This window comes from Streptomyces chattanoogensis (assembly GCF_001294335.1).
GTDB classification, from domain to species: Bacteria; Actinomycetota; Actinomycetes; order Streptomycetales; family Streptomycetaceae; genus Streptomyces; species Streptomyces chattanoogensis.
The window spans coordinates 1-56,665 of record NZ_LGKG01000001.1 but is presented as its reverse complement, the minus strand read 5'-3'; the positions used below and the strand labels follow the sequence as shown (position 1 = coordinate 56,665).

General features: G+C 70.8%; 52 protein-coding genes (1 of these 52 cut by a window edge). 22 read left to right on the top strand and 30 right to left on the bottom strand.

The window, feature by feature from the left end; genetic code table 11:
- From ADL29_RS00240 to ADL29_RS00210, 7 genes are all read right to left on the bottom strand, one after another.
- Positions 1-459: the 5' end (the start) of an aromatase/cyclase gene (locus ADL29_RS00240; protein WP_053921789.1), read on the bottom strand. Its footprint begins 492 nt before the window's first position; 459 of the gene's 951 nt are visible here — the first part of the coding sequence; it begins with the start codon at positions 457-459; its stop codon lies off the left edge, out of view.
- 71 nt (positions 460-530) lie between these two features.
- Positions 531-1,316, bottom strand: coding sequence for a 3-oxoacyl-ACP reductase (locus ADL29_RS00235; protein WP_046929082.1), 786 nt, complete (start codon positions 1,314-1,316; stop codon positions 531-533).
- Between the two features lie 87 nt (positions 1,317-1,403).
- Positions 1,404-1,667 carry an acyl carrier protein gene (locus tag ADL29_RS00230; protein WP_388262892.1) on the bottom strand — a complete coding sequence of 88 codons (264 nt, stop codon included), beginning with the start codon at positions 1,665-1,667 and terminating at the stop codon, positions 1,404-1,406.
- A gap of 33 nt (positions 1,668-1,700) precedes the next feature.
- Entirely contained in the window at positions 1,701-2,924 is a 1,224-nt protein-coding gene (locus ADL29_RS00225) for a ketosynthase chain-length factor (protein ID WP_053921787.1), read from the bottom strand.
- Positions 2,921-4,192, bottom strand: coding sequence for a beta-ketoacyl-[acyl-carrier-protein] synthase family protein (locus ADL29_RS00220; protein WP_053921786.1), 1,272 nt, complete (start codon positions 4,190-4,192; stop codon positions 2,921-2,923). Before ADL29_RS00220 ends, ADL29_RS00225 begins: the two co-directional genes overlap by 4 nt.
- Positions 4,189-4,518 (bottom strand): TcmI family type II polyketide cyclase, encoded by a 330-nt coding sequence (locus ADL29_RS00215; protein WP_046929078.1) that lies wholly within the window; start codon positions 4,516-4,518, stop codon positions 4,189-4,191. The genes ADL29_RS00220 and ADL29_RS00215 overlap by 4 nt, the downstream gene beginning before the upstream one ends.
- Before the next feature lie 2 nt (positions 4,519-4,520).
- The gene (locus ADL29_RS00210) at positions 4,521-6,011 is read right to left on the bottom strand and encodes an FAD-dependent monooxygenase (RefSeq protein ID WP_053921785.1); all 1,491 of its coding nucleotides are present in this window, start codon (positions 6,009-6,011) and stop codon (positions 4,521-4,523) included.
- Between the two features lie 549 nt (positions 6,012-6,560).
- Here ADL29_RS00210 and ADL29_RS44380 point away from each other — a divergent pair.
- A complete protein-coding gene (locus ADL29_RS44380; protein WP_053921784.1) occupies positions 6,561-7,436 on the top strand; it encodes a hypothetical protein in 876 nt (291 codons plus the stop codon).
- 137 nt (positions 7,437-7,573) lie between these two features.
- Here the strand turns inward: ADL29_RS44380 and ADL29_RS00200 are convergent, their stop codons facing one another.
- The 6 genes from ADL29_RS00200 to ADL29_RS43915 form a co-directional block, all read right to left on the bottom strand.
- The gene (locus ADL29_RS00200; protein WP_053921783.1) at positions 7,574-8,260 is read right to left on the bottom strand and encodes a response regulator transcription factor; all 687 of its coding nucleotides are present in this window, start codon (positions 8,258-8,260) and stop codon (positions 7,574-7,576) included.
- A 640-nt stretch (positions 8,261-8,900) separates the two neighbouring features.
- Positions 8,901-9,629 (bottom strand): TetR/AcrR family transcriptional regulator, encoded by a 729-nt coding sequence (locus ADL29_RS00195; RefSeq protein WP_053921782.1) that lies wholly within the window; start codon positions 9,627-9,629, stop codon positions 8,901-8,903.
- A gap of 205 nt (positions 9,630-9,834) precedes the next feature.
- A complete protein-coding gene (locus ADL29_RS00190) occupies positions 9,835-11,493 on the bottom strand; it encodes an MDR family MFS transporter (RefSeq protein WP_245689078.1) in 1,659 nt (552 codons plus the stop codon).
- Positions 11,494-12,229: 736 nt separating this feature from the next.
- Entirely contained in the window at positions 12,230-14,257 is a 2,028-nt protein-coding gene (locus tag ADL29_RS00185) for a HelD family protein (protein WP_053922196.1), read from the bottom strand.
- A gap of 191 nt (positions 14,258-14,448) precedes the next feature.
- Positions 14,449-16,026 (bottom strand): MFS transporter, encoded by a 1,578-nt coding sequence (locus tag ADL29_RS00180; protein ID WP_053921781.1) that lies wholly within the window; start codon positions 16,024-16,026, stop codon positions 14,449-14,451.
- A gap of 67 nt (positions 16,027-16,093) precedes the next feature.
- The gene (locus ADL29_RS43915; protein WP_169795173.1) at positions 16,094-16,591 is read right to left on the bottom strand and encodes a hypothetical protein; all 498 of its coding nucleotides are present in this window, start codon (positions 16,589-16,591) and stop codon (positions 16,094-16,096) included.
- Between the two features lie 272 nt (positions 16,592-16,863).
- On the opposite strand from ADL29_RS43915, the gene ADL29_RS00175 reads away from it, so the two are divergent.
- A complete protein-coding gene (locus ADL29_RS00175; RefSeq protein ID WP_053921780.1) occupies positions 16,864-20,139 on the top strand; it encodes an ATP-binding protein in 3,276 nt (1,091 codons plus the stop codon).
- 145 nt (positions 20,140-20,284) lie between these two features.
- Here ADL29_RS00175 and ADL29_RS00170 read toward each other — a convergent pair whose 3' ends face one another.
- Together ADL29_RS00170 and mca are read right to left on the bottom strand one after the other, a co-directional pair.
- Positions 20,285-20,530, bottom strand: coding sequence for a hypothetical protein (locus ADL29_RS00170; RefSeq protein ID WP_046926266.1), 246 nt, complete (start codon positions 20,528-20,530; stop codon positions 20,285-20,287).
- A 4-nt stretch (positions 20,531-20,534) separates the two neighbouring features.
- On the bottom strand, positions 20,535-21,407 hold the full coding sequence (gene mca, locus ADL29_RS00165; protein WP_046926267.1) for a mycothiol conjugate amidase Mca: 873 nt from the start codon (positions 21,405-21,407) through the stop codon (positions 20,535-20,537).
- A 152-nt stretch (positions 21,408-21,559) separates the two neighbouring features.
- Between mca and ADL29_RS00160 the strand changes: the two genes are divergently transcribed.
- Together ADL29_RS00160 and greA are read left to right on the top strand one after the other, a co-directional pair.
- The gene (locus ADL29_RS00160) at positions 21,560-21,970 is read left to right on the top strand and encodes a DUF4307 domain-containing protein (protein WP_053921779.1); all 411 of its coding nucleotides are present in this window, start codon (positions 21,560-21,562) and stop codon (positions 21,968-21,970) included.
- A gap of 246 nt (positions 21,971-22,216) precedes the next feature.
- Positions 22,217-22,714, top strand: coding sequence for a transcription elongation factor GreA (gene greA / locus ADL29_RS00155; protein ID WP_053921778.1), 498 nt, complete (start codon positions 22,217-22,219; stop codon positions 22,712-22,714).
- Positions 22,715-22,837: 123 nt separating this feature from the next.
- Here the strand turns inward: greA and ADL29_RS00150 are convergent, their stop codons facing one another.
- From ADL29_RS00150 to ilvA, 3 genes are all read right to left on the bottom strand, one after another.
- The gene (locus ADL29_RS00150) at positions 22,838-23,719 is read right to left on the bottom strand and encodes an ABC transporter permease (protein ID WP_053921777.1); all 882 of its coding nucleotides are present in this window, start codon (positions 23,717-23,719) and stop codon (positions 22,838-22,840) included.
- Complete coding sequence (locus tag ADL29_RS00145; protein ID WP_053921776.1) at positions 23,716-24,828, bottom strand: ATP-binding cassette domain-containing protein; 1,113 nt, start codon at positions 24,826-24,828, stop codon at positions 23,716-23,718. The genes ADL29_RS00150 and ADL29_RS00145 overlap by 4 nt, the downstream gene beginning before the upstream one ends.
- A 355-nt stretch (positions 24,829-25,183) precedes the next feature.
- A complete protein-coding gene (ilvA, locus tag ADL29_RS00140) occupies positions 25,184-26,485 on the bottom strand; it encodes a threonine ammonia-lyase (protein ID WP_078970622.1) in 1,302 nt (433 codons plus the stop codon).
- Positions 26,486-26,697: 212 nt separating this feature from the next.
- Here ilvA and ADL29_RS00135 point away from each other — a divergent pair, with 212 nt between their 5' ends.
- The 3 genes from ADL29_RS00135 to ADL29_RS44760 all read left to right on the top strand — a co-directional run bounded on the left by ADL29_RS00135 (position 26,698) and on the right by ADL29_RS44760 (position 28,058).
- Positions 26,698-27,198 carry a MarR family winged helix-turn-helix transcriptional regulator gene (locus tag ADL29_RS00135; protein ID WP_053921775.1) on the top strand — a complete coding sequence of 167 codons (501 nt, stop codon included), beginning with the start codon at positions 26,698-26,700 and terminating at the stop codon, positions 27,196-27,198.
- Positions 27,199-27,342: 144 nt separating this feature from the next.
- The gene (locus tag ADL29_RS44765; RefSeq protein ID WP_053921774.1) at positions 27,343-27,813 is read left to right on the top strand and encodes a sigma factor-like helix-turn-helix DNA-binding protein; all 471 of its coding nucleotides are present in this window, start codon (positions 27,343-27,345) and stop codon (positions 27,811-27,813) included.
- A complete protein-coding gene (locus tag ADL29_RS44760; RefSeq protein ID WP_053921773.1) occupies positions 27,810-28,058 on the top strand; it encodes a hypothetical protein in 249 nt (82 codons plus the stop codon). The genes ADL29_RS44765 and ADL29_RS44760 overlap by 4 nt, the downstream gene beginning before the upstream one ends.
- A gap of 37 nt (positions 28,059-28,095) precedes the next feature.
- Here ADL29_RS44760 and ADL29_RS00120 read toward each other — a convergent pair whose 3' ends face one another.
- A complete protein-coding gene (locus tag ADL29_RS00120; protein WP_053921772.1) occupies positions 28,096-29,256 on the bottom strand; it encodes a cystathionine gamma-synthase in 1,161 nt (386 codons plus the stop codon).
- Positions 29,257-29,416: 160 nt separating this feature from the next.
- Between ADL29_RS00120 and ADL29_RS00115 the strand changes: the two genes are divergently transcribed.
- Both ADL29_RS00115 and msrA read left to right on the top strand, forming a co-directional pair.
- Positions 29,417-30,556 carry a hypothetical protein gene (locus ADL29_RS00115; RefSeq protein ID WP_053921771.1) on the top strand — a complete coding sequence of 380 codons (1,140 nt, stop codon included), beginning with the start codon at positions 29,417-29,419 and terminating at the stop codon, positions 30,554-30,556.
- A 168-nt stretch (positions 30,557-30,724) separates the two neighbouring features.
- On the top strand, positions 30,725-31,390 hold the full coding sequence (gene msrA, locus ADL29_RS00110; protein ID WP_053921770.1) for a peptide-methionine (S)-S-oxide reductase MsrA: 666 nt from the start codon (positions 30,725-30,727) through the stop codon (positions 31,388-31,390).
- A gap of 412 nt (positions 31,391-31,802) precedes the next feature.
- Here msrA and ADL29_RS43255 read toward each other — a convergent pair whose 3' ends face one another.
- Complete coding sequence (locus ADL29_RS43255; protein ID WP_157878348.1) at positions 31,803-32,663, bottom strand: hypothetical protein; 861 nt, start codon at positions 32,661-32,663, stop codon at positions 31,803-31,805.
- An 835-nt stretch (positions 32,664-33,498) separates the two neighbouring features.
- Here ADL29_RS43255 and mgt point away from each other — a divergent pair.
- From mgt to ADL29_RS00090, 4 genes are all read left to right on the top strand, one after another.
- The gene (gene mgt / locus ADL29_RS00105) at positions 33,499-34,710 is read left to right on the top strand and encodes a macrolide-inactivating glycosyltransferase (protein ID WP_063788361.1); all 1,212 of its coding nucleotides are present in this window, start codon (positions 33,499-33,501) and stop codon (positions 34,708-34,710) included.
- An 88-nt stretch (positions 34,711-34,798) separates the two neighbouring features.
- Entirely contained in the window at positions 34,799-35,590 is a 792-nt protein-coding gene (locus ADL29_RS00100) for a bestrophin-like domain (protein WP_245689077.1), read from the top strand.
- A gap of 137 nt (positions 35,591-35,727) precedes the next feature.
- Positions 35,728-37,131, top strand: coding sequence for an amino acid permease (locus tag ADL29_RS00095; RefSeq protein WP_053921768.1), 1,404 nt, complete (start codon positions 35,728-35,730; stop codon positions 37,129-37,131).
- Positions 37,132-37,308: 177 nt separating this feature from the next.
- Positions 37,309-37,842 (top strand): class I SAM-dependent methyltransferase, encoded by a 534-nt coding sequence (locus ADL29_RS00090; RefSeq protein WP_053921767.1) that lies wholly within the window; start codon positions 37,309-37,311, stop codon positions 37,840-37,842.
- On the opposite strand, the gene ADL29_RS00085 is transcribed toward ADL29_RS00090, so the two are convergent.
- The 4 genes from ADL29_RS00085 to ADL29_RS00070 form a co-directional block, all read right to left on the bottom strand.
- Complete coding sequence (locus tag ADL29_RS00085; protein ID WP_053922194.1) at positions 37,827-39,032, bottom strand: DUF2786 domain-containing protein; 1,206 nt, start codon at positions 39,030-39,032, stop codon at positions 37,827-37,829. The two genes, ADL29_RS00090 and ADL29_RS00085, sit on opposite strands and share 16 nt — an antisense overlap.
- A 164-nt stretch (positions 39,033-39,196) precedes the next feature.
- Complete coding sequence (locus tag ADL29_RS00080; protein WP_053921766.1) at positions 39,197-40,165, bottom strand: GNAT family N-acetyltransferase; 969 nt, start codon at positions 40,163-40,165, stop codon at positions 39,197-39,199.
- A 98-nt stretch (positions 40,166-40,263) separates the two neighbouring features.
- Entirely contained in the window at positions 40,264-41,565 is a 1,302-nt protein-coding gene (locus ADL29_RS00075) for a L,D-transpeptidase (RefSeq protein WP_053921765.1), read from the bottom strand.
- 296 nt (positions 41,566-41,861) lie between these two features.
- Positions 41,862-42,200: a hypothetical protein gene (locus ADL29_RS00070; protein WP_046926284.1), complete on the bottom strand. Its 339-nt coding sequence runs from the start codon at positions 42,198-42,200 to the stop codon at positions 41,862-41,864.
- A 134-nt stretch (positions 42,201-42,334) separates the two neighbouring features.
- Here ADL29_RS00070 and ADL29_RS00065 point away from each other — a divergent pair, with 134 nt between their 5' ends.
- Positions 42,335-42,661 carry a hypothetical protein gene (locus tag ADL29_RS00065; protein ID WP_078970682.1) on the top strand — a complete coding sequence of 109 codons (327 nt, stop codon included), beginning with the start codon at positions 42,335-42,337 and terminating at the stop codon, positions 42,659-42,661.
- A 26-nt stretch (positions 42,662-42,687) separates the two neighbouring features.
- Here the strand turns inward: ADL29_RS00065 and hutH are convergent, their stop codons facing one another.
- The 5 genes from hutH to ADL29_RS00040 form a co-directional block, all read right to left on the bottom strand.
- Entirely contained in the window at positions 42,688-44,232 is a 1,545-nt protein-coding gene (hutH, locus tag ADL29_RS00060) for a histidine ammonia-lyase (RefSeq protein WP_078970621.1), read from the bottom strand.
- Positions 44,233-44,354: 122 nt separating this feature from the next.
- Positions 44,355-45,491 (bottom strand): GGDEF domain-containing protein, encoded by a 1,137-nt coding sequence (locus ADL29_RS00055; protein ID WP_053921762.1) that lies wholly within the window; start codon positions 45,489-45,491, stop codon positions 44,355-44,357.
- Between the two features lie 210 nt (positions 45,492-45,701).
- A complete protein-coding gene (locus tag ADL29_RS00050) occupies positions 45,702-46,517 on the bottom strand; it encodes an enoyl-CoA hydratase/isomerase family protein (RefSeq protein ID WP_046926288.1) in 816 nt (271 codons plus the stop codon).
- Positions 46,518-46,727: 210 nt separating this feature from the next.
- Positions 46,728-47,894, bottom strand: a complete 1,167-nt coding sequence (locus ADL29_RS00045) for an adenylate/guanylate cyclase domain-containing protein (protein ID WP_053921761.1) — start codon at positions 47,892-47,894, stop codon at positions 46,728-46,730.
- Positions 47,895-48,085: 191 nt separating this feature from the next.
- A complete protein-coding gene (locus tag ADL29_RS00040; protein WP_053921760.1) occupies positions 48,086-48,961 on the bottom strand; it encodes a biotin--[acetyl-CoA-carboxylase] ligase in 876 nt (291 codons plus the stop codon).
- 152 nt (positions 48,962-49,113) lie between these two features.
- Between ADL29_RS00040 and ADL29_RS00035 the strand changes: the two genes are divergently transcribed.
- The 7 genes from ADL29_RS00035 (at position 49,114) to ADL29_RS00010 (ending at position 55,522) form a co-directional block, all read left to right on the top strand.
- Positions 49,114-50,721 (top strand): acyl-CoA carboxylase subunit beta, encoded by a 1,608-nt coding sequence (locus ADL29_RS00035; protein ID WP_046926291.1) that lies wholly within the window; start codon positions 49,114-49,116, stop codon positions 50,719-50,721.
- Between the two features lie 13 nt (positions 50,722-50,734).
- On the top strand, positions 50,735-50,947 hold the full coding sequence (locus ADL29_RS00030; protein WP_046926292.1) for an acyl-CoA carboxylase epsilon subunit: 213 nt from the start codon (positions 50,735-50,737) through the stop codon (positions 50,945-50,947).
- A gap of 201 nt (positions 50,948-51,148) precedes the next feature.
- Entirely contained in the window at positions 51,149-51,277 is a 129-nt protein-coding gene (mmpB, locus tag ADL29_RS45895; protein ID WP_279634859.1) for a morphogenic membrane protein MmpB, read from the top strand.
- Positions 51,278-51,452: 175 nt separating this feature from the next.
- Positions 51,453-52,937, top strand: a complete 1,485-nt coding sequence (locus tag ADL29_RS00025; RefSeq protein ID WP_053921759.1) for a peptidoglycan D,D-transpeptidase FtsI family protein — start codon at positions 51,453-51,455, stop codon at positions 52,935-52,937.
- Positions 52,938-52,978: 41 nt separating this feature from the next.
- A complete protein-coding gene (locus ADL29_RS00020; RefSeq protein ID WP_053921758.1) occupies positions 52,979-53,620 on the top strand; it encodes a Maf family protein in 642 nt (213 codons plus the stop codon).
- A 74-nt stretch (positions 53,621-53,694) separates the two neighbouring features.
- The gene (locus tag ADL29_RS00015) at positions 53,695-54,597 is read left to right on the top strand and encodes an MOSC domain-containing protein (RefSeq protein WP_063788360.1); all 903 of its coding nucleotides are present in this window, start codon (positions 53,695-53,697) and stop codon (positions 54,595-54,597) included.
- Positions 54,598-54,955: 358 nt separating this feature from the next.
- A complete protein-coding gene (locus ADL29_RS00010) occupies positions 54,956-55,522 on the top strand; it encodes a DJ-1/PfpI family protein (protein WP_046926295.1) in 567 nt (188 codons plus the stop codon).
- A gap of 124 nt (positions 55,523-55,646) precedes the next feature.
- Here the strand turns inward: ADL29_RS00010 and ADL29_RS00005 are convergent, their stop codons facing one another.
- Positions 55,647-56,069 (bottom strand): hypothetical protein, encoded by a 423-nt coding sequence (locus ADL29_RS00005; RefSeq protein ID WP_053922193.1) that lies wholly within the window; start codon positions 56,067-56,069, stop codon positions 55,647-55,649.
- Between the two features lie 476 nt (positions 56,070-56,545).
- On the opposite strand from ADL29_RS00005, the gene ADL29_RS40280 reads away from it, so the two are divergent.
- Positions 56,546-56,665 (top strand): biotin carboxylase N-terminal domain-containing protein (locus ADL29_RS40280; RefSeq protein ID WP_157878347.1); only part of this gene is annotated, 120 nt, incomplete at its 3' end.

Below are 56,665 nucleotides of genomic sequence, written 5' to 3'. Positions count from 1 at the left end.
GGCGTGCACCTGCTCGATGTTGACGCGCAGCGCCGCCAGTTCCGAGCGCGAGTTGCGGTCGACCGCGCGGTCGATCCACGCCAGGCCCTCGGGGTCGTCGTCCACGGCCCGGTAGTCGTGCAGGAGCCGCACCCGGGACTTCTCGGGAGCGAGCTCCTCGATGATCCACGCCCCGCCCATGGATGCCACCGGAGGGGCGGACACCTCCTGGCGGAAGTCGATGCGCCGGGCCACGGGGTCGAGCGTGCGGCGCGAGGTCCAGCTCTTGGCCTCGTCGCCGGCGGTGGCCCAGATCCGGATGCGCTCCTGGTTCCCGGTGCTTTCCAGCTGTTCGACGTGGAGGGTGGGCGGGAAGATCTGCGGCCAGTTCCCGACCTCGGCGAGCAGCCGGTAGACGTCGGCGGCCGGGGCCGAGATCGTGATGTCGTGCTCCACTTCGCGCAGAGCGGTCTGCGGCATGTGCTGTCTCCTTCTTGGCTGCTCCGTGCGGCGGCGGTGTTCCGGGTGCCGGGGCGGTGGGCCCGGCCGGGTCAGAAGTTGCCCAGGCCGCCGCAGACGTTGAGGGCCTGGGCGGTGATCGAGGCGGCCGTGTCGGTGACCAGGTAGCCCACGAGGCCGGCGACCTCTTCGGGGGTGGAGTAGCGGCCGAGCGGGATCTTGGCCTGGAACTTCTGGAGGATCTGCGCCTCGTCGGTGTCGTAGGCGGCGGCGTAGCCCTGCCGCACGCGCTGCGCCATCGGCGTCTCGACGTAGCCCGGGCAGACCGCGTTGACGGTGATGCCGGTGGGCGCCAGCTCGTTGCCCAGCGCCTTGGTGAAGCCGACCACCCCGTGCTTGGACGCGGAGTAGGGGGCGCCGAGGACGACGCCCTGCTTGCCCGCCGTGGAGGCGATGTTGATGATCCGCCCGCTGCTCTTGTCGCGCATACCGCCGCTGGTCAGCACCTCGCGGGTCATCCGGAAGACGCTGTGGAGGTTGGTGTCGATGACGTCGAGCCACAGCTCGTCCGTGATGTCCGCCGTGGGGCCTCCGCCGCTGCGGCCCGCGTTGTTGACCAGGATGTCGATGGTGCCGTAGCGGTCCACGGCGGCCTGTACGAACCGCCGCACGTCGTCGGGGGAACGGACGTCGCAGTCGGTGCCGTCCACCTCCAGGCCCTCGGCGCGCAGCTCCTTGACGGTGGCGGCCACGTTCTCGGCGCTGCGGGCGCAGAAGTAGACGCGGTGGTGCTGGGCGGCCAGCAGCCGGATGACGGCCAGGCCGATGCCGCTGGTGCCGCCCGTGACGAGGGCGACCCGGCGCTCGTGGTTCGACATGTCTCTCCAATGCAGGTGTACGAGGGGGCGGCGCCGTGCGGGGACCGAAGGCGGGCGTCGGCCCCGCGTCGGCACGGCGCCGGCGGATCAGGCGGCGGACGCCCGCAGGCGGGCGTTGACGGCCTCCAGCAGGTCCCGCGGGGTCCTGGCGTCGGCCAGGGCGGTGTCGTCGAGCGCGATGTCGTATTCGCGCTCGATGCGGCTGGCGGTCTCCAGCAGGGCCAGGGACTCGTACCCCAGCTCCTCGAAGCCGGCGTCGAGGATGTCGCCGTCGAGGTCGGTCCCCTCGGCGGTGCCCGCTCCCTCGCGCAGGATCCGGCGCAGGTCGTCGAGGGTGAAGATCTCGTTCACGATGTCACTCCTGTCAGGGTTCGGTCAGCTGTGTCAGACGCCGCCCGCCTGGGGCGCGCGCACGATCAGGGCGGAGTTGAACCCGCCGTGGCCACGTGCCACCACCAGGGCGGCCCGCACGCTCGCGGGACGCGCCCGGGTCACCAGGTCGATCTGGTACGCGGGATCCGGTGTGACGTTGGGCGTCGGGGGGATCAGGCCGTCGCGGATGGCCAGCAGGGCCGCGGCCAGGTCGAGCGGGGCCCCGCCGGAGTACAGCCGGCCGGTCATCGTCTTGGGTGCGGTGACCGGTACGCCCCGGCGGCCGAAGACGCCCGAGACCGCCTGGGCTTCGATGCGGTCCAGCTCCGGTACGGCGGCGGCGTCCGCGAAGACCACGTCCACCTCGTCGGGCACCATCCCGGCGTCGTCCAGGGCGAGTTGGATGGCCCTGCGCAGGCCGGGCGGGCGCCCGCTGCCGGGGCCGGGGTCGAAGGTGGAGCCGTAGCCCGCTATCTCGCCGTAGATCCGCGCCCCGCGCTCCCGTGCGGACTCGCCGTCCTCCAGGATGTGCAGGGCACCGCCCTCACCGGGCACATGGCCGCGCGCCTCGCGGTCGAAGGGAAGATAGGCACGGTCGGGGTCCTCGCTGGTGCTGATCCGTTCGCTGGTCAGCTGGGCGACCCAGCCCCAGGAGCAGATCGAGGCGTCCACACCGCCCGAGACGATCAGGCGGGTTCCCCGGCGGATCTGCCGGCGTGCCTGGGCGATCGCGTCCAGGCCGCCCGCCTGGTCGCTGACCAGCACGCCGCTGGGGCCCTTCATCCCGTTACGGATCGAGATCTGCCCGGAGTTGACGGCGTAGAACCAGGCGAAGGACTGGTAGGCGCTCACGTACTGCCCGCCCTTGCTCCACAGCGCCCGCAGTTCGTTCTGCCCGAACTCGAAGCCGCCGGACGCGCTGGCGGTGACCACTCCCATGTCGAACTCGGGCAGTTCGGCGGGCTTGATGCCGGCGTCGGCCAGCGCCCAGTCCGCGGCCACCAGCGCCAGGCGCGTCATGCGGTCGGTCTGCGGCAGCAGCCGGTTCGGCAGGTGCTCCTCGGCGTTGAACCCCGGAACCTCGCCGGCGAGCCGGGACGGGTAGGGGCTCGGGTCGAACCGGCTGATGCGGCCGATGCCGCTGCGGCCGATCCGGGTGGCCTCCCAGTACGGGCCTGTGCCCAGTCCGTTGGGTGCCGTGACGCCGATGCCGGTCACCACGACGGGCGCCGTCATGCCGTTCTCCTCTCGGGCCCGGTGAGCACCATGGCGCTCTGGAATCCCCCGAATCCGCTGCCCACGGTCAGCACCGTGTCGGTCCCCCAGTCGCGGGCGACCAGCGGTACGTAGTCCAGGTCGCACTGCGGATCGGGGGTGTGCAGGTTGGCTGTGGGCGGTACGACGTCGTGCTTCATCGCCAGCACGGAGGCGGCGATCTCGATCGAGCCGATGGCCCCCAGGGAGTGGCCGACCATCGACTTGATGGAGCTGATCGGGGTCCGGTACGCGTGCTCGCCCAGGCTCCGCTTGACGGCGGCGGTCTCGTGCAGGTCGTTCTGCTTGGTGCCCGACCCGTGCGCGTTGACGTAGTCGATGTCCTCGGCGGTCATCCGCGCCTCGTCGAGCGCGACCCGGATCGCCTCGGCCATCTCCGCGCCGTCCGGCCGCAGTCCGGTCATGTGGAAGGCGTTGCAGCGGGTGCCGTAGCCGGCGATCTCGGCGTGGATCTCGGCCCCGCGCTGCCGCGCGCTCTCCAGCTCCTCCAGGACGAACACCGCGGACCCCTCGCCCAGGACGAAGCCGTTGCGCGTGGCGTCGAACGGGCGAGAGGCCTGGGCGGCCTCGTCGTTGCGCGGGGTGGTGGCCTTGATCGCGTCGAAGCAGGCCACCGTGATCGGCGAGATCGGGGCTTCCGTCGCACCGGCGATCATGACGTCGGCGGAACCCTCCCGGATCAGCTCGCAGGCGTACCCGACGGAATCCAGGCCGGACGTGCAGCCGGTCGACACCACCGAGGCCGGCCCCTCGGCGCCGACCGCCCAGGCCACCTCGGCGGCGAACGAACTGGGCACGAAGGCGCCGTACAGGTGCCGGGACGCGTAGGTGTGGTCCACCAGCTCGAGCCGTCCGCCGTCGCTGACGACGCGGTACTCCTCGTCCAGGCTCATCGTCGCGCCGACGGCGCTGCCGATGGTCACTCCCGTGCGGTACGGGTCCAGCGCCCCGTCGTGCAGTCCGCTGTCCTCCAGGGCCTCGCGGGCCGCGACCACGGCGAACTGGGCGGCGCGGTCCATGCGCCGGACGTCCTGGGGGCCGAGACCGTGCGCGGCGGGATCGAAGTCGATCTCGGCCGCGACGCGCGAGCGGAAGGGGGCGGGGTCGAAGAGCGTGATGCCCCGGGTGGCGGTACGGCCCTCGCTCAGCAGGCTCCAGAAGTTCTTGACACCGAGAGCCCCTGGGGCCAGCACTCCGATGCCGGTGACGGCGACCCGTCGCCCGGTCACTGGCCCGCCTGCCAGTGGTAGAAGCGGGTCGCCATCGCGTCGGCCGGTGAACGCCAGGTAGCCGGGTCGTACGCCTCGATGAACGGCTTGAGGTCCTCGCTGATCCGGACGAACCGCGGGTCGCTCTTCGCCTCCTCGATGCGCTCGCCCCCGTTGTCGGACTCGAAGTCCTGGAGGTGGAAGTACAGGCCGCGGTACGAGAACAGCTGCCGGCGGCGGGTCCCCATCAGGTGCGGCATCTCGGTGCCGTCGAAGGACGCGAAGAGACGGCTGACGTCCTGGCTCGCACCAGGCTCCATCCGCGCCACGATCAGCGTGCTGTGCATGATTAGCCTTTCTGCTTCGGGAGTTCACGCGCGGGACCGAACCAGCGCTCCAGGGAGGCGGCGAGCGAGTCCGTGCTCCCCGGCGCCAGCCAGGCGACGTATCCGTCGGGCCGGACGAGCACCGCCGTGGCGCCCGCCAACCGGCCCTGGCCGGGGGCCTCGTGCGTGGTGGCCGCCACGATGGTCAGCCGGTCCGACCAGCCCTCGGCGCTCGCGCGCAGCGCGGCGTCACCGGCCAGGTCCAGCAGCACGCCGCGGGCGGGGTGCAGCAGTTCGGTGCTGCTCGTCTTGGTGTCGTCGACGACCAGTTCCAGGTGCGGCATGCGCATACCGAGGAGCGGGTGGTCGCCCTCGCCCACGTCGTAGCGGATCTCCAGCCCCGAGACCATCCCGGCCAGGTGACGGCTGACGACGTCGTAGCGGATCAGCTCGGCGAGCACGTCCCGCACCGGCTGCATCTCGTCGCCGCTCAGGAAGAGCTTGCCCTGCGCACTGGTGTTCATGAGGAGCCTGCGGCCGACCGGGTGCCGCTCGGAGTGGTAGGTGTCGAGCAGGCTCAACGGGGCCCGCCCTGCGACCACGGCCGCGAGCTTCCACCCCAGGTTCACCGAGTCCTGAATGCTGGCGTTCATGCCCTGGCCGCCGGCCGGGAGGTGCACGTGCGCCGAGTCGCCGGCCAGCAGCACCCGGCCCCGGCGGTACTCGGTGACCTGACGGGCCGGGTCGCCGAACGCGCTGACCCACACCGGCTCACCGTGCGAGATGTCCTGCCCGGTCAGCCGTTGCCAGGCCGCCGCCACCTCTTCGTAGGCGGGCGGTTCCGTGCGCCGGCGCGGCGGGGCCCCCTGCTCGCACACGATGATGCGGTCCACCCCGTCGCCGAGCGGCGCGGACATCACCATGCCGCGTGCCACCGTCTCCCCGATCGGCCGGGGCTCGATCTCGCAACCGCGCACGTCCGCCAGGAACATCTCGCGGGTCGCCGAGGTGCCCGGGAAGTCGAAGCCGCCGGACTTGCGGATGGTGCTGCGCCCGCCGTCGCAGCCGACCAGGAACCGGGTCCGCAGGGTGTACGTGCCCTCCGGGCCGGCCACCTCGACGTCCACACCCTCACCGTCATCGGTGAACGACACGACCTCGTGGCCTCGTCGGAGGTCCGTGCCGAGCCCGGCCGCCCACTCCTCCAGGATCGCCTCGGTCCGCGACTGCGGCACGGCCTTCACGCCGTAGTGCGCGCCGTCGAGAATCGAGAAGTCCACGGGCTGGCCGCCGAAGTGGCCCTGGGCACTGGTCTCGATCTCGCCGAACCTGGGCAGCAGACCACGCTGGTCGAAGACCTCCATCGTGCGGGCGGTGAAACCCAGTCCCCGCGATTCACCGGTGGGCGCGGGCAGCCGCTCCAGGACGATGACGTCGGTACCCGCCAGACGGAGTTCCCCGGCGAGCATCAGCCCGGCCGGACCAGCGCCCACGACAATGACAGATGCATCCATATATCTCTCCCTGAACGTGTCCGAACTGATTCCACCGAGAACGCGGTTCACCTGACACGCTCAGCCACGCACGCCAAGGAAAGAAGGCGTTGGGAAGTGCCGCGCAAGAAGGTGGCGTCTCCCTCTCGGGAAACGCACTCAGATGGGATCCGGCATGCATGTGACGGCAGCGCGAAAGCAAAGGAAATCGCTGCGGAAACCGGACCAGGCCGGCGGAGACAGTGCATCGGAAGTTAGTGAATAGCTTCTTCGCTACCACCTACAGAGATCAACACCAGTCCTTCAAAAGCCGCACAACAAGTAGCCAGGAGACCGGCAGGATCGACAGTGGAGCGCCAGCGAAACGTCAACTTACTGACAATTTGTGATGGGGGCCACAGCCTGGCGTGACGGCACGGACGGGACTTCACACACCACAGGACGTCAGCTTGCAGAAACTTGGAATGCTTGAGGAGATCGCACGGTGACCGCAAAGATTCCACGGACTTCTTGCCTTCGGCTCCGGGGTTCGCATTAGCTGAAGGAGTAGTCGACGAGGGGAATCGGTGGATGACCACGGAAACATCCTGTGCGGCCGCGACGACCACCGTGTGCGTGGGAACCGCGTGCAGGGAGACGCACACCGCCGAACGCGCCGCGTGCCGGGTGGCGAGCGGATACCGGCTGTGCCCGCGCTGTCAGGCCGGGCTGCGCTCCGCCCTGCGGAACCTCCCGGCGCTGTACGAGGAGTGCGGCCTTCTGCTGACCGGTTCCCGCGCTCCGCAGGAGAAGACCTCCGGCGGCCCGCTCCCCGGAATGCGGCTCAACGGCCGCGCGGTCGAGGCGCGGTCCGCGGTACTGAGGGGGCTGGCAAGCTGGGCGGGCCTGGTCGCCGGGGAGCGGACGCTGACCGCCCCGCGGCGGACCGTGCCGGCGCTGGCCATGTTCCTGGAGCATCACCTGGACTGGCTCTGCCGCCACCCGGCCGCCGCCGACTTCTCGTACGAGCTCGGCCGTCTGGAGCGGGCCGCGCGCCGGATCGCCTCCCCCGCCCAGCCGCGCCGGGTGCCGGTCGGCAGATGCGTCGAACCGGGCTGCCCCGGCACGCTCAGCACGACGGTGGACACCGGCCGCTCCGAGGGGCGCGGTATCCGCTGCGACGCGGTCCCCGAGCACCGCTGGGAGGAGCACCAGTGGCTCCACCTGCGCGAACGCATGAGGCAGCCCGGGCACCCCGGGCAGTCGGCGCACGGGGGGAATCACCCACCGCGCTGGCTCAGCCCGCAGGCCGTCTCGCGGCTCTGGGGCATTCCGTCGGGCAGCGTCTACCGACTGGCCAGTCAGCACAAGTGGGAACGCCACCGGAAGGACGGCCGGACGTACTACGCCGAGGCGGATGTCCGGAGCGCTCTGAGCCACCGGAAGGACTCCCGTACGGAACGCTGAGCGACGGCCGCCAGGGCGGGCCTTCACCAACGAAGGAAACGGAAGCGGCGCCGACAAGGGAAAGGGCAGCGGTGAACGTTACGTCACCGCTGCCCCAGCCACGTCAACTCGGCATCGTCGTCAACTCCATATGTTTGTCAACACTGTTGTACGCCGCCGAACCGGAATCCGACTCCGCGCACGGTGATGATCCATTCACTTGAACCAAGCTTGTTGCGCAGGGTTCCGACGTGCGTGTCGATGGTGCGGGCGATATTGGAACCCAGGGCTCCGCCGGGGAGTGACGCTCCCCAGACCTCGGTCATCAACTGCTCCCGTGAGAACACGGTCGTCGGCTGCGAGGCCAGGAACTGAAGAAGGTCGAACTCCTTGCGCGTCACCTTGACCTGGGTGTCGTGCAGATAGACCTCGCGACGGTCCCGGTCGATGTGCAGTGGACCGTGGGAGAGGCGCCGGCTGCGCATGGCTCTCGGCCGGATACGACGCATGATCGCCTCGATCCGGGCGACGAGTTCGCGGAATCCGAACGGCTTGACGAGGCAGTCGTCGCAGCCCGCCTGAAGGCACAGCACCCGGTCGAGTTCGGTGCCGTGGGAGGTGAAGGCGATAATGGGTATGTCGCTCGTGGTGCGTATGCTGCGGCAGACCTGCAGCCCATCGACATCGGGAAGCTCAAGATCAAGAATCAGGAGATCGTATTCCTGGTAGGAACCCAGGGCGCCGGCGCCCGTATCGGCTATCTCCGTCTCATATCCGTGGCGTCGCATGTGCTGACGGAGTGAGTTCGCGGATTCACAATCAGGCTCCGCTACTAATACCCGCATCTGACCCCCGGTTTCCTGGTGCTCTATTCGCGCGTCAACAGTAAGAAGAGCGTCGGAGCGCATGGAGATAGCGGATAGGACCCCGCGAGAGAACAGCAGGGAAGACGGACCGACACAATTCCGACATTGATTCCGCCCCCGTTCACGCCAGATCCTCGTATGTCGCATTTCACCTGCGCAGCCACCAGGCCGCGCGACCCGCGCCCCATGAGCTCGCGTATCCCTCGACCCACTGATCAACATAACAAGCAGGCTTGTCTATTTGTCAAGGAAGATTCTGGGTACACGCATGTGACGGGCCAGCATTTTTGACGCTCCGTTAGCAATCTGCACGCACCACTCGGTGGCGTGATGACATCTCACTGGCGTGATCACGTCGAATTCGGTGGCGTGATGACATCTCACTGGCGCGATCACGTCGAATTACGACGTTGGGATTCGTCTCATGTGGCGAGTCCGGTGTCGCTCGCGACAGGCCGGGGCGACCGCGAGGTCATCGCTCCCCCAGGACCGCGCCGCGCGGCCGACGGAGCCGTCGGTTAACAAACAACTCTGTATGTCTCTACAGTGGGTAACGCGCGACAGGTGGCGACAGGCGCGACAGGTGGCGATACGCGGGATCCGGGCCGCTGATGTTCCGTCAGCCCATGAGTGTCGCGGGCCGCGCCCAGCCGGGGCGGGCTTCCTGCGGATCGTCGGCCGGCGGGTCGGTCGCCTCTTCGCCCCGCCCCCCGGCGGGCCTCCCCGCGAGCCGTTCCCGCAGCCGGGTTTCGGCCTGGTTCAGGACGAGCTGCAGGGACATCAGCAGCCCGGGAACCGCCACGGCGGGCAGCAGGTACCTCCAGAGCGTGGCCACGCGACGGGTCAGCCCGGACTCCTGGCCCACCCGGAACAGGCTCACGGACGCGGACGACCCCACCAGCACATCCGCGACCTCACCGGGGTCGGCGCTGGGCACGATCTCGCCGGCCTTCTCCGCCTCGCGCAGCAGCCCCAGGATCACCTCACGCACATCGCCCCCCTCGGGCAGCGCCGCGCCCTGGTACTCCAGCTCCGTTCGCAGGCGTACGGAGGCGCGCGTCACCACGTCCGTCTGCAGCCGGTACGCGTACTCCAGGCTGAAGTCGATCAGGCTCTGCAGCACCAGCCGGCGCCGCAACGGCAGCAGGACATCGCTCCCCTCCGTGAGCACCGCGAGGGCGAGGTCCTGCTTCGAGGCGAAGTGAAAGTACAACGCGCCCCTGGTCACATGACACCGGGACAGGATTTCGGTGGTGCTCGTCCCTTCGTACCCCCGCTCGCAGAAGACCTGCGCCGCCGTCTCGACGATCAGGCGACTGGTCTTCAGCCCTCTGACTTGTTGTGCCATACAACTCTCACCTTCCGGTGCCCAACGACCCATCCCAAACGTCGCCCGCGCACCGGCGGGGCACACGACCCGTGGGGGACGGAGCCACCGCCGGTGCGCGGAGCGATTCCCGGCACAGAGCATCGTCGCCCATCTCGCACGGTCAACACCACCGTTACAAACGGGCCACCGCCGGTCACAGCCGGCAACAGGCATACGCGATCGATCAGTCGAGAGCGGACGCGTCCGTCCGCGTCCCGCGCCGGTCCGGCCGCGGGGAGCCCTCCGCGCCGCGGGGTTCCGCGGCCCCACTGCCGGCCAGGTCGCTCGAAGTGGCATCCAGCCCCACGGTGCCCGGGCTGTCGGCGGGTTCGGACTGCGGACCGTTCGACGCGCGCAGCGGGACCTCGCGCACCAGAAGCGCGGCCACCACCGCGACGAGGGAGAGCACGCCGGCGAGGAGGAACACCCGTCCCGTCCCGTCGACAACCCCGTGTTCATACGCCGTACGGGCCGCGTGCGGAAGCTTCTGCAGAACAGCCGGATCCGGCCGAGCGGCCGAGTCGCCGCCGGGCACTCGCGCCACACCGCTCGCGAACATCGTGCCGCTGACGGCGACGCCGACGGAACTGCCGAGGGTACGGGCGAGGGTTGCCGTGGAAGAGGCCACACCGATGTTGCGGACGTCGGCGCTCTGCAGCGAGACGAGGATCGTCGTCTGCGTCAACAGGCCGATTCCCGCGCCGAGTACGGCCATGAAGACCGCGGAGAGCGCGGGGGCGGTCCCGATGGTCATGCGGCTGAGCAGCAGGGTGGCAACAGCGAGCAACACGCCGCCCGAGACGATGAAGGCCTTGTACCTGCCCGTGTTGGTGATCACCCGTCCCATGAACGCGCTCACGATCACCATGGCGCCGAACATGGGCAACAGCAACAGCCCGGAGTTGGTGGCCGAGGCACCCTGGACGACCTGCTGGAAGATCGGCAGGAACGTGATGCCGCTGGTCATCACGCACCCCAGGAGGAAACCGATCACGGTGACCAGGGAGAAGTTCCGGCTGGCGAACAGCCCCAGTGGAAGCATCGGTTCGGCCACCCTCCGCTCCACGTACAGGAGGGCCGCCACGGCGAGCACCGCCACGGCGATCAGCGTGAGCACCATGGGCGAGCCCCAGCTGTAGTCCCGTCCGCCCCACGTGGTCACCAGCACAGCGGCCATGATCGCGACGGTCAGCAGCATCACCCCGCCGTAGTCGATCCGGGCACGGGAGCGCTGCCTGGGCAGGCGCAGGACCGACATCATCAGTATCCCGGCGACGCCCAGCGGGACGTTCACGTAGAAGCACCAGCGCCAGCCGAGGCGATCGGTGATGATGCCGCCGAAGAGCGGCCCACTGATCATGGCCAGACCCATCACAGCGGAGATCACGCCCTGGTACCGGCCCTGCTGACGCAGTGGGATGACGGTTCCGATGACCGCCATGGCGCCGACCATCAGGCCGCCGCCGCCCAGCCCCTGCAGCACCCGGAAGGCGACCAGCTCCATCACACTCTGGGAAAGTCCGGAGAGTATCGAACCCAGCAGGAAAACGGCGACAGAGGCCATGAAAGCGCCCTTGCGCCCCCACATGTCGCTGACCTTTCCCCATACCGGGGTCGAGATGGCGATGGCGAGCATGTAGGCCGTGACCACCCACGAAAGGCGATCGGCGTCGCCCAGTTCGCCGACGATCCTGGGCATGGCCGTACCGAGGATCGTGCCGTCCAGGGAGCCCAGCAGCATGGCGATCACGGCCGCGCTCAGGACCAGGTATAACCGGCCGCCCCGCAGTTGCGGAGGCGACTCCTCCGACGGAAGTCCTTCCTCTGACCGCACTTGGTCCACAGCCTTCGCCTCCTTGTCACAGGACTTGCCACAGAACGAGAGCACCCACCCGACTTACTTGCCAACAGGTAGGTTTGATCGTTTGAACGATAGAACCCCGCCCATGGGGCGTCAATAACAAACTTGTCAACAGGTAAGTTAGCGCCGCGGCCGTTCCGGCGTGCAGGCGCGGTTCTTCCCGCCGAGCCAGTGGCCCCGTTACACAGCCGAGTCCGGAGTGACGACCCGTGGCCGCAAGACCGTGCCGACAGGGAAGCCGTTTCCTCGTGAAAGTTGCTGGTCAGCGGGGGGGTGAGGTTTCGTCGGGGAGCTCGGGCCCGAGGACCGGGATGCCGGGCATCCCAACCGGTCCGAGTGGGACGCCGCGCCACTGCGCCCCTGCCCCACGGCCGTCTTCGTGCGGGAATATTGACCGGAACATGCCATAGCACCGACAGGCGGCTGGGGTTGGGGTGTTCACGCCGAACACCGGCTCCGCTGTCGAATGCCCCCACGTGCTCGTCCACCGGTGCCGCCGCACGCACGAACTCGGCATCGATCCCGACGCGTACGACCCGAAGCCCGACGTCGGCTTCACCCTGCTGCGCGAAGGGGATCCGAACGTCGTCGGCTTGGGCCAGGCCGCATGGGGCCGGGTGCGGCCAGGAGCGGTCAGGCGGCGAGCAGCCCCGTGCGCGCGGGCCGGTGTCCATGCCGCGCCGGCTGCGCCCGCGGCGACGACGCGGGCGCCGAGGCGTCAGGCGGGCTGGACGGTGATGGTGCAGAGGCGCTTGGTGGCCCGGGTCAGGGCTACGTACAAGTCCCTTTCCCCACCGGGGCGGGTCGTGATGATTTCCTCGGGGTTCATGACGACGACCCCGTCGAATTCCAGGCCGCGTGCTTCGGACGCCGGCACGATGCGTGCGTGGTGGGCGATGCCCTGGGCCGTCAGCTCGCTCACCCTGGTGTCCGCGCAGATCACTCCCAGAAGCTCGCGCGGGTGCGCGGTGCTCTGGGCGCGGAGTTCCTGAACGACGGCGGTGACCAACCCGTCCGGAGATGCGGTCACGGTGCGAGGGCTCGCACCGCTTCGCAGTGACCGTGTGGGCTTCTGGTCCGGAGCGATCCGCGTGAGCAGGTCCCGGACGCTCTCCAGAATCTCCTGCGTGGTGCGGTAGCTGACGGTCAGGTTGTGCAGTTGGAACCGCGGTCCGACGTGGGGGCTCAGTGCTTCCTTCCAGTCACGTGCTGACGCGACCGGGCCTGCCTGGGCGAAGTCACCCACCAGCGTCATCGCCTTTGCCGGGCAGCGGCGGACAATCATCCGCCACTGCATGGCGGTCAGTTCCTGCGCCTCGTCGACGACGACGTGCCCGTACGTCCGCTCAGGGGGGCCGTCGACCAGGTTCGCCGCCTCGTCCAGCACCGGCACATCGGCATCGGTCCACGGGTCGTCCGGACCGCGCAGCAGAAGGGACCGCTCCTGCGCGGTCAGGCGGGGCAGGCGCTCGGCGAGAGCGTCGGCGTTCGTCAGGAGCGCCTTCACGAGGTCACCGGGTACCAGCCGCGGCCACAACACCTCGACCGCTCCGTCGACGCCGGCGTCGTCGAGGAGATCGGCTCGGATGGCGTCCAGGTCCAGCTCGTGGACCGGACCTGAGTCGGCCGCACCTTCGGCACGGCGCTGGGCGACTCCCGTGAACCGGTCGAGGTTGATGCCCGTCATCCTTTCGGCATCGGCGTCGATCTGCTCCAGGAGGTCGCCCATGTCTCGTTGCATCGCGTCGGTGACGGCGTCGACCAGGAGCTCTTTGAACACCTGGCGCGCGGGGTTGTGCCCCTGTACGGCTGCCACGGCGGCGTCGCGTGCCGCGGCGACTTCCTCGCCGGAGAGGTGAACCAGCTCCTGTCCGACCCGCACGGTGAAGTCACCGGCGGGGGCTTGGTGGATGCGCAGCAGGCCGGCCAGGGCGTCGGCGAGGTCGGAGCTGCCCTTGAGACGCGCCGTATCGAACGGGCCCACCGTGTCCGTGGACACTCCGGCCAGTTCCTGGCAGGTCGCCAGAACGACGTCGTTCTCTCCGAGCGAGGGAAGGACCTGGGAGATGTAGTCGAGGAACCGAACGTTCGGGCCCACCACCAGGACACCCTCCTCCGTGGCGCGCGGGAACGCGTACAGGACATAGGCCGCCCGGTGCAGGGCGACCACCGTCTTGCCGGTGCCGGGCCCGCCCTGCACCACGGTCACCCCACGGTGGGCGGAGCGGACGATCTCGTCCTGCTCGGCCTGCAGCGTCGCGACGGCCGCGTGCATCCTGCCCGTACGCCGTGCCGACAGAGCCTCGGTCAACGGGCCGTCCCCCACGACGTCCTGGTCGGTCGGGGCGGTCCCGTCCAGCAGTTCGTCGCTCACCGAGATGACCGTGCGCTCCTCGAGGCGCAGGTGCCGGCGCCGCCGCAGGTCCATCGGGTGGACCGGTGTCGCCTCGTAGAAGGGCCGCGCCGCGTTCGCGCGCCAGTCCACGAGCAGAGGCAGGTCGTCCTCCTCCGTCTGCAGTCCGATCCGCCCGATGCGCAGGGCCGTGCCATCCCTCCAGTCGATCCGCCCGAAGACCAGCCCCTTTTCGGCGCCCTCCAGGCGGCCGATTTCCTTGGTCAGACGTTCGGCGGCGATTTCTCTCTCGTATGCCTCACCGGCGCTGTCCGCCGGGGCCTTCAGCACACTCGCTCGGTGTACTCGCGCCTCGGAAAGCCGCTCGGTGAGCAACTCATACAAGGAGGACACATAATCCTGCTCCGATTCAACCGCACGCACAGCGGGATCATTGATTTTCGACAACAGGGGTCTCCTTCGATTCGATCCATACGAGCGACCGAGGGCGTAGGGACGACATTGCCGCGCTCGGGAAAAGGGAAAAGATTCGGCGAGGTGACCGGCGCCATCGAGCTCACTGCCAGGGGACAGCTGACAGCCCATCACGCGGTGGATCGAGACTCGGGGCTGCGGGCATCTTCGTCATCCGGCTCCGGTGTCGGCCCCTTCTTCTTTCCGGCAACAGGCAAGGTAATCAGCAGCACGGCCGCTGCGAAGAGTGCGATGAGCATGATCCAGACCGCGCCGACGTGCATAGCGTGGATGAACGCATGATCGGCGGCCTGCGCAAGAGCGGGCCGGTCGAGAGTGGCGGCGACATGCCGAGCCTGTTCTGCGGAAACCCGGGCGCTATCCCGTAGCGCCTCCGGAACATCGCTCAGCGAGGGTTCGATTGCGCCTCGATAGGCGATCGACATGATCGTGCCGCCCACCGCGATCCCGATCACACTGCCGGCCTGTCGCGCCGTGTTGGTGACGGCCGACCCGGCACCGGACCGTTCCAGCGGCAGGCTGCTGAGCAGCGCTCCGGTCACCGGGGCCATCACCAAGCCGACGGAAAGTCCCTGCGCCGACAACAGGATCTCGATCCAGACGAGTGGGGTGTGCAGATCGAGAAATCCGACGGCGCCAAAGCTCAACGCCGCCACAGTGAGCGCCGGCACCGCGACAGGGCGCAGCGACCATCGGCCAACCAGACGTGCGCCCAGGGGCGCCCCTACGACAGCGCCGACCGCGGTCGGAACATTGGCCAGGCCGGCCTTCATCGGCGAGTAGCCCAATGCACCCTGCATATAGAACGCGTTGTAGAAAGTGACGGCAGCCACCGAAAAGAGCAGCAACGCCATGGCCGCATTGCCACCACCGAACACTCGCTGCGCAAACATCCGGGGATCGAAACTCGGTTCCTTGATTCTCAATTCGACGAGCACGAAAGCGGCCAGCAGGACAAGCCCGACCGCGACCGGCGCCCAGACGTCCGAACGGCTCCAGGCGTCCACCTGGCCCGCGCGGATCAGGCCGTAGGTCAACGCCGCGAGTCCGCCGGTCGACAGCAATATCCCAGCCGGGTCCAGCGGCCGCACGGTAGGGCTGCGAAAATTGGGAACCAGCAGGACGATCCCGGCCAATGCCAGCACGACTATCGGGACGTTGACGAGAAAGACCGAACCCCACCAGAAATGGCTGAGCAGAAGTCCCGCCAACACCGGACCCGCCGCCATTCCGACACCGGTGGATGTCGAAGAAACGGCGATTGCGGTTGCCCGCCCGGGGCCGGTGAAGGTCCACAACAGAATGGCGAAGTTGGCAGGCATGATCAGTGCGGCGCCGACTCCCATCGCGGCCCGGGCGGCAATCAGCTGGCCTGCATCGCCTGCGTACGCCGCCCAGATCGAGGCCCCGGCAAAGATCACCAAGCCGACTGCGAGCACATTCCGGTGGCCGAAGCTGTCGCCCACTGCGCCGGCGGTGAACATCAAGGTTGCGAAGACCAGGGTGTATGCGCCGGTGGCCCATTGCAGCTCGGCCGGGCTGGCGCCCAGTCCACGGACCGGGTCGGCAAGGGTCTCCAGAGTAATACTGAGGACGGTGTTGTCCAGCCAAATCAGCAGCGAACACACCATGAGAACGGCAAGAATTAACCGCTGCCTGGACTTCGGCAGCGTTGGAGGCGTAGCCATGAACACCTTCGGATATCGATCGGCGGGAGATTGAACGACGGGACTATAAGCAAACTCCACAACGCTGTCAATCTTGGAGTTTCTCTCCAAAACTGTTGCGGCCGAGCGAACTATATGCCTCCGCCGAATTTGCGGACTGAATAATTTTGTGCCTCTGGCGGATTTCCGAGCTCACGGATTTCCCCTCCGGGAGGGGATTGCGACTGAGCGGATTTTCTGCCTTCAGTGAGCTGTCGCACCGCGTCCTGCGACCCATATGGCTGCACACCTGGTCATCGAGCACCACCTGCTTCGACGCGGGGTCGCCCGCGGGCGTCTGGGGCAGGGATGCCGCGTTCGCGCAGCGGCGGCGCACCGGCACGCCGTGTCGGTGGAGGATCTCGCTGACCGTTCGGGGACCGATGCCGGCCTTGGTCGCGCGGAATCGGCTCGGACTGCGGTCTCGGCAGACGCCGGGTTCGGTCGCCCGGAGTCTGCGCAGCCGCGCGATCTCACCGGGCAGGGCGATGGCCTCCAACACGCCTTCGGGCAGCGGCTGTTCGGGTTCCGCGTCGATCCCCGTCATGGCGACATCGGACGTACGGGCCAGGGCCGCGACGCGACGCTGAGCAGCACCGGGACGCCGCGTCGTCGCACCGTCCTCTCCCAATGGGGCGAAGCACGCCGGATACGGAGGGAGTTGTCCACAGGACGGTTTTCCACAGGCCTGCCGGAATTCGCGTGGACGCGGAACACTGTGCGTACGGCGACGATCACCGCGCCGTGGCCACAATCGTTCGGCACGACTGGAACTGTCGCAACTACTGAACCTGCTGTAACTGCTGGAGGGGGATTCGCATGCCGGGGTCACTGGCTGTGCTGCGTGACGGGCACCGTGCGGAGGCGGAAGCGCTGGTGGCGCGGGCCGTGGAGGAGGAGGCTCGGCGTCCGGGCGGGCGGCTCGACGGGGGCGTGCTGCTCGGCAGGGCGCGCGCGGCGCTGGACGACATCGCGGGCAGCGCGGCGGAGGAGTACACCGCGTATGTGCGGGCGCTGGACGAGGCCGGGGCCGGGCAGCGCCCGCTGGCCGAGCGGCTGTCGCGCAAGGAGCTGGGCACTCCGGCGGTGGTGGCGGGCGTGGCGGCGCTGGCGGCCTTCGGTACGGACCTCGCGTACGGGACGGGCGCGGGCGCGGCATTGGGCGCCGGGGCCTCAGTACTGCTCGCCGGGGCCGGGGCCACGGTGGTGAAGCTGGCCGCGGGCCATCTGCCGGCGGCACACGAGCAGGCGGGGAAACGGGGCCAGCCCGGCGGCCTGGAGCAGTTGCGGCTGCAGTGGCTGACGGCGCTGGAGGTGCGCGGCATCCGGCCGTTCCTGGACCAGCAGCGGATGCTGGCGGGGGCCCGCGGCGGCACGGCGTCGAAGGCGGGCGGGACGACGGCCGCACCAGGGCCGCAGCTGCGCGGCGCGGACCGCAGCGCGGCGGCCCGGCAGCGGTCCGTACTGGAGCACTCGTTCTCCCAACTGCCCCGTTCCGACGGGCCGTTCGCGGGGCGCCGGGCGGAGCTGACGCAGATCGCGCAGTGGGTGCACGCGGCCCGCGCGAGTACGGAGACCAAGCCGACCGTGGTGGTGCTGCACGGCGAGCCGGGCTCGGGGCGTACGGCGCTGGCGGTGCGGGCGGCCCACCAGCTGCGCGATCAGTTCCGTGGCGCGTGTGTGGTGGATCTGCGCGGCGACACCCCCGGAGAGATGCCGCTGCCTACCCGGAACGCCCTGCTGCATCTGCTCAACCGCCTCGGCGCGCCCCGCGAGCAGCTGCTGTTCCGCGAGCGCACCGCCCAGGAGCAGCACGTCAAGCGGCTGACCGAGCTCTATCACCAGCATGTGGCGGGCCTTCCGGTGACGGTCCTGCTCGACGATGCCTCCGATCCGGAACAGGTGCGCACGCTGGTGCCGGACCGCTCGGACAGCCTGGTGCTGGTCACCTCCCGTGAGCCACTGGAGCTGCCCGCGGACCTCCAGGCCTGGGTGCATCAGCTGCCGATGGGCCCGCTGGACGCGGCGGGCACCGAGGAGCTGCTGCGGGCGGCGGGCGGCGCGGAGGAGGCGACCGCGGGCACGGCGGGTCCGTACGACGCGCAGGCGATCGAGAAGATCTCCGAGCAGTGCGCGGGACTGCCGCTGGCCCTGCGGGCGGCGGGCTCCTCGCTGGGCTCACGCACCCCGTCCGAGCTGGCCGCGGATCTGGCGTCGTACGCCTCGGCGACGCCGGTGGAGCGGGCCCTGTCGCTGCGCTACGCCGATCAGCCGGAGGCGGCCCGGCGGCTGCTGCGCCGGCTGGCCCTGGTGGGCCGGGCGTCCCTGGGCGCGGCGGCCGCGGCGGCGCTGCTGGGCGTGGCGAATGCCGAGGCGGAGCGGCAGTTGACGACGCTGGCCGGGGCCGGGCTGATCGAGCATGTGCGGGGCAGGCGCTACCGCCTGCATGCGCTGGTGCACCGCTTCGCCTACGGCCGGCTGACGGCGGAGGAGGCCCCGGAGGAGCGGGTCGCGGCCCAGGAGCGGCTGATCCGCGGCTATGCGGAGCTGGCCGACTCGGTCATCCGCCTGGTCGACGGCCGTACGTCGACGCGCGCCGACCGTTTCGGCTCGCACGGCTTCACCTCGCTGGACGCCGCCCTGCAGTGGCTGGACGACGAGTCCAGCTTCATCACGGCCGCGCTGGCACACGCCGACCAGGAGGTGGACCAGGCGACGGTCTCGCATCTGCTGGGCGCGCTGGCCGACTACTGCCTGCTGCGCGGCGACCTCTACCGCCTCGGCGAGCTGAACGACCTGACCAGGGCGGTGGGCCAGGGCCTGCTGATGCGCTCGGTGCAGTGGCGTACGGGTGTCGCGGCCCGCCAGCTCGGCGAGCTGGACAAGGCGCGGACGACGCTGTCGTCGGTGGTGGACCTGTACTTCGAGGCGCAGCATCCGGCGGGCGCCGCCCGTGCGCTGCGCGATCTGGGCATCACCCTCCAGCAGCAGGGCAATCTCACCGAGGCCGCGGCCAAGCTGCGGGAGGCGCTGGAGATGCAGTCCGGCCCCGATATGCACGGCGACCGGGCCTGGACGCTGCATGCGCTGGCGGCCGTGGAGCGGGACCGGGCGGGGATCGCCGAGGCGCTCGCCCTGCTCCGCGAGGCGCTGGAGCTGCACGAGGAGAGCGAGAGCGTGCACGGCCAGGCGTGGGCGCACTTCCAGCTCGGCCAGGTGTATCTGCGGATGGGCGAGGTGCCGCGGGCGGAGGAGTCGCTCCATGCCGCGCTGGAGCTCTACGGGCGGACGCAGGACGAGCGCGGCGAGGCCTGGGCGATGACCCAGCTGGCGCGCGCCCGGCTGGTGGCCGGCGATCCGGACCCCGCCGCGGACCGGCTGCGCCAGGCGCTGACGCTCCATCAGCGGCATGAGGACGCCCGCGGCGAGGCCTGGACGATGTACTACCTGGGCCAGGCGCTGGAGGAGCGCGGCGAGCAGGACGCGGCGCTGCGGCAGCTGGAGCGGTCGCGCACGATGTTCAGCCGGATGCAGGACGGCTACGGCCTGGCCTGCGCCCGGCATCATTCGGGGCGGGTAACCCGGGATCTGCGGGCCGCACAGACCGGTTCGCTGCGCAACAGCGGCTTCGCCCGGCAGCTGCTCCAGGACGCGCGCAAGGACTTCCAGCGGATCGCGGTGCCGCACGGCGAGGCCTGGTCGTGCCTGGAGCTGGTGATCATCGACGCGGGAAACGGCCGGGCGGCGCAGGCGCTGGAGCTGGCCGACGAGGCGGCGCGGATCTTCGCCGGGTACGGCGACCTGCGCGGCGAGGACTGGGCCCGGTTCCTGCGCTGCACGCTGCTGCCGTTCGCCTCACTGGGCGGCTCGGTGGTGGGCACGGCCGTGGCACAGGAGGAGCTGGCGCAGCTCCTACGGGAGTCGCACGCGTCCCGCGACGGAAAGCTGACGGAGTGCGCGGAGGCGTTCGCGCTGCTGCTGGAGCGCGGCGTGGAGCCGGAGACGGGGTGGCAGGCATGGCGGCTCGGCATGCTGCCGGGCCGCCATGCGCGCGAGGTCATGGGCATATCCGTCGCGCCGGCCGCCGCGGACTGACGCCGGGCCGCGGGGCGACGGGCCCTGCCCGGGGTACGGCTCGCCGACCGCTTGGATCAGCGAGCCGCCGGGCCGGTCGGCCGGCCGTAACCCATCGGCCGGCCGTCCACCGTCACCCGGTCCTGAGGCGCGGGGGCGAGGACCCTCAGCCGGCCTTCGGCTTCGGCACCGTCGGAGCGGCCGGGGCCGTCGCCTCGCCCTCCTCCGGGGCCTCCACGAAGTCCACCTTCCGCATGTGCTTGTTCATGGACTTCATCAGCAGCCACACGGCGCCGCCGATGATCGCGAAGACGATGAAGCCGAGGACGCCGGGGGTCACCTTGTTCTTGTCGAAGCTGTCGGCAAGGGTGACGAAGTGCGTCAGGGCGAGGGTGCTGGTCGCGCTCATCATGGGGTCAATTGTTGCGGATGCCCGCGAAGAGGTCGTCCTCGGGGAGGGAGGTGTCCACGAGCGACTTCGCGAGCTCGTACTCCTCCGTCGGCCAGACCTCGCGCTGGATGTCCATCGGGACCCGGAACCACCCGCCGTCGGGGTCGATCTGGGTGGCGTGGGCGATCAGCGCCTTGTCCCGGATCTCGAAGAAGTCGGCACACGGGATGTAGGTGGTCAGGGTGCGCTCGCGCTGCTCGAACTGCTTCCAGCGCTCCAGCCACTCGCCGTACGGCGAGTCCATGCCGCGCTCCAGCAGCGCCTCGTGCAGCGCGATGGTGCGCGGCTTGTTGAAGCCCTGGTTGTAGTAGAGCTTCTGGGGCTGCCAGGGTGCACCGGCCTCCGGGTACTTCTCCGGGTCGCCGGCCGCCTCGAAGGCCACCATCGTGATCTTGTGGGTCATGATGTGGTCGGGGTGCGGATAACCGCCGTTCTCGTCGTAGGTCGTGATGACCTGCGGCTTGAACTCACGGATCAGCCTGACCAGCCGCCCGGCCGCCTCCTCGACGTCCTGCAGCGCGAAGCAGCCCTCGGGCAGCGGCGGCAGCGGGTCGCCCTCGGGCAGCCCGGAGTCGACGAACCCCAGCCACTCCTGCTTGACGCCCAGGATCTCCCGGGCCTCGTCCATCTCCTTCTTCCGCACCTCGTGAATGTGCTCCTCGATGTACGGGTCGCCCTGAAGCTTGGGGTTGAGGATGGAACCTCGCTCGCCTCCTGTGCAGGTGACGACCAGCACGTCCACCCCCTCGGACACGTACTTGGCCATGGTGGCCGCACCCTTGCTCGACTCGTCGTCGGGGTGGGCATGGACCGCCATCAAACGCAGCTGCTCAGTCAAGACTCGATCCTCAGTGAAGGCTGGGTAAGGCTGGATGAAAGGCTCAAGAAGTTGCCTCCTATAGTGACCGAAGCGAGGGGGCGCTGTATTCCCACGGGGCACAGACCGGCAAGGCTCTGCCGGCCCCGGCCCCCGTACCAGGAGGACTGATCATGACGGCGGTGCGCGACGGGCTCCCGGAAGGACGCTACGGCCGCCCCGCGGACCAGCGCGCGGACCGCAAGCTCAAGATCATCGGCGCGGTGCTGGGCGCCGGGCTGCTCGGCGTGGTCGTCTGGGCGGGCGCCTCGTACATCGCCCGGCAGGATCTCAGCGGCCGCGTGATCACCTGGGACGCGGTGTCCGACAGCGCGGTCAGGATCCACCTCGAAGTGATCAAGAACAAGGACGACAAGGGCGTGTGCACGCTGCGGTCGCAGGCGGCGGACGGCTCCGAGGTGGGCCGTAAGGACGTCACCATCGACCAGCGCACGGACCAGGTGAACACCGAGATCACCCTGCGCACCACCAAGCGGGCGACCAATGCCGTACTGGTCGGCTGCCAGGCGGCCCGCGGCAACTGACCAGGGCATGACAGATTCCCGCCACCGCGCCTCCGGCATGCCCGGGGCAAGGGGCCGGGCGCGTCGCGAGGCGACACCGGCCGACCGCCTCTGAGCAGCGACGATGTGGCGGCGGGTGTGAGCTGTGGAATTCCCCCTCCCCGTTTTGTGCCGGAATTGTTAGGCTCGTGGTTTCGCCCACCCGTGAAGGCGCAAACCTTCCTGGTAGGGCGTTTGATTTATCCCCAGTACCGACGAGGAGCACCTGTGACCCAGACCAGCGAGAACGTCACCTGGCTTACCCAGGAGGCGTATGACCAGCTCAAGGCCGAGCTGGAGCACCTGTCTGGTCCCGCCCGCGCCGAGATCACCGAGAAGATCGCGGCGGCCCGCGAGGAAGGTGACCTGAAGGAGAACGCCGGGTACCACGCGGCCAAGGAAGAGCAGGGCAAGCAGGAGGCTCGCGTCCGCCAGCTGAAGCAGCTGCTGGAGACCGCGAAGGTCGGCGAGGCTCCTGCCGCCAATGGCTCCGTGGCTCCCGGCATGGTCGTCACCATCGCGTTCGACGGAGACCCGGACGACACCCTTGAGTTCCTTCTGGCCTCGCGCGAGTACGCGAGCTCGAACATCGAGACCTACTCCCCGCAGTCCCCGCTGGGCGCGGGCGTGAACGGCAAGAAGATCGGCGACACCGCGGAGTACGAGCTCCCGAACGGCAAGAAGGCGGCCGTGAAGATCCTCGAGGCCAAGCCGTACAGCGCCTGAGGCCGACCGACGCCAGTCACACAGGGCAGAAAGCGGCCCGGAGCCTGAAGAGCGCTCCGGGCCGCTTCGCCGTACCTACGGGCCTTGGTGGACGGGCCTCGGGGACCGCGCTGCGGGGCCCCCTCAGGCCGTCGCCGACCGGTACTTGCGCACCGCCAGCGTCCGGAACACGGCGATGATCAGCAGCGACCAGATCACCGACGCCACCACCGGATGCTCCATCGGCCAGGCACCGGTCACCGACTTCGGGACATGCTGGTTGGTGTTGCCGAACAGCTCCCGGGCCGCGGCCACCGTCGCACTGAACGGGTTCCACTCCGCCACGTGCTGCAGAACGGCCGGCATGCCGTTGACCGGCACGAACGCGTTCGAGATGAAGGTCAGCGGGAAGAGCCAGATCAGGCCGCCGGAGGTCGCCGCCTCGGGGGTGCGCACCGAGAGGCCGATCAGCGCGCCGATCCAGGAGAAGGCGTAGCCGAGCAGAAGCAGCAGCGCGAAGCCGGCCAGCACCTTGGCGAGGTTCTCGTGCGTACGCCACCCGATCAGCAGCGCGACGACGGCCAGCACCACCAGGGTGAGCGCGGTCTGCACCAGATCGGCCAGGGTGCGGCCGGTGAGCACCGCGCCGCGGGACATCGGCAGCGACCGGAACCGGTCGATCAGCCCCTTGTGCATATCGTCGGCGATGCCCGCGCCGGCACCTGCCGTGGCGAAGGTGACCGTCTGCGCGAAGATGCCCGCCATCAGGAATTCGCGGTACGCCTGGGCGTTGCCGGACGGGGCGCCGGGGATGAGGATGGAGCCGCCGAAGACGTAGGTGAACAGCACCACGAACATGATCGGCTGGATCAGCCCGAAGATCACCACTTCGGGGATACGCATCATCCGGATCAGATTGCGCTTGCCCACCACCAGGGAGTCGCGTACGGACCCGCCGATGCCGCCGCGCTGCCGCGGGCTGTGGACCGGGGCCGGGGGCTGTGCCTGCTGGCTCGCCGTCGTCACTTCACGCCCTCCTTGTCGGCCGTTCCGCGGTCCCCGTCGGCCGTCCCGCCGCCCGCCGTCTCCCGTACGGCGGCCGGCTCGCCCGGTCCGGTGGCCTTCCGGCCCTTCTTCTGACGTCCTCCGGTGCCGCCGTCGGCATCCGCGCCGCTCTCCCCGCTCCCGTCCGCGGCCTCCGCCACATGCCCCGTCAGCGAGATGAAGACATCGTCGAGCGTCGGCCGGCGCAGCCCGATGTCGTCGATCTCCACGCCGCGGGTGTCCAGTTCCCGGATGATCTCGGCGAGCAGCTTGGCACCGCCGGCCACCGGGACGGTGATCTTGCGCGTGTGCGGTTCGATGGTGCCCTCGCCCTTGCCGAAGCCGTTCAGCACGGCCTCGGCGACGGGGATGTGCTCGGCAGCGTGCACCACGACCTCGACGCGCTCTCCTCCGGTGCGCGCCTTGAGCTGGTCGGAGGTGCCCCGGGCGATGACCTTGCCGTGGTCGACGACGCAGATGTCGTGCGCGAGGCGGTCCGCCTCCTCGAGGTACTGCGTGGTGAGCAGCAGGGTCGTACCGCCCGCGACCAGCTCCTCGATGACCTCCCACAGCGCCTGGCGGTTGCGCGGGTCCAGGCCGGTGGTCGGCTCGTCCATGAACATCACGGGCGGGCTGACGACCAGTGCCGCCGCCAGGTCGAGACGGCGGCGCATACCGCCGGAGTAGGTCTTGGCCGTGCGGTCCGCGGCGTCCGAGAGATTGAAGCGTTCCAGCAGCTCACCGGCCCGGCGCTTGGCGTCCCGGCCGCTCATCTGGTAGAGCTGGCCGACCATCGTGAGGTTCTCCCGGCCGGTCAAGTACTCGTCCACGGCGGCGAATTGGCCGGACAGTCCGATGGCGCGGCGCACCCGGTCGGGGTGCGCGAGGACATCTATCCCGGCAACTTCGGCTCGTCCGCGGTCAGGCCGGAGCAGGGTCGTCAGGACCCGTACGGCGGTGGTCTTGCCGGCGCCGTTCGGGCCGAGCATCCCCAGTACGGTCCCTTCGGGTACGTCGAGATCGACGCCGTCCAGAGCCCGTACCTCACCGAATGTTTTCACCAGACCTTCGGCGTAAATAGCGCCTGGCATATGGGTACTCCCATGGCTTGGGTCAGTTCCAGGTCGAATATACGGTTGCCGGACTTTGCACGCCCTGTGAGCATTTCTGCGCTCGGGCACACATGCTTGCGTGCACTTACCTTCGTCCGTGCGCATCTGCCTGCTGCGCCGTCCGCGCACGGCCGCCCGTGCGCGTCTGCCGACGCGGCTGCCGTGTCCGTACGCCGGCACGCAGATGCCCGCAACGGGCCGCCACGACGCACCGGCGGCCCGACACGGGGATGCTACTCCCAACGCGATACATCGCGACAGGGATTATGGAGGCGGGCCGGGCACCCGCGGGGCACCCCGTCCGCCGGGCAGGCGCGACGCGAGCCGACCACCGTCAGGCGATCACGTGATAGCCCGCCGCCCGCAGCGCCGCGCCGACCTCGGCACAGTGTTCCGGGCCCTTGGTCTCCAGCTGGATCTCCACCTCCACCTCGGTCAGACCGAGCCGGGGGTCGAGCCGTACATGTCCCACGTCCAGAACGTTGGCGTCGGCCGTCGAGAGCACGCCCAGCAGCGTCGCCAGCGCGCCCGGGCGGTCGGTCAGACGCAGCCGGAGCGAGAGGTAGCGCCCGGCGGCGGCCATGCCGTGCCGCAGGACACGCTGCATCAGCAGCGGGTCGACGTTGCCGCCGGACAGCACCGCGACGACCGGCCCCTCGAAGGTCTCCGGGTGGGACAGCAGCGCCGCCACCGGGCTCGCCCCGGCCGGCTCCACCACCTGCTTCGCCCGCTCCAGGCACAGCAGCAGCGCGCTGGAGAGCTCGTCCTCGGAGACCGTGCGGACCTCGTCCACCAGCTCGTGGACGATCCGGAACGGCACATCACCGGGCCGCCCGACCTTGATCCCGTCCGCCATCGTGGTCAGCGTCTCGATGGACACCGGGTGCCCGGCCTCCAGCGACGGCGGATAGCAGGCCGCACCCGCCGCCTGCACCCCGATGACCCGCACATCCGGCCGCAGCGCCTTGACCGCCAGCGCGATCCCGGCGGCCAGCCCGCCACCGCCGATGCCGACGACGATCGAGCGCACCTCCGGGCACTGCTCGAGGATCTCCAGGCCGAGCGTGCCCTGGCCGGCGATGATGTCCAGGTGATCGAAGGGGTGGATGAAGACCGCCCCGGTCTGCTGCGCGTGCTCCTCGGCGGCGGCCAGCGTCTCGTCCACCACCTGGCCGTGCAGCCGCACCTCGGCGCCGTACTCGCGGGTCGCGGCGACCTTCGGCAGCGGCGCGCCCACCGGCATGAACACCGTCGAGCGCACCCCCAGCAGCGACGCCGCCAGCGCCACGCCCTGCGCATGGTTGCCCGCGCTCGCCGCCACCACACCGGCCGCCCGCTCCTGCGGGGAGAGCGCGGCGATGCGTACGTAGGCGCCGCGGATCTTGAAGGAGCCGGTGCGCTGGAGGTTCTCGCACTTGAGATGCACGGGGGAACCGAGCAGCCCGGACAGATAGCGGCTGCCCTCCAAAGGAGTGGTGCGGCAGACGCCGGAGAGCAGCTTGTGCGCCTCGCGTACGTCGTCGACGGTAATCGCGGCAATCGGGTCCTCGGCGTCCGCGACCCCGGCGATCGCGGCGTCGGCGGGGACCTCGGCGGCGAGGGACTCCTGTGGCGTACGAGGCGTGTGATCTGCCATGGCGCCAGTCTCCCAGTTCGGCCCGTCCCGGGCCTTTTCGACCGTATGGCGAGACCGCCGTACGGTGCGGAGCGATCCGGCCCGAGGGCGCGGAATGGTCTCGGCCATCTCACGGGGCGTTATCGGTACGGCAGGGCCGGTACGGTCCGGGCAGGGTCCGCGTACGCTGTCCTCCCATCCATCCCGCACCTCCATGAAGCGAGCTCCCGGCCATGCCCACCCCTCCGGACATGACGACCCATCCCGACACCGCTCTCCTCGACGCGCTGCAGCACCAAGTGGCCGTCTTCGCCCGCCGCGCCGAGCAGAGCCGGCTGGGTGGCGTCGGGCAGGCGCGCAACTCCATGGACCGCGCCGCCTATCTGCTGCTCAACCGCCTCGACCAGGAGGGACCGATGGGCGTCAAGGCCCTGGCCTGCGGGATGGGCATCGACTCCTCGACGGTCACCCGCCAGGTGGCGCCCCTGGTGGACTCCGGTCTGGTCAGCCGTGCCACGCACCCCGAGGACGGCCGGGCCGTGGTGCTCGAACTGTCCGAGCGCGGCCGCACCCGTCTGGAGGAGGTGCGTGCGTCGCGCCGTGCGCTGATGGCCCTGGTGACGGAGGGCTGGTCCGAGGACGACCGGGACGCCTTCTGCGCGCTCCTCACCCGCTTCAACACCTCCCTCGCCACGCTCACCACCTCGCTCTCGCCGGCGGGTCCGGCGTCCTGACGCACCGGGCCTCCTGACGGCCGCCCGGCCCCGCTTCGTCACGCCTCCTGCCGCGCCCCTTGACCGGACGCCCGCTCTGCCGTGCCATGGAGGGCCAGGGCTGCCGGGGGGCCGGGGCAGCGGATCCGTCAGCCGGGAGGGGCGGTGCGAGAGCGGCGGTGGGCGCGGGAGCGCTGCCGTGCCCGGGAGTTCGAGTCCTTCGTGGCGGGCGCGGCGGGGCGGCTGCTGCATGCCGCCGCCCTGCTCACCGGCGAGCCGGACGGCCAACCGGCCCCGGCCGCCGAGGAGTTGCTGATCTGCGCACTGTCGCGGACGTACGCGGCCTGGGACCGGCTGCGCGGCGAGGACCCGTACGACCGCGCCCGCCGGGAACTCACCGCCGGTTTCCTGCACACCACCCGCCGGCACCGCAGGCCGCGCGGCGGCCTCCTGGACCGGCTCCCGCCCCGGGAGCGGCTGGTCCTCGTCCTGCTGCTCCACGAGGACGTGGCCGAGGAACAGACCGCGGCCCAACTGGGCCTGCCCGCCGAGCGGGTGCACGCGCTGTTCCGGCACGCCGTCTCGGAGATGCGCAGCAGCCGCCCGGAACCGGCCCCGGCCCCGGCCCCGCCATGAGCGGGCCCGACCGCAAGGAGACCGAGGTACGGCGCATGCTGGCCGGGCCGCCGCCGCCCGTACCGCCCGATCTGGCCGCACGGGCCGTCGCCCGCGGCCGCCGCCTCATGGCGCGGCGCCGCCTTCTGCGCCGGATCGGCTGGCTGTTCGCGCTCCTCGCGCTGGCGGCGCTGCTGACTTGGTCGGCGGACCGGCCGTGGCTGCCGCCGCCGGCCCGCACCACCCCTCCGGCGGAGGGGTGGTGAACCGCCTGACGGGCGGGAATCGCTCAGCCGGCCCGCATCACCCGAGCGCCTGCGTCAGGTCCGCCAGCAGATCGTCGACGGACTCGATGCCGACCGACAGGCGCACCAGATCGGCCGGGACCTCCAGCGCGGAACCGGCCGTCGAGGCGTGCGTCATCCGCCCCGGGTGCTCGATCAGCGACTCCACGCCGCCCAGCGACTCCCCGAGGGTGAACAGCTTCGCCCGGTTGCAGACCTCCACGGCCTCCTGCTCGCCGCCCGCGACCTGGAAGGACACCATGCCGCCGAAGGAGCGCATCTGCTTGGCGGCGACCTCGTGGCCGGCGTGCTCGGACAGTCCCGGGTAGTAGACGCGGGTGACCTTCTTGTGGGAGGTCAGCAGTTCCGCGACCCGCGCCGCATTGGCGCTGTGCCGGTCCATCCGTACGGCCAGGGTCTTGATGCCGCGCATCACCAGCCAGGCGTCGAAGGGCCCGGCGATCGCGCCCATCGCGTTCTGGTGGTAGGCGAGTTCCTCGCCGAGGGTGTCGTCGTTGACGACCAGCGCGCCGCCGACGACGTCCGAGTGCCCGCCCATGTACTTGGTCGTCGAATAGACCACCACGTCCGCGCCCAGGGCGAGCGGCTGCTGGAGGTAGGGGCTGGCGAAGGTGTTGTCGACGACGAGCTTGGCTCCCGCGTCCCGGGCGATACCGGCCAGCGCCGCGATGTCGCTGATGCCGAGCAGGGGGTTGCTGGGCGTCTCGACCCAGATCGCCTTCGTACGGGGCCGCAGCGCCGCGCGTACGGCCTGCGGGTCGGAGGTGTCGGCCACCGACCACTCCACACCCCACCGCTCGACGACCTTCGCGAAGAGGCGGAAGGTGCCGCCGTAGGCGTCGTTCGGGATGACGACATGGTCGCCGGGGGCCAGCAGCGTGCGCAGCAGGCAGTCCTCCGCGGCGAGGCCGGAGGCGAAGGCGAGGCCGCGGCGCCCGCCGTCGAGGGCGGCGAGATTGTCTTCAAGGGCGGTACGGGTCGGGTTGGCGCTGCGGCTGTATTCGTATCCGCCGCGCAGCCCGCCCACGCCGTCCTGCTTGTAAGTGGAAACCTGGTAGATGGGCGGCACCACCGCGCCGGTGGCCTGGTCGGGCTCCTGACCTGCGTGGATGGCAAGGGTTTCGAAGTGCTGGTGGCGCTCTTCGCGCTGTTCGCTCATGCCTGCCGAGGGTAGTCGGCCGCGCAAGGGGCCTCCGCGGAACTTTTTGGTTCCCTGGATAGTGAAATACAGAGGTAACAGGAGAGTGCGCCGACGGCTCACCCTCGCCCCTCATCGTGACCCTGCCCCACCCGCCACCACTCCGACCGGGACACACCACATGGACGCTCTGCTCGTGCTCCTCGCCGCGACCGCACTCGGCGGTTGCGTCTTCCTGCCCTGGATGCGGCGCCGGCGGGCCGTACAGCAGACCCGGCAGGGTCTGGTGGTGGCCGCCGACCCGATGGCCGGCTACGGCTTCGTGCCGCTGGACGAACTCGACGTCCGCCTGCCGGGCCCGGACCAGGAGCTGGACGATGCGCTCAAGGAGATACGGCGTACCCACGACTGGCGCCCGGCGGCCGAGCTGCTGAAGGCCACCGGGGACGACTGGGAGCTGCGCTGGCAGCGGGTGCAGACGCTGGCGGGCTCGGCGGCGTTCGAGCTGGCGCGGGAGGGCGCCGAGGACGCCGCGCGCGGCGACGGGCGGCGCAGCGGCGGCATCTGGCTGCGCACCTGGCGCCTGGAGTCCCCCAAGGACGCCGGCGGTGCGCAGACGCACGCCCAGTTCCTCGTCCTGCAGGCGCTGCGCGACCCCGGCTCCCAGGACTTCCGCATGATCCTCGAGGAGGCCCGTACGGTCTGCCGGGAGGCGGCCCTGCTGGCACCGGGCAGTCCGATCCCGTACATCACCGAGCTGGCCGTGGCCCGTGGCCTGAACGACCGGCCCGCCGACTACGAAGAGCTCTGGTCCAAGGTCGCCCAGCGCGCCCCGCATCACATGGGCGCGCATCTGGCCGCGCTCCCGTACTGGTCGGAGAAGTGGCACGGCTCCCGCAAGGAGGCCGAGGCGTTCGCGGAGCGCGCGGCGGCCGGTGCGCCGGAGAACAGCCTGCTGCCCGCCCTTCCCCTCTTCGCGGTCTACGAGCACCTCCCCGAGGCCAACATGGTCCGCAGCCTCTACCAGAGCGCGGTGATCGAGCGGGCCGTCGAGGGCGCCCATTTCGCCCTCGGCCAGGCCCCCGCCGACCACCCGATGGCCCCGCACGTCCGCCATCTCCTGGTGTGGTTCCTGGTCCGCGCCGAGCGCTATGCCGAGGCGATGGAACAGCTCCGCCTGGTCGACGGCCATGTGGGCGCCGTCCCGTGGTCCTACGGCCGCAGCCCCGCCGCCGAGTACGCCGCCTACCGGGCCCTGGCCATCGCCGGCTGGGAGCAGATGGGCGGCACGTCGGCGGGCTTTCCGCCGGAGGGGCGCTGAGCGCCGCCGGCACCCGTACGGACCCGGGCCCCGGCCGCGCGGAATGCGGTCCCGCCGCAGAATGTTGCCCCAGTAGCCGCGACCGCCTCACCGCCACGTCCGTCCGCACCGCCAGTCCGTCCTCGTAGCAGCGCCCGTCCCCGCCTCATCCTCTGGAGCCTGATCCTGATGCTGTTCTCCCGCTTCAAGACCCATCTCCCCACCCCCGAGGAAGCGCTGAAGGGCCGCCCCGAGCCGGACTTCACCGTCCCCGCCCGGCACACCGTCCTCGGCAACCCGCTGCTCGGCCCGTACCCCGAGGGCCTGGAGACCGCCGACTTCGGGCTGGGCTGCTTCTGGGGCGCCGAGCGCAAGTTCTGGCAGGCCGACGGCGTCTGGACCACCCTCGTCGGCTACCAGGGCGGCCACACCCCGAACCCCACCTACGAAGAGGTCTGCAGCGGCCACACCGGCCACACCGAGGCCGTCCGCGTCGTCTACGACCCCGCCGTCGTCCCCTACACCGCCCTCCTCAAACTCTTCTGGGAATCCCACGACCCCACCCAGGGCTTCCGCCAGGGCAACGACGTGGGCACCCAGTACCGCTCCGCCGTCTACACCCACTCCCCCGCCCAGCAGGCCGCCGCCGAGTCCTCCCGCGACGCCTACCGCACCGTCCTGCAGAATTCCGGCTACGGAGACATCACCACCGAAATCCTCCCCGCCGAGGGCCGGCCCTTCTATCCGGCGGAGGGGTACCACCAGCAGTACCTGGACAAGAATCCGGCGGGGTACTGCGGGATCGGGGGGACGGGCGTGTCCTGCCCGGTCGGCGTCGCCAAAGCGGACGGCTGACCTCTTCGCCGGCAGCATCTGCCCGCAGTTCGATACATGACCACAACGTAGCGACAGCGGAAAGCACCCAGAACGCCTCTGCCGACGCAGGGCCCCTCGAACATCGACTCCGAGGTGGAGTGGGTCTGAGGGGCCTTCGGGCCGTCATGCGGACCCCTGGGCCGTCCGATGGCCGGCAGGGCGTCGCCCACCGTGACCGGTAGGTTCACAATTTCCGGGCCGCACCCGTTTCGTCGAGAGGGCCGCCTCGCGCTTCACCTTCACCATGATGCGGGCGCGGTCCTCACCGGTCGGGCTCCGGGCGTCTTCGAGTCGTTCCGTGACACGGGGTGGCCAGCACCTGATCGCCCGGACCGGGCGTACGACTCGACCGCCGCCACGGGGGCCTTCGGCCGCAGCCGACAGACGACTTCTAATGACGATGCTGGCGCGGCGCCGCTTCGGCCCTTTCGTGATCCCAGCCGGCCTTACGGGAAATCCAGCGGGGCGCCACTTCGGCCTTATGGTGAGCCCAAGCGGTCCTGTGGGAAGTCTGACGGGGTGCCGCTCCGGTCTCATGGTGAGCCCAAGTACCGGAAGGCTGGCGGGGCGCCGTTTCAGTCTTATGGTGAACCCAAGCAGTCCTGTGGGAAGGCTGACGGGGCGCCACTTCGCCCTTATGGTGACGCCATACGGTCTTACCAGAAGACCTGGGTGGCACCGCGTCTGGCTTTTTACCCCCTTTACCGTAATGGACAGCCACTACTCTCGCGACAGCCGTGACAGGCGCAAAGATGCCCGCGACGATCACCATACCGAGCACCCCATATACCGCATCCGGGACTCCTTTAATCAAATCCACCAGTTGCCACACCACTCCAATTGCGATCCAGTTACACCAGATGAATAGCAGCCAGTAAATGATCCGCCATATTTGCGCAGCAGTTCCGTGAATCTCCCGAAGCAGGAGCAGGCGACGCAGGGCAGGCTTCTGCTTCGATTGAGGCAGGGGCACCTTCCTTTGAGAACTTTCCACCGCCGCATAGCATCTGTCCAGCCAGTCTTGGGCTGTACGGGAATCCTCCCCCAGCGGGCCCAGTAGTTGACGAGCCCGTATCCAGGCGTGAATGAATTGCACCTCGGCTTGCCCTATTTCAACTTCACGCCGCATCTGGTGATAAAGGCTCTTTTGCGTGCGGTAATCCTTGATCAGGATACCCAGGGCGCCCATCGCCCCTGTCAGAACTGGCACCAAGAGCGGAATGACGAACTCAAGTGATTGCGTACCCGTCATCAGATTCGTTCACCCGCCTGACGAAATACATCCCACGTCAGCGAAGCAAGAGACACCAAGGCCCTACATCTAGCGTGCCCCTTCACGTCGCTCGGAGCAATGCGAGCGCAATACAAGGCTCAGTCGAGATCGTCCGCGGTCGGGCATTGCGCACCGCGCCCAGGGGCCCGCCAAGAGCGGGCCTCCTGCGCATACCCCGACGCCTGCCAGGAGGCGGGCCCGACGCACCAGGGGTGCACACGGAGCGACACCTCGACGACCCCCGCGCCGCGCCGCAGGACGACCCGGCCGCGACCATTGCCCGCCTCGAATCCGAACTCGCCGCCTGGCGCCCGCGGCGGCGAGGGCCACCGTTATGAGAGCTGCATGGCTACGACCGCTTTTAAGTCGATTACCAGTCGTCTCGCGGAGGAGTCATATCGGCGATGGATTGACGATCTGACTCAGAGCGCTGACAAGGAATCGAGCAATCCTGTTCCGCCGCATGGAAACTGACCTTTTATCTTGCAGCCCGGCACGGGATGACACATTGCAGAGGAGCGAGAGGGCCGCAACAGTCGTCGGCGGAAGACAGTCCGCAGTGGCCCTGTCTCGTATCCACTCCCGTCCCCCGATACCGCCGATGGCGAGTCCGGCACACGCGGGCCGGGGTGGCAGACCGAGGAGCAGTACGGCGACTTCGTGGCGGCGTACGGGCCCTCCGACGGCTGATCACCCGGTCCCACGACTCTCCCCCGGCAGGCAGGCTGCGCGCCCCGCCGGCGGATGGCGCTCCACGGAGCGGCGGCTCGAAAAGAAGTTGGACGAGACGTTTCGTCTCTCTTAGGGTGAGGGCGTGACGGACCAAAAGCAGGTAAAACGCGCCCATATCGCCATGTTCTCCATAGCCGCCTATGGGCATGTGAACCCGAGCCTCGAAGTGATCCGCGAGCTCGTCGCCCGAGGGCATCGCGTCACGTACGCGATTCCTCCCCGCTTGAAGGAGGAGGTCGCCGCGACCGGTGCCGAGCCGGTCCCGTACCGCACGACGCTGCCGTCGCCCGACAGCGACCCGTCCGCGTGGGGGACCACGCTCCTCGACAACGTCGAGCCGTTCCTGGACGACGCGATCCAGGCGCTGCCGCAGCTCATCGAGGCGTATCAAGGGGACGAGCCGGACCTCGTGCTGCACGACATCACCTCGTATCCGGCGCGCGTCCTTGCGCACCGCTGGGGTGTGCCCGCGATCTCCCTCTCGCCGAACCTCGTCGCGTGGGACGGGTACGAGGAGGAGGTCGCCGAGCCGATGTGGGCGGAGCCCAGGGCGACCGAGCGTGGCAGGGCGTACTACGCGAAGTTCACCGACTGGCTTGCGGAGAACGGGATCACGCAGCACCCCGACCCGTTCGTCGGCCGCCCCGCCCGCTCGATCGTGCTCATCCCGAAGGCGCTGCAGCCGCACGCCGACCGGGTCGACGAGACGGTCCACTCCTTTGTCGGCGCCTGCCAGGGGGACCGCACCGCGCAGGGCGGGTGGGAGCGGCCCGCGAACGCCGAGCGGGTGCTGCTCGTCTCGCTCGGCTCGTCCTTCACCAAGCAGCCGGATTTCTACCGCGAGTGCGTCAAGGCGTTCGGCGGCCTGCCGGGCTGGCACGTCGTGCTCCAGGTGGGCAAGCACGTCACCGCCGACGAGCTCGGGGAGGTCCCGGACAACGTCGAAGTGCACCACTGGGTACCGCAGTTGGCGATCCTGCGGGAGGCCGACGCGTTCATCACGCACGCCGGCGCGGGAGGCAGCCAGGAGGGCCTGGCCACCGCCACGCCGATGGTGGCCGTCCCGCAGGCCGTCGACCAGTTCGGCAACGCGGACACGCTCCAGGGGCTCGGCGTGGCCCGCCACGTCCCGGTGGACCAGGCGGACGCCGCAACCCTCCGTGCGGCGGTGCTCGCGCTCGTCGCCGACCCGGAAGTGGGCCGCCGCCTCACGGCCGTCCAGCGGGAGATGGCTGCCGAGGGCGGCACCCGGCGGGCGGGCGACCTCATCGAGGCCGCATTGCCCGCCGGATAGAGGCACCGGCAGCGTGTCCGCAGTCCGGCGCGTTCGTTGGCCACCGCGCTGGTGATGGCGGGTGTGGGTACGTCAGGAGCGTGGAGCAGTGGCCCGTTGGATCGTGATCAACGTCCCGTCCTGGCTGCTGCTGGCGGGGCTCGTCGCCGGTGTCGTCGGCGGTACAGCGGGCGTCCAGGCGTTCGTCCGGCACCGTTTCCCCCGCCTCCGGCAGGGCAGGCAGAACGAGGTCGCACAGTTCGTCTTCCCCGTCATCGCTGTCGTCTACGGGTTCCTCGTCGGCTTCATCGTCCTCGCGCTCTGGGGCCAGGTGAACACGGCGGACCAGACGACGCGGACCGAGGGCGCCATGGCGGCGCAGATGGCCAGGGGACTCGAGGTGTTCGGGAAGGCCGAGAGCGCACGGCTCCGGCAGGGGCTGTGGGAGTACGGCCGGGCGGCGGCGGCCGAGTGGCCCGGCGCCGCGTCCGGCCGTACCGCGCCCGAGGCCGAGCGCGCACTGAACCGCCTGCACACCGCGTACGAGAACCTCGAGCCCCGCAACGACACCCAACGGGCGTTCCTCACCAGCTCGCTCGCGTCCCTGAAGGAACTGAGCCGCGCACGCACGGAACGGCTGCTCGAGGCACGCACCAACACCGGTCCGCCGCTGTCCTTGTGGATGGTGATCTTTCTGACCAGTGGCCTGGTCCTCGGGTTCTCCGTCGTCTTCGGCTGCGAGCAGGCTCTGACGCACTACGGGATGGTCGGGGCGGTGAGCGTCCTCGTCGCCGCCAACCTGTTCCTCGTCACGGAACTGTCGTATCCCTTCCTCGGTGAGTTCTCGACGTCGCCGGAGCCGCTGCGTGCGGTGCTGCAGGTCCTGTCGTCGCCCCGGTAGACGCGCAGTCGCGTGGTGGTTCCTTCACCACGCGTAGGCGAACGGTCCGAATAGCGGGCGTTCACGTCATACGTACCAGGCGTCCCCGCAGACTCGTGCGGCTCTCCGAACGTCTCACGCAATGAACAGGCACGACCATGAGTCGGACAATCACCCGGTCCCCCCAGGATTCCCCGCAGGCCGTGCAGGACGGCGAATCCGTGCTGTCGCACGGCCTCAAACAGCGCCATCTGTCGATGATCGCGCTCGGCGGGGTCATCGGTGCGGGGCTCTTCGTGGGCTCCGGGGCCGGTATCGCCGCGGCCGGACCGGCCGTCGTCCTCCTCTTCGCGGGTGCCGGCGCACTGGTCATGCTGATCATGCGGATGCTCGGCGAGATGTCCGCGGCCCGGCCCTCCACCGGCGCGTTCTCGGTGCACGCCGAGGAGGAGCTCGGTGCCTGGGCGGGTGCCACCTCGGGCTGGATGTACTGGCTGATGCTCTGCGCCGGCGTGGCCGCCGAGGCCACCGCGGCCGGTGCGATCATGCACACCTGGGTGTCGTTCATCCCCGCCTACGGCTGGGTGGCGATCTTCATGGCGTTCTTCTGCGCCAGCAATCTGACCGCGGTGAAGAACTTCGGCGAGTTCGAGTTCTGGTTCGCCGCCGTCAAGGTCACCGCGATCGTCGCCTTCCTGGTGCTGGGCGTGCTCGGCATTCTCGGGGTGTTCGGCAGCGCACCCGGCACCAGCCATCTCACCAACCACGGCGGCTTCTTCCCGACCGGCGCCGCCGGACTCGCCGCCGGGCTGCTGACCGCCGTCTCCGCCTTCGCCGGCCTGGAGACCGTGACCATCGCGGCGGCGGAGTCCGACCGGCCGAGCCGGAACGTGGCCCGCGCCGTCCGTACCGCCGTGTGGCGTATCGCCGTCTTCTACATCGGCTCCATGGCCGTCGTCGTCACCCTGGTGCCGTGGAACGACCCGAAGGTCGCCGCGGACGGCCCCTACGTCACCGTGCTCGACCGGCTCGGCATCCCGGCGGCCGGCACGATCATGCAGATCGTGGTGCTGGTGGCACTGCTCTCCGCGATGAACGCCAATATCTACGGCTCGTCGCGGATGGCGTACTCGCTCGTCAGCCGGGGCCAGGGCCCGCGATTCCTGGGCAGGGTCACCAGGGGCGTGCCGGCGGCGGCGGTACTGGCGTCCTGTGTGTTCGGCTTCGCCGCCGTCATCGCCGGAATCCTCTGGCCGACCACCGTGTTCGCCTGGCTGCTGAACATCGCCGGCTGCTCGGTGCTGGTCGTCTGGTCCCTCGTCTGCCTGACCCAGCTGAAGATGCGCCGCCGTCTGGAGCGCGAGAATCCTGAGCTGCTGTCCGTGCGGATGTGGGGCTTCCCCTACCTGACGTGGTTCGCGTTCGCCGCCATCCTCGGCGTCTTCGCCGTCATGGCCGCCGGTGCGGACGGCCGTCAGCAGCTCGCCGGCACGGCCGTCGTGGTGGCGGCGCTGGCAGCCGCGGGCCACCTCAAGCAGCGCCGGGCCGACCGGCTGCGGTGAAGCCGCCCGGGGCGAAATGCCGTTGACGGCGCGCCGGTGCGGCGGACAGGGTGTGCGGTTTCCCGTGAACCCTGGAGGCGTGCGTGAGGTCGAGGCCGGTACCGGGCCGGACGGGAGCAGGGCCGAGGAGACGGCGGGGTCCGACGACTCCGTCGCGCGCCGTGGGGGCAGTCGGGGATGGGGCGCGGTGCGGCGGACCGGGCCGCGGCGCGGCGGTTCGTGCCGGCGGCCGTGGCGGGGGACGGGGCGTTCCTGGACGTCGGGTGCGCCAACGGCTGTCTGATGGAGTGCCTGGAGCGGTGGGGGGCGCAGGACGGGCTCAGGCTGGAGGTCCACGGGCTGGAGATCATCGGGGAGTTGGCGGCTCTGGCCCGGCGGCGGCTGCCGCGTCTGGCGGACCGCATCTGGGAGGGCAACGCCCTGACGTGGGTGCCGCCGCGGCGGTTCGACGTCGTACGGGTGGGGCTGGAGTACGTGCCCGGGCGGCGCCGCGCGGACCTGGTGCGGCATCTGCTGGGTGCGGCGGTGGCGCCGGGCGGGCGGCTCGTCATCGGGCCGTACACGGAGGAGACCGGGGCCGCGGCGACCGAGGATGCGCTGGTGGAGTGGGGGTTCACGGTGGCCGGGCGGGCGTCGGCCGGGCATCGGGATCCGCGGGTGGAGCGGCGGATCGTGTGGGTGGAAGGGCCGGCGAGTCAGGACAGGCCCTGACCGTCCTCCCCCAGCCGCGCCCGGTCGGCAGCCGCCCGCCCCGCGTGCCAGCCGTCGGCGTCGCGTACGCCGCGCAGGCGGACCGGGGCGGTGTCCGGGAAGAGGGTGCTGGTGGTGTTCTCCACGGCCAGTTCGCGGGCGGCGAGGACCGGCAGGAGGGCGGGGGCCGTGCCGGGGGACTCGGTGGTAGCGGCGTTCGTGGCGGCCTCGGTCGCTGCCGCGAGGCGGGCGCGGATGCGGTCCGCGTAGGCGACGAGGAAGGTCTGTCGGAAGTCGCGGGTACGGCGGGAGCGGGCGTGGTGGGCGTCGCCCGCACGGTGCATGGCGGCGGTGGCCTGGAGGAGGAGCGAGGTGTAGAGCATCTCGGCGGCGTCCAGGTCGGCGGTGAAGCCGACGACGGTGGAGAAGCCCACGTCGGCGGCCCAGACGGCCTGGCAGCGGTTGGCGGCCGCGACGGCGTCCAGGAGCAGCGCCTTGGCCTGTTCGTAGGGGCCCTCGATGCCGATGCGGACCGCCGACGGGCCCGGCTGCCCGCCCTGGGATCCGCTGTCCAGGAGGGCCTCGTCGATGCTGTGCCGGGCCATCAGCTCCTGCGCCTTGGCGGACAGCGCCTCCGCCTCCTCCGCGAAGTTCGTCGCCTCGGCCTTGGCCAGCAGGCCGCGGATACGGCCGAGGGCACGGGAGGCGGCCGCGCTCCGGGCCTCCCCGGCGGGCGCCCGGCCGGGCGTCGGCAGCGGGGTGATGCGCGGGACCCTGGCGAGGGCGCGCAGGGTCATGAGGACGTCGTAGGCGGTCTCGAAGCGGGTGGTGCGGCGGCGCCCGGCCAGGGCGTCGAGATAGCCGCGGTCGGCCTCCCACCAGACCTCGGCGCCGAGCCGCCGCAGCTGCTCGGCCCAGCGGGCGCCGCGCGGGGCACCGGCCGCCGGGGCGCGGGACGCCTCGGCCGCCATCGCGTCGACGACCAGCGCCGCCTGCGTCCCCTCGGGACCCTGGCGCCGCACGTACCGCTCGAGGTCCGCGGGCTGCCAGCCGCCCGCCCAGCACTGCGCCACCCCGGCCGCGGCCGCCGCGACCACCGCGGCGCTCACCGCCTCCCAGCCGGCGGGCGCCGCGGCCAGCATCGAGGCACCGGCCTCGACGGCGTCCTCGGCCGCCGCCCCGTCCGCCGCGTAGCGCACGCTGCCGAGCACGCTCCCGACCAGCTCATCGGCCGCCGAGGGCGCCCGGCCGGTCCGGCCCTTCCGCCCGCCCGTCCGGCCGCTCCGGCTTCCTGCGCTGCTGTCGTGGTCCGTCACCTGGTCAGGGTACGGACGACGGCGCGGCGCCCGGGGACGGCCCTGCCGGCCGGGCTCCCTCACAGCCGTAACTGGTACATCCCCACCGCGCTGTCGGCCCGGTACCCCAGGCCCGCGTTGACCGCCCGCATCGGCCCGTTGGCGTCCGCGACGGTCGTCACGATCTCCCGTACGCCGGGCCGTTCCGCGCGCAGATACGCCAGCATCCGCAGCTTCACGGCGCGCCCCAGGCCGCGGCCGCGGTGGCCGGGGACGACGACGGTGTCGTACTGGACGGCGCGTACGGAGGCAGGGGTGGGCAGGACGAGTTCGGTGTAGCCCGCGATGGCGCCGTCGGCCTCGGCGAGGGCCGCCACGGTCAGCAGCACGCCGCCGCGGTCGCGGACGAGGCGGGCCGCGGCGCGTATCCGTTCCGGGTCCCAGGGGTCGCGGTGCAGGTCCAGGTCGCCGGCCGGCGCGTCCTCCATGGCGTCGTGCGCGCGGGCGTGTGCGAGGGCGTGCTCGTCGGGGACGAGGCCCGTCCAGGCGAGGAAGCGGTAGCCGGGCGGGGGCGGGACGGGCTCGGCGGGAACCTCGCGCACCTCCTGGACGTACGCCGCCATCGGCAGCGCGCACTCCGCACCCCGCGAGAGGGCGAACTCCTCGCCCGCGCCGCCTCGTTGGACCATCGCGCTGACCGACGTACGCCCCTCGGCGGCGAGCCGGGCGCGCACCTCGTCCCACAGTGCGCGGCCCGCCCCGCGGCCGCGCCGCCCGGGGTGGACCGTGAAGGTGTCGAGGAAGGCAGTCGTGGCGGTCGTGGCGTTCTTGGCGTTCTTGGCGTTCTCCGTGGTGCCGAAGAGACGCAGCAGGGCGACACCCGCGTAACCGCCGGTGGCGGGAAGGGCGAAGACGGCGGAGCGGCTGCGCGGGGAGCGGACCTTCAGCCGCCCGGCCTCGGCGGCGTGTTCGGGGGCCGGTGTGCTCGGGCGGTCATGCCCGTGTGCCGCGGCCGCCACGGCGAACCACGCCTCGGTGTCGATTTCCATGCCGCGCACCGTACGCACGGCCGACGCCCGGTGCGCCGTATTTACGGCGTCACCGGGCGTCGGTCAGCTTGTGCGCAGGCCGTCCCCGCGCGGGCGGATCACCGCAGGGCGCTGCCCGCGACCCACTGCGACCAGTCCATGTTCCAGCCGTTGAGGCCGTTGTCCGGCTGGATGGTGCGGTCCCCGGAGTTGACCACCTGGACGACGTCACCGAGCCGCGAGTGCTCGAAGAACCATGCCGCGTCGGTGGACGGGTCCTTGGCGCCCCGGACGTCCTCCAGGCCGATGCAGCCGTGGCTGGTGTTGGCCTTGCCGAAGATGCCCTTGCCCCAGTAGTTGCCGTGGATGAACGTGCCGGAGGCGGACAGCCGCATGGCGTGCGGGACATCGGGGATGTCGTACTCGCCCTTGCCGTCCTTCTTGGCGAAGCCGACCGTGGAGCCGTTCATCCGGGTCTGCTTGAACCTCTCGGAGATGACCATCTTGCCGTTGTAGGTGGGGTGGTCCTTGGCGCCCGCGGAGATCGGGATGGTCTTGATCACCCGGCCGTCGCGGACGACGGTCATCTTGTGCGTCTTGGCGTCGACGGTGCTGATCTGCGAGCGGCCGACGGTGAAGCCGACGGTCTTGCTCTGGATGCCCTTGACACCGGGCGAGGCCTCGACCCCGGCCAGGCCGAGCGTCATGGAGACCGTGGAGCCCGGCTGCCAGTACCCCTGGGGGCGGAAGTCCAGCCGCTTGTTGCCGAACCAGTGGCCGACGATCCGCTGATTGCTGGTCGATGCGACGCTGATCGCGGATTCGACGCGCTTCTTGTTCACGACCGGCTTGTCGAAGTTGACCGACACCGGCATGCCGACGCCGACGGTCGAACCGTCCTCCGGGGTGAAGGTGCCGATGAAGGTGTGGGGGTCCGGGGCGACGGTGGTGAAGGTCGAGTTCTCCACCGCCTTGCGGCCCTGGGAGTCCACGGCATGGGCGGTGATCTTGTACGTCGTGGACTTGGCCAGCGCCGTGTCGGGCTTCCAGGAGGTGCCGTCGGCGGACAGCGTGCCCTCGACGGTGCTGTGGGCGTTCCCGGCGGTCATGGTGACGTCGGTGAGCTTGCCGCCGCTGACCGTGACCTTGGCGCCGTTGCCGATGCCGGCGCCGTTGGTGCCGTCCTGGGGCGTGATCGCGATCCTGGCCTGCGAGGCGTCCTCGACGGCCGCGGCATCGACCTGCTGGGCGTTCTGGTGCGCGGGCTGCGTCTGGTGCGCGGGCTTCGATGGATGCGCGGCATGGCCGTCGTCGCCGTGGGCGGCGCCGCATGCCGTGAGGGTGAGGACGCCCCCGAGCAGTGCGGCGCCGGTCATCAGACCCGTGCGTCGATTGCTGTCCGTTATCACGCGTATCTCCATTGCTACCGAACCCAGAACTCCCGACAGATCTCCGGCAGAACTCCCGATCCGATGGTTCGAGCTTTCGTTACGTCTGTGCCTTTCGACCGTGTTGCACGCCGACGGAAAAGGAAAGGGGAATGTGAAGGATGCCACTCAAATCGGACACAATGGATACGTATGCAGGTAGACGATACCTATACGGGCAGGGGATGCGCAGGCAGACAGACGACCCATATGCAGGAAGATGAGAGGCCCCCGGATGAAAGGCGCATACGGGGGCCGTGGTCGATGGATGGGGGTCGGTGCTGCCCGGATCAGGCCTCCGCGGGTGTGTCGTCCGCCAGGTCCCACTCCGCCGCGTCCCACTCGGCGTCCGGGTCGTAGTCGGTCATCTCCTCACTGCTCCAGGAGGCGTGCGCGAGCTCGGTGCCCGGCACGGCCGTGACGAGGTCGAACGGGTCGACGAGATGGGCCAGCGCCTCCGCGGGGTCCTCGCGGACCGTGTCCTGGGCCTGCTTGCGCTGGTCGTCGGGGAGGGAGGGGTCGCCGCCGATGTGCTCGAGGGCGGCGCCGGTCAGCCGCTCGGCGTCCGTGACCTCCATGACCAGCTCCACATGAAGCCGCACAAAACGTGATGTCTCACCATTGCTCATGGGACGGAGGGTAAGCACGTCCGCGGCCGGACTTCCCCGCGACCCGCGGCGGTCACTAACATCTGCGGTCAACGGCGCATGTCAGCGGACGATCTCAGCGGCCAATGCGCCGGACCCGCAAGGAGGATCGCCCGGTGACCGCACGACGACCACTGCTGACCGCCGCGGCCGCGGGTTCGGTGCTGTGCGCCCTGTGGTTCGTACCGTCCGCGAACGCCGGTGTGGAGGATGCCCGGCCGGCCGGTTCCGGCGCCCGTCCGGGCGCGGCGGTGCACCCCGGCGCGGCGGACGGCGACGGCGCCGCGACCGCCACCGAGGGCCCCGCCGGGTCCCCGCACCTCCTCGCCGACACCGGCTCCCCCGACACCACGCCGTACGTCATCGGCGCCGCCGGCTGCCTCGCGCTGGGCGCCGGGCTGGTCGGCTACTCGGTGCGGCGCGGCCGCGACGGAGAAGCCTGAGCCCGGCGCGTGCGCCCGAGGGTCCGTCAGGCCAGCTCCCCGGTCACCGGCTCCACGGCCTCGACCAGCTTCCCGGACCGTACGAAGGCGTAGGCGGCCTCCAGGTCGGGCGCCAGGAAACGGTCCTCGCCCGGCCCCTTGATGCCAGCCGCCCGTACGGCGTCCAGCACCGCGAGCGTCGCGGGGGCCGCCGTCAGGCCGTCGCGCATCTCGATCGCGCGGGTCGCGGCGTAGAGCTCGACGGCGACGACCCGGGTGAGGTTGTCGACGGCGGTGCGCAGCTTGCGGGCCGCCGACCAGCCCATGGAGACATGGTCCTCCTGCATGGCGGAGGACGGGATGGAGTCCACCGAGGCGGGCGCGGCCAGCCGCTTCAGCTCGCTGACCAGCGCGGCCTGGGTGTACTGCGCGATCATCAGGCCGGAGTCGACGCCCGGGTCACCGGCCAGGAAGGCGGGCAGCCCGTGCGAACGGTTCTTGTCCAGGAGACGGTCGGTACGGCGCTCCGCGATGGAGCCGAGGTCGGCCGCGGCGATGGCGAGGAAGTCCAGGACGTAGGCGACCGGGGCCCCGTGGAAGTTGCCGTTGGACTCGACCCGGCCGTCGGGGAGCACCACCGGGTTGTCGACCGACGACGCCAGCTCGCGGTCGGCCACCAGGCGGGCGTGGTCCAGGGTGTCCCGGCCGGCGCCGGCGACCTGGGGGGCGCAGCGGATGGAGTAGGCATCCTGGACGCGCGGGGCGTCGTCCTGGTGGTGCCCGGTGAAGCCCGAACCGGCCAGCACCTTGAGCATGTTGGCGGCCGAGGCGGCCTGGCCGGGGTGCGGGCGGATGGCGTGCAGCTCGGGCGCGAGCACCCTGTCCGTACCGAGCAGCGCCTCCAGGGAGAGGGCGGCGGTGATGTCCGCGGAGGTGAAGAGCCGGGCGAGGTCGGCGCAGGCCATCACCAGCATGCCGAGCATGCCGTCGGTGCCGTTGAGGAGGGCCAGGCCCTCCTTCTCGCGCAGCTCGACGGGGGCGATGCCGTGCGCGGCCAGCAGCTCGCCGGCCGGGCGGACGACGCCGTCGGGCCCCTCGGCGTCGCCCTCGCCCAGCAGCGTCAGCGCGCAGTGCGAGAGCGGGGCCAGGTCGCCGGAGCAGCCGAGCGAGCCGTATTCGTGGACGACGGGCGTGATGCCGGCGTTGAGTATCGCGGCCATGGTCTCGACGACCACCGGGCGCACCCCGGTACGGCCGGAGGCCAGGGTCTTCAGCCGCAGGAACATCAGCGCGCGGACGACCTCGCGCTCGACGCGCGGGCCCATCCCGGCGGCGTGCGAGCGCACGATGTTGCGCTGGAGCTGGGCGCGCAGCTCGGGGCTGATGTGGCGGACGGCGAGGGCACCGAAGCCCGTCGAAACGCCGTACACGGGGTCGGGCTTGGCAGCGAGGTCGTCGATGAAGGCGCGGGAGGCCGCGACGGCCGCGAGCGTCTCTTCGGGCAGCTCGATCCGGGCGGCACCGCGGGCCACCGCGATGACGTCCTGTGCGGTCGTGCCGGACGTCCCCAGCACCACAGTGTGCATATCCATATTCAGGCACCCTAGAGACTGAATCGCCGGATGTCACGAGGCGTTTCGTCACGACCGGATATCGGGACCACCCCTTACCCAGCGTGCACCTCTCACGGCGACACCACCTGCCCGCGGCGGCCTCACCTGCGGAACCGCCGACGCTCCGGCCCCTGCCGCGGCTCCGGGGCGTCCGCGAGCCGGACGACCGGATCGTCGGGGCCGCCGTGCCGCCCGGCGACCACCGGCTCGCCCGAGCGCGCGGCCTTGGCGCGGTACTGCGCCGCGTCCGCCAGCCGGAAGAGGCGGCGGGCGGAGCGCACCGGCCCGATCGGGTCGCCGGTCGAGGCGACGCCGACCGCGACCCCGTCGCCGAGGTCCAACTCCCCGGCACGGGCGCACAGTTCGCCCGACACCTTGACCACCTCGTCCGACGACGGGCCGACCGACAGCAGACAGAACTCATCGCCGCCGAGCCGGGCCGCGAGGGTGCCGGGCAGTATCGCGCCGCACAGCGAGAGCACCGAGCCGAATCGTTCCAGCAGGCGGTCACCGACGGCGTGGCCGCGCGAGTCGTTCACCTCCTTCAGCCCGTTGAGATCGCACACCACCAGGCTGACCACCGCACCCTCCCGGCAGTGCAGCTCCAGCGCCTCGTCCAGCCGGATGTCCACGGCGCGGCGGTTGGCGAGACCGGTCAGCGCGTCGGTGAAGGCCAGCCGGCGGGCCTCGGCGAGGCGCTCGGTCTGGGCGATCCCGGCGGCCGCGACGGCGGCGAGCACGGTCGCGAAATCCGCGTCCGGCCGGGTGAAGACCGGCTCCCCGACACGCCGTGCGACATACAGCTCACCCCACGCCCGGCCGTGCAGCACGATCGGCGCCACCACACAGCAGCCGCGGCCGCGGCGGCGCAGCGCGGCCACCCGCTGATGGTTGCAGCGGCCGTCACCCGGGCGGCCTTCCGCGTACGGCCCGTCGGCGGTCTCCACCCAGGCGTCGGGCTCACCACCGGACCACCGCTCGTGCGGCAGGCCGGCGATCTCGGGGAACTCGTGCACCGGGTACGCCTCGTCGTCCGGGAACTCCTCTTCCCCTTCGGCCAGTTCGCCCACATTGACCAGCACGCGCAGCTTGCCCAGCTCCCGCTCCCACTTGGAGACCGCCGCGAAGGAGCCGCCCAGGGCCTGCTGCGCACCCAGGGCGGCGGCGCGCGCCGATTCGTGCGGGGTGGGCGCTGCCGCCATCGCCTGCGCCAGCTCCACCACCGCCCGCAGCCTCATATCGCCGTCGGCACTGCCCTGGCCCGTCACCGGATCCTCACATTCCGTTCCCGTGAACCCGTCACCGTGAGCACACCCTGAACTACAGGGTAGGAATGTTTCACCCAATGCGCGCGGCGCCGTACGTCGGGGCAGGCCGGGGCAGGAGCCGCTGAGGGTTGCACTCAGTGATCAAGAGGGGCGCCGCCCGGCCCCCCCCCGGCCGACGGGTCACTCCCCCGGCCAGTCAGGGTCCCGCTTCTCGTTGAACGCCGCGACCCCCTCCGCGCGGTCCCCCGAAAAGGCCACGCTGCGCCAGGCGCCGTCCTCCAGTTCCAGGCCCGCGCGCAGGTCGAGGCCGTGCCCCAGCCGCAGGGCCTTCTTGGCGGCGCGCAGCCCGACCGGCGAGTTGCGGGCGATCCGGGCCGCCAGCGCCAGCGCCTCCGTGCGGTCCTGCCCGTCGGCGGCCAGCTGGTCCACCAGCCCCAGCTCCGCGGCCTCGGCGGCCGGCACCCGGCGCGCGGTGAACACCAGCTCCGCCGCCCTGGCGGCCCCCACCCGGCGCGGCAGCAGCTGGGTGCCCCCACCGCCGGGGATCACGCCGACCGACACCTCCGGCAGCCCGACCACCGCGCTGCCGTCCGCGACGATCAGATCGCAGGCCAGCGCCAGCTCGAAACCGCCGCCGAGCGCGAAGCCGTGGACGGCGGCGATGGTGGGCACCGGCAGCTCCAGCACCCCGGTGTACGCGGCGCGGGTGTGCGGCCGCTGGCGCATCAGGTCCGCGTCCGTGAAGGAGTTGCGCTCCTTGAGGTCGGCGCCCACGCAGAAGGCCCGCTCATGGGTGGAGCTGAGCACCACGGCCCGTACCGACCGGTCGGCGGCCAGCTCGGTGCACGCCTGCGACAGGGCGTCGGCCATCGCCGTGGAGACCGCGTTCATGGCCTTCGGCCGGTCCATGACCAGCTCCGCCACAAAGCCGTGCCGTTCGATCCCGACCCAGCCCTCTTCCCCGAACCGCCGCATCTCGCGTGTCCCGCCGTCCATGACAGCCCTCCCGGTTAACGACCGTTGACCTGAGTGATCTGGCGGGATCATTTCAGGTACGGGGGCGTACGAACAGGAGGGGTCGCGACGCGGGGGTGCCGGGGTGGCCCGTGGGCCACGGCTCAGCCCCGGCAGCCCGGCCCGGCCCACTCGGCGGGCCCTGCCACGCCGCACGGCGCCACCCACGCCCTGCGTGATCGCCCTACGTGATCAGGAGCGGCGCCTCAGCAGCCACGGCTCGATGACCCCCAGGCCACGGACCGGCCGCTGCCACATCGGCTGGAGGGCGAAGCGGTACGACGGCGGTGCCTCGCCCGTGCCCTCCCGGGCGGCCTTCTCCGCGGCCGCGGCGTCCGCCTCGGAGACCGGGGCCTCGCCGGTACGTCCCAGCTCCTCCGCGAACGCCTCGTCCACCAGGACGGTGTCCTTGGGCGCTATCGAGGTGAGCCGGCTGGCGAGGTTGACGGTCGTGCCGAAGACATCGCCCATGCGGGTCGTGACCGTGCCGAAGGCGATGCCGACCCGCAGCTCCGGCATCGTCTCGTCGTGGGTCATGGTCTCGATCAGGCGCAGGCCGATCTCCGCCGCGATGCCCGCGTCGTCGGCCGAGAAGAGGACCTCGTCGCCGAGCGTCTTGATCAGCCGGCCGCCGTGCGCGGCCACCAGGTCGGCGCAGGTGGTCTCGAACGCCTCCACCAGCTCGCCCAGTTCCTCCTCCTCCAGGCGGCGGGTCAGGCGGGTGAAACCCACCAGGTCGGCGAAGCCGACGGCCAGGCGGCGGTCGACCATCTCCGCGTCGTCCTGGGCCTGGACGACCCGCCCGGTGGCCGCGGCCAGCTGCCGCCGCCAGACGTAGACCAGGAACTCCTCCAGCTCGGGGAGCAGCAGCTCGACCAGCGGGTAGGTGATCTCGGTGCGGGTCAGGCCGGTGTCGGCCGGTTCGGTCAGGCCCTCCAGGAAGGAGTCGATCTGCCAGTCGGCGAGGCGGGCGGTGGTCTGGCCGGTGGAGCGGGCGACCTGTACGGCCATCGCCTCGCTCAGCAGGCCGGCTTCGACCAGACCGGCGAGCCGCCGCAGCGCCAGCACATCGGCCTCGGTCAGCGCCTTGACCTGGCCGATGTCGGCGAAGCCCATGGCGCGCCAGAAGCGGGCCGCGAGATCCATCGACACACCGGCGCTGCGGGCCGCCTGGAACGGCGTATAGCGGCGGTCGGCGCCGAGGATGAGTTGTTCGAGGCGGATGGCGAGGGGCCCGTCGGGCCCGGCGGGCGCCTCATCCCCCTGGTCGGGGCCCTCGTCCTCCGGGCCGGTGGCTTCGTCGTCCGGCTTGTCGGCTGCGTCGCTCGTCGGGGCGGTGCCCGGGTCGTCCGCGGTCACCGCCTGCTCCCTGTCCGGTCCCTGCGCACTGCCCTTCCGATCACTTCTCGCCCAAGGTCCGCTCCACGGCGGACCGCCCCAACGATACGGCAGGTGTGCTCTGGCTCACTCTCACTGGCGGTGCGCGGTACGCCGCGAGGGCACCCCGCAGCGGGCTGGGCCGGGGCAGGCGCCGTTCGTGGCCGGCGTCGTCACGTACCAGGTGCGGCCCGCAGGTGGACGATGTCGCCCGCGGCCACCGGCTGCTGCACGCCGTCCGCGGTCGCCAGGATCAGCCGTCCGTCGCCGTCGATGGCGACCGCCTCGCCGAGGAGTTCCGCGTCGCCGGGCAGTTCGGCCCGTACGGAGCGGCCCAGGGTGGCGCAGCCGGCGGCGTAGGTCTCCTGGAGGCGGCTGGCCGCGGGGTCGCCGATGGCGTCCTGCCATTTGGCGTACCAGTCCTCCAGCGAGCGCAGTACGGCGCGCAGCAGCGGGTCGCGGTCGGTGCCGCGCGCGCCCGCCAGCGCGAGGGAGCCGGCGGTGGGTACGGGGAGCTCGTCGGCGCGGAGCGAGACGTTCAGGCCGATGCCGATGACGACGCCGTCGCCGGCGCGTTCGGCGAGGATGCCGCCCGTCTTGCGCTCCGCGCCCGCCACCGTGACGAGGAGGTCGTTGGGCCACTTCAGCGCGATGTCGACGCCTGCCGAACGGACGAGGGCGGCGGCGGTGGCCACGCCGGTGAGCAGCGGCAGCCAGCCCCAGCGGGACATCGGGACCTGGGGGGTGAGATAGACGGAGAAGAAGAGGCCGGAGCGCGGCGGCGCCGACCAGCGGCGGTCCAGCCGCCCGCGGCCCGCCGACTGCTCCTCGGCGATGAGGACGGCGCCCTCGGACACCTCCCCCTTGGCCGCGCGCGCGGCGAGGTCGGTGTTGGTGGACCCGGTGGAGGCGACGACGTCCAGGGAGGTCCACAGCGCTCCGGGGCGGACCAGGGCTCGGCGCAGCGCGTGCTCGGAGAGCGGCGGGCGGTCCAGATCGCTCCAGCGGCCTGCGTCTTTGTCCCGGTTTCCCGGTGGTTGAGGCGTCATGGGACCAGCCTAGGTGTGGTCAACGACGCAGTGCCGCAGAGCAGTCCCGCGGATACGCTACGAGTCGGTAGCCAAACCCGTTCCCCACGCGTACCACCCTCAGTACGCGCTTGTACGAGCACCAGTCCAGGACGAGCAGGAGCCGCATCCCGATGTCCGAACCGGAAGCAACCGCTTTGAACAATCCAGGCAGCCACACCACCGCGGGCAAACTGGCGGATCTGCAGCGGCGGGTCGAAGAAGCCACCCATGCCGGTTCCGCCCGTGCGGTGGAAAAGCAGCATGCCAAGGGGAAGCTGACGGCGCGTGAGCGCATCGGTCTGCTTCTGGACGAGGGCTCGTTCGTCGAGCTCGACGAATTCGCGCGGCACCGGTCGACCGATTTCGGCATGGAGAAGAACCGCCCGTACGGCGACGGCGTGGTCACCGGTTACGGCACCGTCGACGGCCGCCCGGTGGCCGTCTTCTCCCAGGACTTCACGGTCTTCGGCGGCGCGCTCGGCGGCGTCTTCGGCGAGAAGATCGTCAAGGTCATGGACTTCGCGCTGAAGAACGGCTGCCCGGTCATCGGCATCAACGACTCCGGCGGCGCCCGCATCCAGGAAGGTGTGGTCTCGCTGGGTGCCTACGGCGAGATCTTCCGCCGCAACACCCATGCCTCCGGCGTGATCCCGCAGATCTCGCTGGTCGTCGGCCCGTGCGCGGGCGGGGCCGTCTACTCCCCGGCGATCACCGACTTCACGGTGATGGTCGACCAGACGTCGCACATGTTCATCACCGGGCCGGACGTCATCAAGACGGTCACGGGTGAGGACGTCGGTTTCGAGGAGCTGGGCGGTGCGCGGACGCACAACAGCACCTCGGGCGTGGCGCACCACATGGCGGGTGACGAGAAGGACGCCATCGACTACGTCAAGACGCTGCTGTCCTACCTGCCGTCCAACAACCTCTCCGAGCCGCCGTCCTTCCCCGAGGAGGCCGACCTGGAGACGTCGGACTACGACCGTGAGCTGGACACCCTGATCCCGGACTCCGCGAACCAGCCGTATGACATGCACACCGCGATCGAGCATGTGCTGGACGACGGCGAGTTCCTGGAGACCCAGGCGCTGTTCGCGCCGAACATCCTCACCGGCTTCGGCCGGGTCGAGGGCCACTCGGTCGGTATCGTCGCCAACCAGCCCATGCAGTTCGCCGGTGTCCTGGACATCAACGCGTCCGAAAAGGCCGCGCGGTTCATCCGGACCTGCGATGCGTACAACGTCCCGGTCGTCACCTTCGTCGACGTCCCCGGCTTCCTGCCCGGCACCGACCAGGAGTACGACGGCATCATCCGCCGCGGCGCCAAGCTGATCTACGCGTACGCCGAGGCGACGGTCCCGCTGATCACGGTCATCACGCGCAAGGCCTACGGCGGTGCGTACGACGTCATGGGCTCCAAGCACCTGGGCGCGGACCTCAACCTCGCCTGGCCGACCGCGCAGATCGCCGTCATGGGCGCGCAGGGCGCGGTCAACATCCTGCACCGCCGCACGCTCGCCGCGATCGAGGACCCGGCCGAACAGGAAGCCAAGCGGCAGGAGCTGATCCAGGAGTACGAGGACACCCTGCTCAACCCGTACGTCTCGGCCGAGCGCGGCTATGTCGACGCGGTGATCATGCCGTCCGAGACACGCCGCCACATCGTCCGCGGGCTGCGCACCCTGCGCAACAAGCGCGAGGCGCTGCCGCCGAAGAAGCACGGCAACATCCCGCTCTAGGAGGTCCGTCGCCATGATCAAGGTCGTACGAGGCAATCCGACCCCCGAGGAGCTGGCCGCCGCACTGGCGGTGGTGCGGGCGCGGGCGGTGGCCGCCGCTGCCGCCGCCCCCGCGGGCGAGGCCCGCGGCGACGAGTGGTCCGACCCGGCGTCCACCGTTCCGGCCCGCTCCCGGGTGCCGCACCCGGGGCCGCGTGCCTGGCGGACCAGCTACTGGCCCCGCTGACCCCGTACGTCGGGGTGGGCCGGGGCGGGAGTCGTTGCCGGTTGCTGTGTGCGCCGACCGGTCCGGTGTGAGATGCACCGCAGAGCCGCTCCGGCTCCCCCGGAAAGTCGCTGCATCATGCACTGACTAGTCCTTCGCGCCGTGGCGCCTGAGTACGCGTACTCAGGCGCCGCGGCCGTGCCCGGGCGCAGGATCGGTCGCATGCTGTGGTCCGACCCGCCCGATGAGCCGCCCGAGGAGCTGCGCGATGCGCAGGACAAACTCCGCCGGATGGGCATCGTGCTCGCCATAGCCGCGATCCTGGGGACGATTCTCCTCGCCTGGCGGTGACGGCGCCGGGGTGACGGCCCGGAGACGAGCGTCCGGAGACGAGGGCCCGGAGACGAGCGTCCGGAAATGACGCAACCTTTGCCTCGCTCGTCGCATCTTTACCTCCCGAAGAGCGCAAATCGGGCGGGGCGGGTGGTACCTGTCCCGCGCCCCTGGGGAGTGGGAGAGCGACGCGATGAACAGGCCGCTGCGGCACATAGCCGTCTTCTGCGGGGTGTTGGTCCTCGCCCTGCTGGTCCGGGTGACCTGGATCCAGTTCGTCACGGGCGAGGAGCTCGCGAACGACCCGAACAACCGCCGGGTCAAGATCGAGGCGTTCTCCTATCCGCGCGGCAACATCATCGTGGGCGGCAAACCCGTCACCGGATCCGTGGCGACCGACGGCGACTTCAAGTACAAGCGGACGTACAAGGACGGGGCGATGTACGCGCCGATCACCGGGTACGCCTCGCAGGCGCAGGGCGAGAGCATGCTCGAGGGCGTCTACAAGAAGGTCCTCAGCGGCAAGGACGACCGGCTGTTCTTCAACCGGGCACAGGCCGTGCTGACGGGTGAGAAGCCGCGCGGCGGCGATGTCATCACCACCATCGACGAGAAGGCCCAGAAGGCGGCCTACAAGGGCCTGACCGATCTGCACGCCCGCGGCGCCGTCGTCGCCCTCGACCCGCGCACCGGAAAGATCCTCGCGCTGGCCAGCACCCCGTCGTACGACCCCTCCGTCTTCGCCGGGCTGAGCACGGCGGAGGCCAAGAAGTACCTGGCCCTCGACGCCGACAAGAGCAAGCCGATGAACAACCGGGCGCTGCGCGAGATCTACCCGCCCGGCTCGACCTTCAAGATCCTCACCGCGGCCGCGGCCCTGGAGCACGGCACCGTCACCGACATCGACACCCCCTCCGGTGCCCCCGCTCCGTACACCCTCCCCCAGACCCACACCCGGGTCGGCAACGACGTGGCCGGCGCCCCCTGTGACAAGGCATCGATGAAGACCGGCATGCAGTGGTCGTGCAACAACGTCTTCCTGGACGCGGCCCACAAGCTGGGGACGGACAAGATGCGCGAGACCGCCGAGAAGTTCGGCTTCAACAAGGAGCAGTTCGTCCCCGTCCGCGCGGTCGCCAGCGGCTACCCCAAGAAGCTCGACCAGCCGCAGACCGCGCTCACCGGCATGGGCCAGGGCAGCCTGACCAGCACCCCGCTCCAGATGGCCATGGTCGTCGCCGGGATCGCCAACAACGGCAAGGTGATGAAGCCGTACATGGTCGACGAGCTGAAGGGCCCCGGCATGTCCACCATCGAGAAGTTCGAGCCGACGCCGCTGCACCCCGACGACCCGCAGGCCGTCTCCGAGGACACCGCCAAGAAGGTGCAGGAGATGATGGAGTACACCGTCGCCAAGGGCACCGCGGAGAAGGCGGCGATCGACGGCGTCACCGTCGGCGGCAAGACCGGCACCGCCCAGCACGGCGCCAACGTCAACGACGAGCGCCCCTACGCCTGGTTCGTCTCGTACGCCAAGCAGAGCGACGGCACCTCCCCGGTCGCGGTGGCCGTCTTCGTCGACCCCAAGGACATGGACATCCCCCGCTCCGAGATCGCCGGCGGCAAGCTGGGCGGCCCGATCGCGAAGTCGGTGATGCGGGCGGTGCTGGGCAAGTAACGCCGCGCGCTCCCCGCCACCGCCTCCGTACGATGGCGACCATGACCCCAGCGCCCCACCCCCACCACCACCCCGAGCCCGACCCCCGGGCCCGCCGCCTCGTCCTCGCCTCGCAGTCCCCCGCCCGGCTCGGCCTGCTCCAGCAGGCGGGGCTGGCGCCCGAGGTGATCGTCAGCGGTGTCGACGAGGATGCGCTCACCGCCGCCACACCGGGCGAGCTGGCCCGGGTCCTGGCCGAGGCCAAGGCCGCCGCGGTCGCCGCCCGCCCGGAGGCGGCGGGTGCGCTGGTCATCGGCTGCGACTCGGTCCTGGAACTGGACGGCCGCGCGCTGGGCAAGCCCGCCGACGCGGAGGACGCCACCGCCCGCTGGAAGTCCATGCGCGGCCGCTCCGGCGTCCTCCAGACCGGCCACTGCGTCATCGACACGGCGACCGGCCGCAAGACCTCCGCCACCGCCGCCACCACCGTCCGCTTCGGCGAGCCCACCGACACCGAGATCGCCGCCTACGTCGCCAGCGGCGAGCCGCTCTTCGTCGCCGGCGCCTTCACCCTCGACGGCCGCTCCGCCCCCTTCATCGACGGCATCGACGGCGACCCCGGCAACGTCATCGGCCTCTCCCTGCCGCTGCTGCGCCGGCTGCTCGCCGGTCTGGACATCGCCATCACCGACCTGTGGACCTGAACGGCCCGCGCACACAGGCCACTTGACGGGCCCCGGCTCCGGCGCGGTGCGGCCGTATGTAGCAAGCTGACCTCATGGCGACAAAGGCGACCATCGCAGAACTGCTCACCTATCCGGTCAAGGGGTGCGCCGGGGTCCCGCTGACCGAGGCCGAGCTGACGCCCGCCGGGCTGCCGTACGACCGGAGCTTCATGGTGGTCGGCGAAGGCGGCGTCTACCGCAGTCAGCGCAGGGATCCGAAGCTGGCGCTGATACGGCCCGAGATCGGCGAGGAGGGGGCGTACCTCACCCTGCGGACCGCGGGCACGGCCCCGGTCCGCTTCCCCGTCGACACCGCCTCGGCCCGCGTCCCCGTCGACCTGTTCGGGGCGCCGTACCAGGGCATCGACCAGGGCGATGCCGCGGCCGGGTGGCTGTCCGAGGTCCTCGGGACGGCCAGCCGGCTGGTGTGCGTACCGCCGGAGCACGAACGGATCGCGCCCGGGATCCACCCGGGGACCTCCGCGTACGCCGACAGCAGCCCGCTGCACATCCTCTCCCGGGCCACCCTCGACCACCTCAACGCCCGCTACACCGCGGCGGGCAAGCCGTCCCTGCCCATGAGCCGGTTCCGGCCGAACATCGTCGTGGACGGCTGGACCGACCCGCACGAGGAGGACCGCGCGCGACGGGTCACGGCCGGCGTCGCCGAGCTGGGCTTCGCCAAGCCGGCGATCCGCTGCGCCGTCACCCTGGTCGACCAGGAGGCGGGCGCCAAGGCCGGGCCCGAGCCGCTGCGCATGCTGGCCACGTACCGGCGGGCGCCGGAGGGGGGTGTGGCGTTCGGGGCGCTGTACTCCGTGCTGCGGACGGGGAAGCTGGCGGTGGGGGATGAGTTCGCTGTTGTCGAAGGCGCCGGGGACAAGGCCGGGGGCGACGCCGGGGAGGCGGGCGGGACCGGAACGCCACCGGGCGCCGGTGCGTCCTGGACGATGTGAGCGATCCCGACTGCGCCGCCCGGCTCACCGCCGGCCCGGCCGCTCCCCGGGCCCCTGCCGCCCTGCGCTCCGGCGAGGACGTACGGGAGCCCGCGCGCACGGCCCTCTGGACGCCCGGGACGAGCGGCCCGGTCGGATCATTGCCGTCCGGCGGTGCGCCGGCACGCCGCCTCCGGCACGGTACGCAGCAAGTCCGTCCGGACGGGAAGCCCGACCGGCACCCGCCGGCCGCCCCGGGGCCGTCCGGGTGATTTTCCACGATGGCCGGAATTCGGCCCCGGGTTCTCCCTGCCGACGGGCCCTGGCGCGCATCGTGGCGGGACCGGATGCCCCGATGCGACCACGAGGAGCGCGGACCATGCCCAAGATCCTGATCATCGCCGGTGATGCCACCGAGGACCTGGAGTTCTTCTACCCCTACCAGCGGATGCTGGAGGAGGGCTACGAGACCCATGTCGCGGCGCCCTCCCGCAAGAAGCTGTCGTTCGTCACCCATGACTTCGTCGACGGCTTCGACACCTACATCGAGCGCCAGGGCCACTCCTGGCCGGCCGACCTCGCCCTGGCGGACGTCGAGCCGACGGAGTACGCGGCCCTGGTGCTCCCGGGCGGCCGGGGGCCCGAATACCTGCGCAACGACCCCGACTTCCGGCGCGTCGTCACCCACTTCTTCGACGCCGCCAAGCCCGTCGCCCACATCTGCCACGCGGCCATCGCCCTCGCCCCGCTCGGCGTCCTCAAGGGGCGCCGGACCTCCGCCTACCCCGCCTGTGCGCCGGACGTGGAGATGGCCGGCGGAATCTTCGTCGACGGCGCGGCGGTCGTGGACGGCAACGTCGTCTCGGCACGGGCCTGGCCCGACCAGCCGAAGTGGATGCGGGCGTTCATCGGTGTGCTGCGCAAGGAGGCGCCGGCGGAGGGCTAGGGCCTGTCCGACGGGTCAGTCCCCAGGACTCTCGTAACGGGCGGATGATCCGCGAACTCGCCACCGCAGCGGCCGGATTGAGCCATCTGCCCTGCGGTGGGGGGCCACCATTCCCCGTCGGCGGTCAGGCCGAGCCGGGCGCCGTACCGAGCGCCTCGGCGCCCCCGTCACCGTCCGCGGCCGGGGTCCGGGGCTCCCCGTACGCCACCAGCGTCAGCACGATCATCGCGAGGACGACCATCATCCCGGCGAACGCCGGCCAGCCCACCGGCCCGACGACGAACGCGCCGAGCACACCGTGCACCACCGCACAGGTGATGAGCACGATGCGGGCGAAGCCGCCGGGCGCGCGGTCGCGCAGCCCGGTCCGTGCCATGACGGCAGCACAGAGGAGCAGATAGAGCCCGAACAGCGCGCCCGCGACCCAGGCGCCGACGGACATCGCGCCGGGCTTCAGCCCCGCCAGCGACATCTGCTGATGATCCACGACAATGCTCAGGATCCAGTTGAGCAGGACGATCCCGAGCGCCTCAAGGATCAGCACCATCGCCGCAACCAAGGCCACCGGCCTGCGCGCCACCACCCGCCCACCCACTTCCGCCGTCACCGCTCCATGGCCGGTACCGCCGTTACCTCGAGTACCGGAGACATCGCGCACGCTACTGCTGGGTAATAGCTGGGGCAAGAGGTCTGCACGAGTGGCGTTCAGGTGTACGGGAGGGGGCGCCCCGGCCGCGGGAGCGGGGCGCAAAGATTCCTTCGCCCATTCGTAGGGACTCCACAAAGAATTGACGACCCGCCGAACGCTCTCGGCCAGAGACCTAGACCACATCGAGCCTTGGTGACCATCTCCGGATTCCGGGCCTACCCTGGGCTATCAAGGGACTTCGGTCCCTCGACGACACCTCCGCCACGCTCCGTGTGGGCAAGCTCACCCCCGGGATCGGCTCGGCATGCGGTGTCGTCAGTCCCTAAACTCGCGACGTTAATTTGTTGCGGCGAAGCGCCAAGGAAGGACCCATCGTGCGCAAGGTGCTCATCGCGAACCGTGGCGAGATCGCCGTCCGGGTTGCCCGTGCCTGCCGGGACGCGGGGATCGGGAGTGTGGCTGTCTACGCCGACCCGGACCGCGACGCCCTGCAT

What these genes read in the sequence shown, in the direction of transcription:
- ADL29_RS00160 (WP_053921779.1), top strand. Translation starts at nt 21,560, where the DNA reads ATGACGGCGGTGCGCGACGGGCTCCCGGAAGGACGCTACGGCCGCCCC.
- ADL29_RS00070 (WP_046926284.1), bottom strand. Translation starts at nt 42,200, where the DNA reads ATGAGCAATGGTGAGACATCACGTTTTGTGCGGCTTCATGTGGAGCTG.
- ADL29_RS00040 (WP_053921760.1), bottom strand. Translation starts at nt 48,961, where the DNA reads ATGACGCCTCAACCACCGGGAAACCGGGACAAAGACGCAGGCCGCTGG.
- ADL29_RS00095 (WP_053921768.1), top strand. Translation starts at nt 35,728, where the DNA reads ATGAGTCGGACAATCACCCGGTCCCCCCAGGATTCCCCGCAGGCCGTG.
- ADL29_RS00135 (WP_053921775.1), top strand. Translation starts at nt 26,698, where the DNA reads ATGCCCACCCCTCCGGACATGACGACCCATCCCGACACCGCTCTCCTC.
- ADL29_RS00005 (WP_053922193.1), bottom strand. Translation starts at nt 56,069, where the DNA reads ATGGTGCTGATCCTTGAGGCGCTCGGGATCGTCCTGCTCAACTGGATC.
- ilvA (WP_078970622.1), bottom strand. Translation starts at nt 26,485, where the DNA reads ATGGCAGATCACACGCCTCGTACGCCACAGGAGTCCCTCGCCGCCGAG.
- msrA (WP_053921770.1), top strand. Translation starts at nt 30,725, where the DNA reads ATGCTGTTCTCCCGCTTCAAGACCCATCTCCCCACCCCCGAGGAAGCG.
- ADL29_RS00115 (WP_053921771.1), top strand. Translation starts at nt 29,417, where the DNA reads ATGGACGCTCTGCTCGTGCTCCTCGCCGCGACCGCACTCGGCGGTTGC.
- ADL29_RS00075 (WP_053921765.1), bottom strand. Translation starts at nt 41,565, where the DNA reads ATGGAGATACGCGTGATAACGGACAGCAATCGACGCACGGGTCTGATG.
- ADL29_RS00050 (WP_046926288.1), bottom strand. Translation starts at nt 46,517, where the DNA reads ATGGACGGCGGGACACGCGAGATGCGGCGGTTCGGGGAAGAGGGCTGG.
- ADL29_RS00225 (WP_053921787.1), bottom strand. Translation starts at nt 2,924, where the DNA reads ATGACGGCGCCCGTCGTGGTGACCGGCATCGGCGTCACGGCACCCAAC.
- ADL29_RS00025 (WP_053921759.1), top strand. Translation starts at nt 51,453, where the DNA reads ATGAACAGGCCGCTGCGGCACATAGCCGTCTTCTGCGGGGTGTTGGTC.
- ADL29_RS00090 (WP_053921767.1), top strand. Translation starts at nt 37,309, where the DNA reads ATGGGGCGCGGTGCGGCGGACCGGGCCGCGGCGCGGCGGTTCGTGCCG.
- ADL29_RS00200 (WP_053921783.1), bottom strand. Translation starts at nt 8,260, where the DNA reads ATGCGGGTATTAGTAGCGGAGCCTGATTGTGAATCCGCGAACTCACTC.
- ADL29_RS00235 (WP_046929082.1), bottom strand. Translation starts at nt 1,316, where the DNA reads ATGTCGAACCACGAGCGCCGGGTCGCCCTCGTCACGGGCGGCACCAGC.
- ADL29_RS43255 (WP_157878348.1), bottom strand. Translation starts at nt 32,663, where the DNA reads ATGACGGGTACGCAATCACTTGAGTTCGTCATTCCGCTCTTGGTGCCA.
- ADL29_RS44380 (WP_053921784.1), top strand. Translation starts at nt 6,561, where the DNA reads ATGACCACGGAAACATCCTGTGCGGCCGCGACGACCACCGTGTGCGTG.
- ADL29_RS00215 (WP_046929078.1), bottom strand. Translation starts at nt 4,518, where the DNA reads ATGCACAGCACGCTGATCGTGGCGCGGATGGAGCCTGGTGCGAGCCAG.
- ADL29_RS00195 (WP_053921782.1), bottom strand. Translation starts at nt 9,629, where the DNA reads ATGGCACAACAAGTCAGAGGGCTGAAGACCAGTCGCCTGATCGTCGAG.
- ADL29_RS00170 (WP_046926266.1), bottom strand. Translation starts at nt 20,530, where the DNA reads ATGATGAGCGCGACCAGCACCCTCGCCCTGACGCACTTCGTCACCCTT.
- mmpB (WP_279634859.1), top strand. Translation starts at nt 51,149, where the DNA reads ATGCTGTGGTCCGACCCGCCCGATGAGCCGCCCGAGGAGCTGCGCGAT.
- ADL29_RS44760 (WP_053921773.1), top strand. Translation starts at nt 27,810, where the DNA reads ATGAGCGGGCCCGACCGCAAGGAGACCGAGGTACGGCGCATGCTGGCC.
- hutH (WP_078970621.1), bottom strand. Translation starts at nt 44,232, where the DNA reads ATGGATATGCACACTGTGGTGCTGGGGACGTCCGGCACGACCGCACAG.
- ADL29_RS00145 (WP_053921776.1), bottom strand. Translation starts at nt 24,828, where the DNA reads ATGCCAGGCGCTATTTACGCCGAAGGTCTGGTGAAAACATTCGGTGAG.
- ADL29_RS00120 (WP_053921772.1), bottom strand. Translation starts at nt 29,256, where the DNA reads ATGAGCGAACAGCGCGAAGAGCGCCACCAGCACTTCGAAACCCTTGCC.
- ADL29_RS00015 (WP_063788360.1), top strand. Translation starts at nt 53,695, where the DNA reads ATGGCGACAAAGGCGACCATCGCAGAACTGCTCACCTATCCGGTCAAG.
- ADL29_RS00080 (WP_053921766.1), bottom strand. Translation starts at nt 40,165, where the DNA reads ATGGAAATCGACACCGAGGCGTGGTTCGCCGTGGCGGCCGCGGCACAC.
- ADL29_RS00175 (WP_053921780.1), top strand. Translation starts at nt 16,864, where the DNA reads ATGCCGGGGTCACTGGCTGTGCTGCGTGACGGGCACCGTGCGGAGGCG.
- ADL29_RS00030 (WP_046926292.1), top strand. Translation starts at nt 50,735, where the DNA reads ATGATCAAGGTCGTACGAGGCAATCCGACCCCCGAGGAGCTGGCCGCC.
- ADL29_RS00180 (WP_053921781.1), bottom strand. Translation starts at nt 16,026, where the DNA reads ATGGCTACGCCTCCAACGCTGCCGAAGTCCAGGCAGCGGTTAATTCTT.
- ADL29_RS00035 (WP_046926291.1), top strand. Translation starts at nt 49,114, where the DNA reads ATGTCCGAACCGGAAGCAACCGCTTTGAACAATCCAGGCAGCCACACC.
- ADL29_RS00010 (WP_046926295.1), top strand. Translation starts at nt 54,956, where the DNA reads ATGCCCAAGATCCTGATCATCGCCGGTGATGCCACCGAGGACCTGGAG.
- ADL29_RS00055 (WP_053921762.1), bottom strand. Translation starts at nt 45,491, where the DNA reads ATGAGGCTGCGGGCGGTGGTGGAGCTGGCGCAGGCGATGGCGGCAGCG.
- ADL29_RS43915 (WP_169795173.1), bottom strand. Translation starts at nt 16,591, where the DNA reads ATGACGGGGATCGACGCGGAACCCGAACAGCCGCTGCCCGAAGGCGTG.
- ADL29_RS00020 (WP_053921758.1), top strand. Translation starts at nt 52,979, where the DNA reads ATGACCCCAGCGCCCCACCCCCACCACCACCCCGAGCCCGACCCCCGG.
- ADL29_RS00210 (WP_053921785.1), bottom strand. Translation starts at nt 6,011, where the DNA reads ATGGATGCATCTGTCATTGTCGTGGGCGCTGGTCCGGCCGGGCTGATG.